This is a genomic window from Streptomyces sp. NPDC101227 (genome assembly GCF_044767545.1).
GTDB lineage: Bacteria > Actinomycetota > Actinomycetes > Streptomycetales > Streptomycetaceae > Streptomyces.
On record NZ_JBIWOD010000007.1, the window covers coordinates 34,376 to 92,046 of the forward strand.

47 protein-coding genes (1 of these 47 cut by a window edge) are annotated in these 57,671 nt (G+C 73.1%); 30 read left to right on the top strand and 17 right to left on the bottom strand.

Annotated elements, in window-relative coordinates:
- Positions 1 to 135: 135 nt before the first annotated feature.
- Entirely contained in the window at positions 136 to 819 is a 684-nt protein-coding gene (locus ACIRPT_RS17805) for an O-methyltransferase (RefSeq protein WP_403828022.1), read from the bottom strand.
- A gap of 176 nt (positions 820 to 995) precedes the next feature.
- Here ACIRPT_RS17805 and sigE point away from each other — a divergent pair, with 176 nt between their 5' ends.
- The 5 genes from sigE (at position 996) to ACIRPT_RS17830 (ending at position 6,324) form a co-directional block, all read left to right on the top strand.
- Positions 996 to 1,766: an RNA polymerase sigma factor SigE gene (gene sigE / locus ACIRPT_RS17810; protein WP_403502231.1), complete on the top strand. Its 771-nt coding sequence runs from the start codon at positions 996 to 998 to the stop codon at positions 1,764 to 1,766.
- Positions 1,763 to 2,740, top strand: coding sequence for a zf-HC2 domain-containing protein (locus tag ACIRPT_RS17815; protein ID WP_403828024.1), 978 nt, complete (start codon positions 1,763 to 1,765; stop codon positions 2,738 to 2,740). The genes sigE and ACIRPT_RS17815 overlap by 4 nt, the downstream gene beginning before the upstream one ends.
- Before the next feature lie 126 nt (positions 2,741 to 2,866).
- Entirely contained in the window at positions 2,867 to 4,951 is a 2,085-nt protein-coding gene (locus ACIRPT_RS17820) for a trypsin-like peptidase domain-containing protein (protein WP_403828026.1), read from the top strand.
- Positions 4,952 to 5,067: 116 nt separating this feature from the next.
- Positions 5,068 to 5,559, top strand: a complete 492-nt coding sequence (locus ACIRPT_RS17825; RefSeq protein ID WP_403828028.1) for a sec-independent translocase — start codon at positions 5,068 to 5,070, stop codon at positions 5,557 to 5,559.
- Positions 5,560 to 5,676: 117 nt separating this feature from the next.
- Complete coding sequence (locus ACIRPT_RS17830) at positions 5,677 to 6,324, top strand: hypothetical protein (RefSeq protein ID WP_403828030.1); 648 nt, start codon at positions 5,677 to 5,679, stop codon at positions 6,322 to 6,324.
- 138 nt (positions 6,325 to 6,462) lie between these two features.
- Here the strand turns inward: ACIRPT_RS17830 and ACIRPT_RS17835 are convergent, their stop codons facing one another.
- Genes ACIRPT_RS17835 through ACIRPT_RS17845 form a run of 3 tightly spaced genes read right to left on the bottom strand, consistent with a single transcriptional unit; the run spans position 6,463 to position 9,544 of the window.
- Complete coding sequence (locus ACIRPT_RS17835) at positions 6,463 to 7,629, bottom strand: Mrp/NBP35 family ATP-binding protein (RefSeq protein WP_403828032.1); 1,167 nt, start codon at positions 7,627 to 7,629, stop codon at positions 6,463 to 6,465.
- A gap of 42 nt (positions 7,630 to 7,671) precedes the next feature.
- On the bottom strand, positions 7,672 to 8,256 hold the full coding sequence (locus ACIRPT_RS17840) for a DUF1003 domain-containing protein (protein ID WP_403501107.1): 585 nt from the start codon (positions 8,254 to 8,256) through the stop codon (positions 7,672 to 7,674).
- Positions 8,246 to 9,544: a magnesium transporter MgtE N-terminal domain-containing protein gene (locus tag ACIRPT_RS17845; protein WP_403828034.1), complete on the bottom strand. Its 1,299-nt coding sequence runs from the start codon at positions 9,542 to 9,544 to the stop codon at positions 8,246 to 8,248. Before ACIRPT_RS17845 ends, ACIRPT_RS17840 begins: the two co-directional genes overlap by 11 nt.
- A 241-nt stretch (positions 9,545 to 9,785) precedes the next feature.
- On the opposite strand from ACIRPT_RS17845, the gene ACIRPT_RS17850 reads away from it, so the two are divergent.
- Positions 9,786 to 10,568 carry a hypothetical protein gene (locus tag ACIRPT_RS17850; protein WP_403828036.1) on the top strand — a complete coding sequence of 261 codons (783 nt, stop codon included), beginning with the start codon at positions 9,786 to 9,788 and terminating at the stop codon, positions 10,566 to 10,568.
- A gap of 75 nt (positions 10,569 to 10,643) precedes the next feature.
- Here the strand turns inward: ACIRPT_RS17850 and ACIRPT_RS17855 are convergent, their stop codons facing one another.
- The 3 genes from ACIRPT_RS17855 to ACIRPT_RS17865 all read right to left on the bottom strand — a co-directional run bounded on the left by ACIRPT_RS17855 (position 10,644) and on the right by ACIRPT_RS17865 (position 13,030).
- Positions 10,644 to 11,186, bottom strand: a complete 543-nt coding sequence (locus tag ACIRPT_RS17855) for a hypothetical protein (protein WP_403828038.1) — start codon at positions 11,184 to 11,186, stop codon at positions 10,644 to 10,646.
- 65 nt (positions 11,187 to 11,251) lie between these two features.
- Complete coding sequence (locus tag ACIRPT_RS17860) at positions 11,252 to 11,848, bottom strand: hypothetical protein (RefSeq protein WP_403828040.1); 597 nt, start codon at positions 11,846 to 11,848, stop codon at positions 11,252 to 11,254.
- Positions 11,849 to 11,899: 51 nt separating this feature from the next.
- Entirely contained in the window at positions 11,900 to 13,030 is a 1,131-nt protein-coding gene (locus tag ACIRPT_RS17865) for a magnesium and cobalt transport protein CorA (RefSeq protein WP_403501119.1), read from the bottom strand.
- A gap of 544 nt (positions 13,031 to 13,574) precedes the next feature.
- Between ACIRPT_RS17865 and ACIRPT_RS17870 the strand changes: the two genes are divergently transcribed.
- A complete protein-coding gene (locus ACIRPT_RS17870; RefSeq protein WP_403828043.1) occupies positions 13,575 to 14,162 on the top strand; it encodes a suppressor of fused domain protein in 588 nt (195 codons plus the stop codon).
- Positions 14,163 to 14,301: 139 nt separating this feature from the next.
- Here the strand turns inward: ACIRPT_RS17870 and ACIRPT_RS17875 are convergent, their stop codons facing one another.
- A complete protein-coding gene (locus tag ACIRPT_RS17875) occupies positions 14,302 to 15,534 on the bottom strand; it encodes an MFS transporter (RefSeq protein WP_403828621.1) in 1,233 nt (410 codons plus the stop codon).
- 340 nt (positions 15,535 to 15,874) lie between these two features.
- On the opposite strand from ACIRPT_RS17875, the gene ACIRPT_RS17880 reads away from it, so the two are divergent.
- The 3 genes from ACIRPT_RS17880 (at position 15,875) to ACIRPT_RS17890 (ending at position 18,255) form a co-directional block, all read left to right on the top strand.
- On the top strand, positions 15,875 to 16,513 hold the full coding sequence (locus ACIRPT_RS17880; protein WP_403501125.1) for a DUF6758 family protein: 639 nt from the start codon (positions 15,875 to 15,877) through the stop codon (positions 16,511 to 16,513).
- A gap of 141 nt (positions 16,514 to 16,654) precedes the next feature.
- Positions 16,655 to 17,512, top strand: a complete 858-nt coding sequence (locus tag ACIRPT_RS17885) for a PHP domain-containing protein (RefSeq protein ID WP_403828045.1) — start codon at positions 16,655 to 16,657, stop codon at positions 17,510 to 17,512.
- Positions 17,513 to 17,649: 137 nt separating this feature from the next.
- Positions 17,650 to 18,255: a MarC family protein gene (locus ACIRPT_RS17890; RefSeq protein WP_403501132.1), complete on the top strand. Its 606-nt coding sequence runs from the start codon at positions 17,650 to 17,652 to the stop codon at positions 18,253 to 18,255.
- A gap of 124 nt (positions 18,256 to 18,379) precedes the next feature.
- Here ACIRPT_RS17890 and ACIRPT_RS17895 read toward each other — a convergent pair whose 3' ends face one another.
- A complete protein-coding gene (locus tag ACIRPT_RS17895; RefSeq protein WP_400063310.1) occupies positions 18,380 to 18,535 on the bottom strand; it encodes a hypothetical protein in 156 nt (51 codons plus the stop codon).
- Between the two features lie 201 nt (positions 18,536 to 18,736).
- On the opposite strand from ACIRPT_RS17895, the gene ACIRPT_RS17900 reads away from it, so the two are divergent.
- The gene (locus ACIRPT_RS17900) at positions 18,737 to 19,663 is read left to right on the top strand and encodes an NYN domain-containing protein (RefSeq protein WP_403501133.1); all 927 of its coding nucleotides are present in this window, start codon (positions 18,737 to 18,739) and stop codon (positions 19,661 to 19,663) included.
- A gap of 482 nt (positions 19,664 to 20,145) precedes the next feature.
- Here the strand turns inward: ACIRPT_RS17900 and ACIRPT_RS17905 are convergent, their stop codons facing one another.
- On the bottom strand, positions 20,146 to 21,015 hold the full coding sequence (locus ACIRPT_RS17905) for an alpha/beta fold hydrolase (RefSeq protein WP_403828048.1): 870 nt from the start codon (positions 21,013 to 21,015) through the stop codon (positions 20,146 to 20,148).
- A 91-nt stretch (positions 21,016 to 21,106) separates the two neighbouring features.
- Positions 21,107 to 23,407, bottom strand: coding sequence for a DEAD/DEAH box helicase (locus ACIRPT_RS17910; RefSeq protein ID WP_403828050.1), 2,301 nt, complete (start codon positions 23,405 to 23,407; stop codon positions 21,107 to 21,109).
- Positions 23,408 to 23,719: 312 nt separating this feature from the next.
- Between ACIRPT_RS17910 and ACIRPT_RS17915 the strand changes: the two genes are divergently transcribed.
- Positions 23,720 to 24,454, top strand: a complete 735-nt coding sequence (locus ACIRPT_RS17915; RefSeq protein ID WP_403828052.1) for a ferritin-like fold-containing protein — start codon at positions 23,720 to 23,722, stop codon at positions 24,452 to 24,454.
- 84 nt (positions 24,455 to 24,538) lie between these two features.
- Here the strand turns inward: ACIRPT_RS17915 and ACIRPT_RS17920 are convergent, their stop codons facing one another.
- From ACIRPT_RS17920 to ACIRPT_RS17935, 4 genes are all read right to left on the bottom strand, one after another.
- Entirely contained in the window at positions 24,539 to 24,829 is a 291-nt protein-coding gene (locus ACIRPT_RS17920; protein ID WP_403501142.1) for a hypothetical protein, read from the bottom strand.
- A 270-nt stretch (positions 24,830 to 25,099) separates the two neighbouring features.
- Positions 25,100 to 25,327, bottom strand: coding sequence for a DUF3107 domain-containing protein (locus ACIRPT_RS17925; RefSeq protein WP_403501144.1), 228 nt, complete (start codon positions 25,325 to 25,327; stop codon positions 25,100 to 25,102).
- Positions 25,328 to 25,468: 141 nt separating this feature from the next.
- Positions 25,469 to 26,110, bottom strand: coding sequence for a TetR/AcrR family transcriptional regulator (locus ACIRPT_RS17930; protein WP_403501146.1), 642 nt, complete (start codon positions 26,108 to 26,110; stop codon positions 25,469 to 25,471).
- A 148-nt stretch (positions 26,111 to 26,258) separates the two neighbouring features.
- A complete protein-coding gene (locus ACIRPT_RS17935; RefSeq protein WP_403502236.1) occupies positions 26,259 to 26,477 on the bottom strand; it encodes a hypothetical protein in 219 nt (72 codons plus the stop codon).
- A 137-nt stretch (positions 26,478 to 26,614) separates the two neighbouring features.
- Between ACIRPT_RS17935 and ACIRPT_RS17940 the strand changes: the two genes are divergently transcribed.
- The 12 genes from ACIRPT_RS17940 to moeZ all read left to right on the top strand — a co-directional run bounded on the left by ACIRPT_RS17940 (position 26,615) and on the right by moeZ (position 41,389).
- Complete coding sequence (locus ACIRPT_RS17940; RefSeq protein WP_403501149.1) at positions 26,615 to 27,640, top strand: alpha/beta fold hydrolase; 1,026 nt, start codon at positions 26,615 to 26,617, stop codon at positions 27,638 to 27,640.
- Between the two features lie 8 nt (positions 27,641 to 27,648).
- Positions 27,649 to 29,118, top strand: coding sequence for a DUF3152 domain-containing protein (locus ACIRPT_RS17945; RefSeq protein WP_403828055.1), 1,470 nt, complete (start codon positions 27,649 to 27,651; stop codon positions 29,116 to 29,118).
- 131 nt (positions 29,119 to 29,249) lie between these two features.
- On the top strand, positions 29,250 to 29,342 hold the full coding sequence (locus tag ACIRPT_RS17950) for an Ms4533A family Cys-rich leader peptide (RefSeq protein ID WP_403828057.1): 93 nt from the start codon (positions 29,250 to 29,252) through the stop codon (positions 29,340 to 29,342).
- 173 nt (positions 29,343 to 29,515) lie between these two features.
- Positions 29,516 to 31,249: an ABC transporter substrate-binding protein gene (locus ACIRPT_RS17955; protein WP_403501156.1), complete on the top strand. Its 1,734-nt coding sequence runs from the start codon at positions 29,516 to 29,518 to the stop codon at positions 31,247 to 31,249.
- Positions 31,246 to 32,277, top strand: coding sequence for an ABC transporter permease (locus tag ACIRPT_RS17960; RefSeq protein WP_403828059.1), 1,032 nt, complete (start codon positions 31,246 to 31,248; stop codon positions 32,275 to 32,277). The genes ACIRPT_RS17955 and ACIRPT_RS17960 overlap by 4 nt, the downstream gene beginning before the upstream one ends.
- Complete coding sequence (locus ACIRPT_RS17965; RefSeq protein WP_403828061.1) at positions 32,274 to 33,263, top strand: ABC transporter permease; 990 nt, start codon at positions 32,274 to 32,276, stop codon at positions 33,261 to 33,263. Before ACIRPT_RS17960 ends, ACIRPT_RS17965 begins: the two co-directional genes overlap by 4 nt.
- On the top strand, positions 33,260 to 34,933 hold the full coding sequence (locus ACIRPT_RS17970) for a dipeptide ABC transporter ATP-binding protein (protein WP_403828063.1): 1,674 nt from the start codon (positions 33,260 to 33,262) through the stop codon (positions 34,931 to 34,933). Before ACIRPT_RS17965 ends, ACIRPT_RS17970 begins: the two co-directional genes overlap by 4 nt.
- A gap of 179 nt (positions 34,934 to 35,112) precedes the next feature.
- Positions 35,113 to 36,885, top strand: coding sequence for a DUF3492 domain-containing protein (locus ACIRPT_RS17975; RefSeq protein ID WP_403828065.1), 1,773 nt, complete (start codon positions 35,113 to 35,115; stop codon positions 36,883 to 36,885).
- Positions 36,882 to 38,021, top strand: coding sequence for a hypothetical protein (locus ACIRPT_RS17980; RefSeq protein ID WP_403828067.1), 1,140 nt, complete (start codon positions 36,882 to 36,884; stop codon positions 38,019 to 38,021). Before ACIRPT_RS17975 ends, ACIRPT_RS17980 begins: the two co-directional genes overlap by 4 nt.
- Before the next feature lie 339 nt (positions 38,022 to 38,360).
- Positions 38,361 to 39,323, top strand: coding sequence for an NAD-dependent epimerase/dehydratase family protein (locus ACIRPT_RS17985; protein ID WP_403501171.1), 963 nt, complete (start codon positions 38,361 to 38,363; stop codon positions 39,321 to 39,323).
- Positions 39,311 to 40,126 (top strand): spherulation-specific family 4 protein, encoded by an 816-nt coding sequence (locus ACIRPT_RS17990; RefSeq protein WP_403828069.1) that lies wholly within the window; start codon positions 39,311 to 39,313, stop codon positions 40,124 to 40,126. The genes ACIRPT_RS17985 and ACIRPT_RS17990 overlap by 13 nt, the downstream gene beginning before the upstream one ends.
- An 84-nt stretch (positions 40,127 to 40,210) precedes the next feature.
- Positions 40,211 to 41,389 carry an adenylyltransferase/sulfurtransferase MoeZ gene (gene moeZ / locus ACIRPT_RS17995; RefSeq protein ID WP_403501176.1) on the top strand — a complete coding sequence of 393 codons (1,179 nt, stop codon included), beginning with the start codon at positions 40,211 to 40,213 and terminating at the stop codon, positions 41,387 to 41,389.
- Between the two features lie 66 nt (positions 41,390 to 41,455).
- Here moeZ and ACIRPT_RS18000 read toward each other — a convergent pair whose 3' ends face one another.
- Positions 41,456 to 44,392 carry a lysylphosphatidylglycerol synthase domain-containing protein gene (locus ACIRPT_RS18000; protein ID WP_403828071.1) on the bottom strand — a complete coding sequence of 979 codons (2,937 nt, stop codon included), beginning with the start codon at positions 44,390 to 44,392 and terminating at the stop codon, positions 41,456 to 41,458.
- Between the two features lie 188 nt (positions 44,393 to 44,580).
- Here ACIRPT_RS18000 and ACIRPT_RS18005 point away from each other — a divergent pair, with 188 nt between their 5' ends.
- The 5 genes from ACIRPT_RS18005 to nudC all read left to right on the top strand — a co-directional run bounded on the left by ACIRPT_RS18005 (position 44,581) and on the right by nudC (position 54,734).
- Positions 44,581 to 44,991, top strand: coding sequence for an MGMT family protein (locus ACIRPT_RS18005; RefSeq protein WP_403501182.1), 411 nt, complete (start codon positions 44,581 to 44,583; stop codon positions 44,989 to 44,991).
- A 122-nt stretch (positions 44,992 to 45,113) separates the two neighbouring features.
- Positions 45,114 to 48,497, top strand: a complete 3,384-nt coding sequence (locus ACIRPT_RS18010; RefSeq protein ID WP_403828074.1) for an ATP-dependent helicase — start codon at positions 45,114 to 45,116, stop codon at positions 48,495 to 48,497.
- A gap of 89 nt (positions 48,498 to 48,586) precedes the next feature.
- Positions 48,587 to 52,282, top strand: coding sequence for a UvrD-helicase domain-containing protein (locus ACIRPT_RS18015; RefSeq protein WP_403828076.1), 3,696 nt, complete (start codon positions 48,587 to 48,589; stop codon positions 52,280 to 52,282).
- 10 nt (positions 52,283 to 52,292) lie between these two features.
- Complete coding sequence (locus ACIRPT_RS18020) at positions 52,293 to 53,705, top strand: dipeptidase (protein WP_403828078.1); 1,413 nt, start codon at positions 52,293 to 52,295, stop codon at positions 53,703 to 53,705.
- 90 nt (positions 53,706 to 53,795) lie between these two features.
- Positions 53,796 to 54,734 (top strand): NAD(+) diphosphatase, encoded by a 939-nt coding sequence (nudC, locus tag ACIRPT_RS18025; RefSeq protein WP_403501192.1) that lies wholly within the window; start codon positions 53,796 to 53,798, stop codon positions 54,732 to 54,734.
- A 71-nt stretch (positions 54,735 to 54,805) separates the two neighbouring features.
- On the opposite strand, the gene ACIRPT_RS18030 is transcribed toward nudC, so the two are convergent.
- Positions 54,806 to 55,048, bottom strand: coding sequence for a mycoredoxin (locus ACIRPT_RS18030; protein ID WP_403501195.1), 243 nt, complete (start codon positions 55,046 to 55,048; stop codon positions 54,806 to 54,808).
- Between the two features lie 482 nt (positions 55,049 to 55,530).
- Here ACIRPT_RS18030 and ACIRPT_RS18035 point away from each other — a divergent pair, with 482 nt between their 5' ends.
- Positions 55,531 to 57,671: the 5' portion of an ATP-dependent DNA helicase UvrD2 gene (locus tag ACIRPT_RS18035; protein ID WP_403828080.1), read on the top strand. The gene runs 85 nt beyond the window's last position; 2,141 of the gene's 2,226 nt are visible here — the first part of the coding sequence; its start codon is at positions 55,531 to 55,533; its stop codon lies beyond the right edge, outside the window.

The window sequence follows — 57,671 nt, forward strand, 5'->3', positions numbered from 1 at the left end:
ACCCGCGGCGGTTTCCCCGGGGCTCCCCCGGGACCCCCCCGCCTAGTCCCCCGCCCCCGGCGGGCGGCGCCCCTAGAGGGCGCGCCGCCTGCCGGGGCCGTTTCGTTGCCGGAAACGCCCGCCCGCAGCGGCCGCTCAGCCGCGCTTGACCGCGCAGAGCAGGCCGTCGCCCACCGGCAGCAGCGACGGCACCAGCGCGGTGCTCTCCCGGATCGTGCGCAGCAGTTCCCGCAGCCGCAGCACCTCCGCGGGCTGCACCGCGGAATCGACCGTACGGCCGTCCGCGAAGACGCCCGCGAAGCACACCAGGCCGCCGGGGCGCAGCAGACGCAACGATTCAGCGAGGTACTCCAGGCACTCCATCAGGTCCCCGTCGCAGAAGACGAGGTCGTAGCCGCCGTCCGCGAGACGGGGCAGTACGTCCAGGGCGCGGCCGGGGATGAAGCGCGCGCGGTTGCCGGCGAAGCCCGCCTCGCGGAACGCCTGCTTGGCGAAGGTCTGCCGCTCGGGCTCGAGGTCGACGGTGGTCAGTACGCCGTCCGGCCGCATGCCGTGCAGGAGGTAGATGCCCGACACGCCCGTGCCGGTGCCGATCTCGGCGACCGCCTTGGCGTCCGCGGTGGCGGCGAGCATCCGCAGCGCCGCACCGGTGCCGGTCGTCACCGTACGGATGCCGGCCTCCCGCGCCCGCGCCCGGCACCAGCTCAGGGCGGCCTCGGCGGAGTCGTCGATGGTCCCGGCGCCGTACGCCTCGGCGAATGCCAAGTTCGTCTGCCGGTTGCCGGTAATGGCCCTCTCCTGTCCCCGTAGTTGACGCAACCGTGACTGTATCCGCTGTGTGCGGGAACCCGCAGATGGGACCGGGCGTTAACAAACAGCAGGGGGAAAAGCAGGGGGGATGCCCGGTGAAGACGGCGCAGGACACGGAGCAAGACCGGAGGCAGGACCAAATGCAGGTCAAAACTGCTTATCCGGAGCTAACGGGCGAGGTGGATATGGTAGGGGCTCTACTGGACACCACCAGAGCCACCAGGGGAGGTGCGGCTGCGGCGGGTGACCGAACGGCGCGAAGGCGCTGGAAGAGGTCGTCCTCCGAGCCGAAATCCGTGACAAACACTGCTGCAGGTCTCCGTACCACCGACTCCGCAACCACCGCGACCTTCGCCGAGGACGCGGATGCGCAGGCGTGGACCCCGCCCAGCTGGGAGGAGATCGTCAGCACGCACAGTGCGCGGGTCTACCGTCTCGCCTACCGTCTCAGCGGCAATCAGCACGACGCCGAGGACATCACCCAGGAAGTGTTCGTCCGCGTCTTCCGCTCCCTGTCGTCGTACAGCCCCGGCACCTTCGAGGGCTGGCTGCACCGCATCACGACCAACCTCTTCCTGGACATGGTCCGCCGCCGCCAGCGCATCCGCTTCGACTCGCTCGGTGACGACGCCGCCGAACGGCTCCCCAGCCGCGAGCCGGCGCCGCAGGAGCACTTCGACGACACCCACTTCGACGCCGACGTCCAGCACGCGCTGGACACCCTCGCGCCCGAGTTCCGGGCCGCGGTCGTCCTGTGCGACATCGAAGGCCTCTCGTACGAGGAGATCGCCGCGACCCTCGGCGTCAAGCTCGGCACGGTCCGCAGCCGGATCCACCGCGGCCGCTCCCATCTGCGCAAGGCGCTCAAGCACCGCTCCCCGGCGGCGCGCGCCGAGGAGCGCAAGCAGCAGCGGTCGCTGGCCGTGGTCTCCACCGGGGAGGTCGGGATCGCGTGAGCCTCAGTGGCGGTCCGTCCCCCGCCGAGCAGCATCTCGGCGACCGCCTCGCGGCCCTGGTCGACGGCGAGTTGGGGCATGACGCGCGCGAGCGGGTGCTCGCGCATCTTGCGACGTGCGGAAAATGCAAGGCAGAGGCCGACGCCCAGCGCCGGCTGAAGAACGTCTTCGCGCAGTCGGCGCCCCCGGGGCCCTCCGAGGGGCTGCTGGCGCGCCTCCAGGGGCTGCCCGGGGGCGATCCCGGCGGTCCCGGCAGCCGGCTCGGCGACGGCGGCCTCGGACGCGGCGGATTCGGACGCGGCGACTTCGCCAGGGGCGGCGGCTCGTTCGGCTATGTCCCCGGCAACGACCACGGCCGGCGGGCCGACCGCGCGCCGGCGGGCCTCGCCGCGCCGCCGCGGCAGCGCGGTTTCCGGGTCCACGAGGCCGAGCGGCCCGCGCCGCAGCGTCGCCGGTTCGCCTTCGCGGCGGCCGGCGCGGTCTCGCTCGCGGCCTTCGCGCTCGGCGGCGCCCTCCCGCTGGAGGCGGCCGTCGACATGCCCGGTGGCCGCCCCGACGGCGGCGGCACGGCCGTCACACCGCTCAGCGCCACCCCCGTGGCGGGCAGTGGTTCGCTGACCCGCACCGGCGAATTCCTCACGACCGACGACTTCCGCACGGGCACCGGCGCGCGGGGCGGCGCTCCCACCGTCGCCCCGGCCCCCAGCGCCATGAGCCTGTACGCCCCCGGCGCGGTGTTCCCGCACCACCCCTCGCCGGTCCCGGACCCCGGCGGACGTTTCGGTCTCTCGCCCCTGATAGCCGCGACGGGCCCGGCCTCGCCGTACCACCACCCCCCGATGGCCGCCGGGACCGGCAACGCGCCCGCCCGCGCCTTTCCCCCGCTTCCCCCACTGGAGCCCAAGCGCCATCTGATCGGCTCCGCCGCCCCCGCCGGCCCCGTCGCACCCGGTGCAACTCCCGACCGGCACTGACCGCGCACTGCGCAGCCCCGCGCAGAACTGGTTGAATCCCTGTTGGGCGGCGCGCCCCTGTCCGGGGGCGCGGGCCGCGAGGTGGCGGTGGCCCGCGCGTGACCGCGGGCGAAAAATGGGGAGAGCATGGACGACGGTAAGGCCGCCGGGCCGAAGCTGAAGTGGTGGAGCCGCCCGGGACGCCCGGTGACGCAGCCGCCCACCGAAGCCGGTCCGCAGACACCGGCGCCGCCCGCCGACCGCACGGCCGTGGCGGCCGCCGGGTTCCCGGGCGGATCGGCGGACGAGGACTGGACCGTACGGCCGCCGGAGCGCGGCGACGGCGAGGCGGCCGCGACGGCCGGTGCGCCGGAGCCCGCCGATGCGGCAGCCACCGCAGCCAGCTCCGTTACGGCCGAAGCGGCGCCCGACGAGGACTGGACGGTCCGGCCGCCGGACGACGCCGGACGCGATGCGGCCGCGACGCCCGAGCCCTCGACTGTGACGCTCGGTCAGCTCGGCGCCGGTACGCGGGAGGAGACCGCGGCCACGGTCACGGCCGGGTCGCACGCCGCGCCGGAGCGGCCGCGGCCGCTGCACGCCGAGGACCCGTACGGCACGCCCCCGTACGGCGGCCCCGGGCCCTGGGCGCCCGCGCCGCCCGTCCAGCGGCCGATGGCGACCCCGGCCCAGGGCACCAGGCTCCCTCCGTACGCCATGCCCGCGCAGGCACCCGTGCCCGGCGCCTCCTACCCCGGCCCGGCCCCGCAGCCGCCGGCCGCCACCGGCGCGCCCGTCCCGCAGCCACCGGCCGGCGCCGCGCAGTCCGCCCCCGCCCCCGCGGGCCACGACCGTCCCTCCCTCCAGAAGTCCGCCGCCCCCCAGGAGCCCGCCCCCACCCCGCCCGACGCCCCCGACACCACCGCCTTCGTTCCCCACCCCGGCGGCGGCGGCCCCCGCCCCGCCGGGAGCCGGCCGGCGGTCCTCGGCGGCCACGGCCCCGCCCGCGTTCCGGCCCCGGCGCCGGTCCCCGCGCCCACCGGCGCCTGGCAGCAGTACGACCCCTGGAGCGCACCCCAGCACGGCGGCCCCGCCGCGCCCCCGCCGCCCGGCAGCCGGCGCGGCAGGCGCGCGCCGCTGGTGGCCGGCGCGGTGGCCCTCGCGCTGCTCGCGGGCGGTGTCGGCGGCGTCATCGGCGCGTACATCGAGCGGTACGGCGGCATCAACGACATCCGGCTCCCGCAGGCCGCCGACGACGGCGGGGTCCGCAACCCCGACAGCGTCGCCGGGATCGCCCAGCGGGCGCTGCCCGGCGTGGTCACCCTCCACGTACGCGGCAGCGCCGAGCAGGGCACCGGCACCGGCTTCGTCCTCGACCGGGAGGGCCACATCCTCACCAACAACCACGTCGTCGAGCCGGCCGGCACCGGCGGCGAGATATCGGTGACGTTCAGCGGCGGCCAGACGGCCAAGGCCAAGGTCGTCGGACAGGACGGCGGCTATGACCTCGCCGTCGTCCAGGTGCAGGGCGTCACCGGACTGCGGCCGCTGACCCTCGGAAACTCCGACGCGGTGCGGGTCGGCGACCCGGTCGTGGCGATCGGCGCCCCCTACGACCTGGCCAACACCGTCACCTCCGGCATCATCAGCGCCAAGCAGCGCCCGATCACCGCCGGCGGCAGCAAGGGGGACGGGAGCGATGTGTCGTACGTCGACGCCCTGCAGACCGACGCCCCGATAAACCCGGGCAACTCCGGCGGCCCGCTGGTGGACGCCAAGGCGCGGGTGATCGGCATCAACAGCGCCATCCGGGCGGCCGACACCGGCAGCGGCCAGGAGGCCGGCGGCCAGGGCGGCAGCATCGGCCTGGGCTTCGCCATACCGATCAACCAGGCCAAGCGGGTGGCCGAGGAACTGATCAACAGCGGCCGGGCGACACACCCGGTGATCGGCGTCATGCTCGAGATGGAGTACGCCGGGGACGGCGCGCGGGTCAGCGCACGGAGCAAGGACGGAAAGGCGGCGGTCACCCCGGGCGGCCCCGGCGCCAAGGCCGGGATCAGGGCCGGCGATGTGATCACCAAGGTGGACGGTGCGCCGGTGCACAGCGGCGAGGAGCTGATCGTCAAGATCCGCAGCCACCGGCCCGGCGACACGCTGATGCTGAGCCTCCAAAGGGGCGGAAAGGAGCGGACCGTTCGGCTGACGCTGGGCTCCTCCAGCAGCGGCTGATCGTTTGCCCCGTGTTGGCACGGGTGACTCCCGCCGGACGCAGCGGGCCAGGTACCGTGATAGTCGGCCTGGCCCCTAGGCCAACGAAGGCCGCGGATATTCCAAGGAGCTGCAAGGTGTTCTTCGACATAGGACCCCTCGAGCTGGTCGCGCTCGTGATCCTTGCGGTGCTCATCTTCGGACCGGACAAGCTGCCCAAGGTCATTCACGACGTCATGAGCTTCATCCGGAAGGTGCGCGCATTCTCCGACAGCGCCAAGGAGGACATCCGCAGCGAGCTGGGACCGGAATTCAAGGACTTCGAGTTCGAGGACCTCAAGCCCAAGAATTTCGTCCGCAAGCACGTCCTGGAGAAGGACGAATACGGCCTCAAGGACCTCCAGGAGATCCGTAACGGCTTCGACTTCAGGTCCGAGATGGCCGATCTCGAGGACGTCGTCCACGGCCGCGACAGCGCCGATGACGCGCCCGCGGGCCGCTCGAACGGCGCACGGGCCAACCTCTCCAAGGAACCCGTGTCCGGCGCCTCCGGCCGCCCCGACCTGGCCAAGAAGGGCGACCGGGCCCCGTCGCCGGAACGTCCGCCATTCGACGCCGACGCCACCTGATACTCCCGTATGCCCGGCTGTGTTGACCCCTATGGCTATGCTCCCGGTGTCCGGGGTGAGGACGCCTGAGGGGGGCGGGCCGCCCACGACGCAGGGCAACAAGGAGGCGCCGCGCAGATGGAGACGACGAGTCCGACACCGACCCATGAGGTGTCAGCCGACGCCGGCCGGAAGGTCGACGGCTATCTGCTGGCCGCGTTCCCGTGGTACGGCCTCGACGAGGCGTTCAGCGGGCCACGCTGGCTGATGCAGGTCGGTGCGGCCGCGGACGGCACCGTCGAGCACGGTGCCACCGGGCACGGCCAGGAGCCGACCATAAAGGTGGACACGGGCAAGGACGAGGACCGGTTCGCGGTCGTGGTCACCGTCGCCAGCAGGCCCGTACGGCGCAGCGCCGACGGCACCGGCGTCCTGGAGGCCACCTCGGTCTCCACGGCCGCCTGGCTCGCCGGTTCCGGGCTGCTCGCGCAGACCTGGCCGTCCCATATGGACCGGGTGCTGCGCCAGGACTGGCTGGACCAGCAGACGATGATCGCCTGGGAGCTGGCCGACGATCTGGCCGGCGAGAGCTGGAGCGAGCTGATGCTGCCGGTGGACGGCGTGCCGATGCCGTTCCGCTATCGCGAGTCCGAGTACGGCTGGGTGCTGGCCGGCACGTCGAGCGACGGCGCCGAGGCGGTGCACATCGGCGCGTACGGGCGCGGGATGAGCGCCTACGGCCTCGGATTCTCCGTCGTCAAGGACATCAGCTCGTACGAGGAATGACCGGCGGGGGCAGGCCCCGCAGCCCCCGTCCCCGGAGGCGGGGAACGAGGAAGGGGCGGACCCGGCGGGCCCGCCCCTGCGACGTCGGTCCGGCGGGCCGCCGTCCCGCGGCCCGCGCCTCGTCAGTGCCTCACGGCGTCAGAACTTGTTGCGCGGCGTGATCCCCAGCGACATGCCCGACAGGCCCCGCTGGCGGCCGCCCAGCTTGCCCGCGATGGCGCGGATCGCCGAGCCGGCGGGGGAGTCCGGGTCGGTCAGCACGACCGGCTTGCCCTCGTCGCCGCCCTCGCGCAGCCGGACGTCGATCGGGATGGCGCCGAGCACCGGCACCTGCGTGCCGGTCGTCTTCGTCAGACCCTCGGCCACCCGCTCGCCGCCGCCGGTGCCGAAGACATCGACCATCTCGTCGCAGTGCGGGCAGGGCAGCCCGGACATGTTCTCGACCACGCCGACGATCTTCTGGTGGGTCTGCACGGCGATCGAACCGGCCCGCTCGGCGACCTCGGCCGCGGCCTGCTGCGGGGTCGTGACCACCAGGATCTCGGCGTTCGGGACGAGCTGCGCCACCGAGATGGCGATGTCGCCCGTGCCCGGGGGCAGGTCCAGCAGCAGCACGTCCAGGTCGCCCCAGTACACATCGGCGAGGAACTGCTGGAGCGCGCGGTGCAGCATCGGGCCGCGCCAGACCACCGGGGCGTTGCCCGGGGTGAACATGCCGATCGAGATGACCTTCACGCCGTTCGCCGACGGCGGCATGATCATGTTCTCGACCTGGGTGGGCTTGCCGTCGGCGCCCAGCATCCGCGGCACGGAGTGGCCGTAGATGTCCGCGTCGACGACACCGACCTTCAGGCCGTCGGCCGCCATCGCCGCGGCGAGGTTCACGGTCACCGACGACTTGCCGACGCCGCCCTTGCCGGAGGCGACGGCGTAGACCCGGGTCAGCGAACCGGGCTGGGCGAACGGCACCTCGCGCTCGGCGGTACCGCCGCGCAGCGACGTCGCCAGCTCCTTGCGCTGCTCGTCGCTCATCACCTCGAGGTCGACCTGGACGCCGGTGACGCCCTCGACCCCGGCGACCGCGTCGCGCACGTTGTTGGTGATCGTCTCGCGCATCGGGCAGCCGGAGACGGTGAGGTAGACCACGACCGCCACCGCGCCGTCGGCCGCGATCTCCACCGATTTGACCATCCCCAGATCGGTGATGGGACGGTGGATCTCGGGGTCGTTCACCGTCGCGAGCGCGGCGCGGACCGCATCCTCGCTCGGTGCGGAGCCATTGGGCTGGGGCGTGTCGGTAGCCATGCACCGATGGTACGGCGCTGGAGCGGGCCTCCGGTAAGGCCGTCAGCGGTCGCGTTCGTCACTCTCCGCCTCGACCATCCCGCGCAGCTCCAGGTCACGCATCAGGTCCTCCAGCTCGGAGCGGATCCAGTCGCGGGTGGCGACCTCGCCCAGACCCAGCCGCAGCGCGGCGATCTCCCGGGTCAGATATTCGGTGTCGGCGATGGAGCGCTCGTTCTGCGCGCGGTCCTGCTCCTGGGAGACCCGGTCGCGGTCGGCCTGGCGGTTCTGCGCCAGCAGGATCAGCGGCGCCGCGTACGAGGCCTGCAGCGACAGCGCCAGCGTCAGGAAGATGAAGGGGTACTCGTCGAATCGCAGATGGCCGGGCGCCAGCGCGTTCCAGCCGATCCACACGATGACGATGACCGTCATCCAGACGATGAACCGGCCGGTCCCCAGGAAGCGGGCGATCTTCTCCGACAGCCGCCCGAACGCCTCCGGGTCGTACTCCGGCCAGAACGTACGGCGCGGCACCCGCGGCAGGTCCAGGCGCACCCGCGGCCGGTCGGGCGGGCCGCCGCGGCGCACCGCGGAGGCGCCGTGGGTCCGCGCCCGCTCCTTGCCGCCGTCCCGCTCCTCAGCGCCCATCCGCGGCACCCCGCAGCGCCTGCGCGCCGGCCGGGACCGAGCCGTGCATCTCGGCCTCCCGCCAGTCGTCCGGCAGCAGATGGTCCAGCACGTCATCGACGGTGACCGCGCCCAGCAGCGAACCGCTCTCGTCCACGACCGGCGCGGAGACCATGTTGTACGCCGCCAGATAGCGGGTCACCTCGGGCAGCGGGGTGTCGGGGGGCAGGGCCGGCAGATCGGTGTCCGCGATGGAGCTGACGAGCGTGAACGGCGGATCGCGCAGCAGCCGCTGGAAGTGGACCAGGCCCAGATACTTGCCGGTGGGGGTCTCGTCGGGCGGGCGGCAGACATACACCTGGGCGGCGAGCGAGGGCGAGAGATCGGGGTCGCGCACCCGGGCCAGCGCGTCCGCGACCGTCGCGTCCGGGCGCAGCACGATCGGCTCGGTCGTCATCAGCCCGCCGGCCGTGCGCTCCTCGTACGACATCAGCCGCCGCACATCCGCGGCCTCCTCCGGCCGCATCAGGGTCAGCAGCCGCTCCTTCTCCTCCTCCGGCAGCTCCGAGAGCAGATCGGCGGCGTCGTCCGGGTCCATCGCCTCCAGGACGTCGGCGGCCCGTTCGTCCTTCAGCTTGCCGATGATCTCGATCTGGTCGTCCTCCGGCAGCTCCTCCAGGACGTCGGCCAACCGGTCGTCGTCGAGCGCCGCGGCGACCTCGGCGCGCCGCTTGGCGGACAGGTGGTGCAGTACGCCCGCGAGATCGGCGGGCCGCAGCTGCTCGAAGGTGGCCAGCAGGTTCTCCGCGCCCTGCCCGTGCTCCTCCAGCGAGAAGCCGGTCACCGCCGACCACTCCAGGGTCAGCGTCTCCCCCTTGCGGCGCAGCGCCCCGCCCTTGCCGCGCCGTACGAAGACCTTGTCGATCTCCCAGTCGCGGCGGGCCGGCAGCTGGATGATGCCGATGTCGAGGACCGTGACCTCCTCGCCGGATTCCACCAGCCGCACCCGGCGGTCCAGCAGCTCGCCCAGCACCAGCGTCTCGGAGGCGCGCTGTTCGAAGCGCCGCATATTGATCACGCCGGTGGTGATGACCTGGCCGGACTCCACTCCGGTCACCCGCGTCATGGGCAGGAAGATGCGCCGCCTGCTGATCACCTCGACGACCAGGCCCAGCAGCCGCGGCGGCCGCGCGCCGACCCGCAGCATCGCCACCAGGTCCCGCACCCGGCCCACCTGATCGCCGTTGGGGTCGAAGACGGCGACGCCGGAGATATGGGAGACGAAGACCCGGGGAGTGACCACTGCCATGCGCAGCGCCTCCCTTTCTCCCGTTCTGCCCCGAATGACCCTCGAGTCGGCTTCAGGCTAACGCGCCCGGGACGGCCGCGCCCCGGGGAGAACGGCCGTATGGTGGCCCGGCATCGGGCCGTGCACAGCCGCCCGCACGGTCGTACGGGTGTCCTGTCCACACCCCGCCGAAAACCGCGCACGGCCCAGGTACGCTGCCGTACTGCTGTCGAGGTCACCCGCATCAGGAGGCAGAGCCCACGTGACTGCTACCCCCTTGGGGACGCGCCCCCGAACCCTGACCGGCCGCCGTCGTACGGGACGTGCGGCGCTCGTCGGGGCGGTGTGCGCGGGACTGGCCGCGGCGCTCGCGGGCTGCGGCGGCGAGGACCCGGACGCCGGCACCAACGGCGTCGGCAAGCTGCCCGCCGCAAAGATCGAATCCAAGGCGCGGGCGGCCGCCCAGCAGGCCGATACGGTCCGGCTCTCCGGCAATGTCGTCAGCCAGGGCCGCACCTACAAGCTCGATATGCGGCTCGCGAAGAACGGCGCCAAGGGCGAGCTGAGCACCAAGGCGGCGGCCTTCTCGCTGCTGCGGGTGGGCAGCGCGCTCTACCTCAAGGCGGACGCCGCCTTCTGGGCCGGCGAGAAGGGCGCCAAATCCGGTACGCCCGACGAGTCCGCCGCGGCCAAACTCGGCGGCAAGTACGTCAAGGTGCCGGCCGCCGACCCCGTCTACAAGCGCTTCAGCGGCTTCACCGACAAGGACACGCTACTGGGCAGCCTGCTCGGGCTGCACGGCAAGCTGGCCACCGGCGACCGCAGCGACATCGACGGCGTCCGCACCATCCGCCTCACCGCGGCCGCGGGCGCCGGCGGCACCCTGGACGTCTCCCTGGAGGGCACGCCGTATCCGCTCCGTCTCCAGCGCGCGGGCGGCGCGGGCGTGGTCCGGCTCGCCGACTGGGGCAAGAGCGTGGACCTCAAGGCGCCGGCGAAGGACCAGGTCGTGGACTACGGCTCGCGGGTCTCGGGACGGGGCTGAGGGACTGAGGGACTGAGGGGGCTTCAGGGGAGCGAGGGGCATGGCCCCTGAGGCCGGCCGAACGGCGACCGTCGGCTAGCCCTTGCGGCCCCGCCGCAGCAGCTTCGGCAGCGCGGCGGGTGCCGGCCGGCGGGTGGTGGCGGGCGTCGCCAGCGGCGGCGCGGCATGCGATTCCGCCGGCATCCGGCCGGGACGCTGCGCCGCCTCCGCCCCGCAGGGCTCCAGCCGCAGCACCCGGCACTCCCGCGCCCAGCGCTCCAGGAGGGTGTCCGCATCCGGGGCGTTGAGCCGCTTGCCCTTCAGCTCCTCGACCGCGCCCCGCCAGGCCTCACTCTCCGGCACCAGCTCATGGACCCGCGCCTGCCAGGCGACCAGCCGCCCGCCCTTGTCCTTGCTCCGCACGGTGACGGTCGCCGTACCGCCGTCGGTCAGCCCGAGGTCGGCCAGCGGCTGCTCGCCCGCCCCGCCCCCGATCAGACAGGCGGCCCCGTCGTGCCACAGATGCCACAGCGCCCGCGCGGGACCCGCCGTCCCCCGCACCCAGATCAGGCCGGACTTCTTCGTGGCCTCTTCGATGAGCGCCCGATCCTGCAGGGCCTGCGACACGATCTCCGTCATGCGGTTCAGCCTAATGGGCCCGGTCCCGGCGGCCCGGGGCCGCCCAGGCGCTGAGACGCGACTCCTCAGCCGAGGAAGGCGCGGGCGAACCCCGCCAGATTCTGCGGGCAGGCCCATATCTCGCGGGTGAGCCGGCCGCCGTACCAGGACTCCCGCCACTCCTCGTCGACGTACCCCGCCTCGTCGGCGAGCTCCTCGGCGAGCACCGCCTCGTGATCCGCGTCCCGCTCGGGATGGGCCAGCATCTCCAGGACGAGCGGGAAGTTCTCCAGTTCGCCGTCCTCCGGGACGTCGTCGCAGGGATGCGCAGGGTGCTCACAGGAGGCGTCCCGGGGAGCGCACAGGACCCCCATCACGTCTCTGACCCGGCGCTCGGACTCCGCATGGGGCCGGGCGTGGATCACATAGCCCCCGACGTAGTACAGCCCGAGCGTCCACAGAGCCGTCTGCGTACCGCCCTGCGCGGCACTCGCCTCGAGGTGCCGCGCGCACTCGAGCACGGCGTGCCGGCCGCTGCCGAGGTAATAGCCCTGGTGCAGGCTCTCCCAGTCACGGGCCAGTGCATCCCATTCCTCGGGCGTGGCCGGCGCCTCGACAGGCACCGACCGGTCCTCCTCGTGGAGCTGGTCCTCGGGGCTCCTGGCCCTCACCTCACCGGTCATGCTCCCGAGGATGGCACGAGGGACTGACAACGCCCGGCTCCAACGCCTGCGTCAGAGCCACCCGTTGCGCTTGAACCCCCGGTGGATGCCGAAGCAGATGGCGACCGTCACCAGCATCATCGCCGGGTAGCCGAACTTCCAGTGCAGCTCCGGCATGTACGTGAAGTTCATGCCGTAGATCCCGGCGATCATCGTCGGTACGGCGAAGATCGCCGCCCAGGCCGTGATCTTGCGCATGTCCTCGTTCTGCGCGACGGCCGCCTGCGCGAGGTTGGCCTGGAGGATGGAGTTGAGCAGATCGTCGAAGGAGAGCACCTGCTCGTTGACCCGGGCCAGGTGGTCGGCCACATCCCGGAAGTACTTCTGGATGTCCGCGTCGACCAGCCGCATCGGCCGCTCGCTCAGCAGCTGCATGGGCCGCAGCAGCGGCGACACGGCGCGCTTGAACTCCAGTACCTCGCGCTTGAGTTGGTAGATCCGCCCGGCATCGCCGCCCTTCGCGGACGAGCCCTTGGCGCCGGGCCCCTTCCCGTTGGTGCCGGAGCTGAAGACGTCGATCTCCACCTCGTCGATGTCGTCCTGCACCGCACCCGCGACCGCCATGTAGCCGTCGACCACCTGGTCGGCGATGGCGTGCAGTACCGCTGACGGGCCCTTGGCCAGCAGCTCCGGGTCGTCCTGGAGCCGGTGCCGCAGGGCGCGCAGCGAGCCCTGGCCGCCGTGCCGCACGGTCACGATGAAGTCCCGGCCGGTGAAGCACATCACCTCGCCGGTCTCCACGACCTCGCTGGTCGCGGTCAGCTCGGCGTGCTCGACGTAGTGGACCGTCTTGAAGACGGTGAACAGGGTGTCGTCGTAGCGCTCCAGCTTGGGTCGCTGGTGGGCGTGGACGGCGTCCTCGACGGCGAGCGGGTGCAGCCCGAACTCCTGGGCAATACCGGCGAATTCGGCCTCGGTGGGCTCATGCAGCCCGATCCAGGCGAAACCGCCGTCGGCGCGGACGCTCGCCATCGCCTGGGCGGGGGTGACGTGCTCACTCACCCGGCGGCCCTCGCGGTAGACACCGCAGTCCACGATGGCGCTGTTGGCGCAGGCCGGGGCGGTGGTCTCGTAGTGGTAGGGGGCGTCGTCGCGGCGCCGGGACGGGCGGACGGCGGCGCGCAGGTCGCGGATCATCGACATGGCTGGCTCCTTCACGGGCCGGCCGTCAGCCGGGGCGCGGGGCGTAACGCTGCCCGGAACGTGGACGTACGAGGCATCCTTGGCCGTACGTCCGCAAAGCGGGCGGCGCTCCGTGCGGTGATACTGACGGCAGTTCGCAGAACACGGAAATTGAGAGTCGAAGGCGCTCTTCCGTCATCTACATCCGGCGCAAAGGAACTTCCCGAACTTCGCGGGTTTCGCCGCATGGCGGCGGGGTACGGAAGCTCTCGGATCAGGAGATTCGCTGCGCGAGGGGGATGACAGGAGAACTATCGGTACTGCACGGTCGACTCGGATCCACCGCAGCCCCACCTCCTCCGGCCGGTCCCCGCTGGGGGACGACGTCATTCCCTGACCAGACGGCAAGGCTATCAGCCGTCTGAAGCGTTACGGTGCCGCTTTGCCTGTTCGATACCAAGGGTGGCGGAGCAGCGTGGGTCCCTCCGGAGGCAGTCCGGAGGAAGCTCGTCCGGGACCGCAGCGCGGCGGCGGTCGGGCGAGGGGCCGGCCGTATGCTCGCGGCATGTCTGACGTTCTTGAGCTGGTCGAGGCCCGGTTGCGTACGACTCTGGGCGAACCGGACGCGCGCGCCGCCGTCACCTTCCTCGGTACCGACCGTATCGAGGTCCTCCGTTTCGTGGACAACGGAGTGGTGCGCTACGCCACGCTCGGGATGTCCGCCCAGCCCATGGCCGACCCCACCGCGGTGGTCGCCGACCCTCTGCGCGGCCCCCGCGCCGAGCTGGTCCTGACCGTACGGGGCGGCCGCGCCGACACCGACAAGGTCCTCCGCCCGCTCGCCGTCCTCGGCGCATCCCCCCAGGTCGAGGGGGTGGTCGTGGCCCCGGGCGCCTCACTGGACGTGGGGGAGCCGCTGTGGCCCGGCGCGCCCTTCACCTCGGTCCTGGTCGCCGAGCCCGGCGGGCTGATCGAGGACCTGGAGCTGGACGAGCCGCTCGACCCGGTCCGCTTCCTTCCCCTCCTGCCGATGACGCCCAACGAGGCGGCCTGGAAGCGGGTGCACGGCGCCGAGGCCCTCCAGGAGCGCTGGCTGCGCCACGGCACGGACCTGCGGGACCCCCTGCGCACGGGCGTACCGCTCGAGGACTGAAGGGGGCGCGCGAAGCCGAGCCGCGGCGTCGGCTGTCCGCCGGGCATCGTGGCCGCGGGGTGGCGTTGTGGGTGTGGCGGCCTGACGGCCCGTCCGAGCGGACGGGCCGTCAGACCGCGTACGGGGCAGTCGTCGGCCGTCAGCCGGCGAAGGCCGTGACGCCGTCCTCCATGGCGCGGAGCGGCTCCGGCTCCTCGGCCGGGAGGGTCAGCGCGCGGCGGCGGACGGCGACGATGCCGGCGCCGGTCACCGCCGCGAGGGCCGCGACCACGAACGGGATGTGGATGTCGGACCACTCCTCGATCTTGGGCGCGAGGAAGGGTGCGGCGGCCGCCGCGAACCAGCGCACGAAGTTGTAGCCGGCGCTCGCCACCGGGCGGGGCACGTCCGACAGGCCCAGGGCGAGCTCGGTGAAGACGGTGTTGTTCAGGCCGATGAAGGCGCCGGAGAGGACCGTGCAGACGACGGCGGTGATGTGGTTGCCGTAGCCCAGGACGAGCAGGTCGACGGCGAGCAGCAGCAGCGAACCGCCCAGCACCTTCAGTGAGCCGAAGCGGTGCTGGAGCCGCGGCGCGACGATCACCGAGAAGACCGCGAGCAGCACACCCCAGGCGAAGAAGACGCCGCCGGACTTGTACGGCGACATGTTCAGCACGAACGGGGTGAAGGCCAGCACCGTGAAGAACGCGTAGTTGTAGAAGAAGGCCGAGGCGGCGGCGGAGGCGAGGCCGCCGTGGCCGAGGGCCTTGACGGGATCCAGCAGCGCGGTCTTGCGCGCGGGCTTCGGCTGTTCCTCGAGGAAGACCGTGATGGCGAGGAAGCCGATGGCCATCAGGGCGGCGGTGCCGAAGAACGGGTAGCGCCACTTCATGTCGCCGAGGACCGCGCCGAGCAGCGGGCCGCAGGCCATGCCGAGCCCGAGGGCGGACTCGTACAGCAGGATCGCCGCCGCCCCGCCGCCCGCCCGTCGCCCGCCACCGCCCCGAGCGGAATCGCTGCGCGATGCCCCTATCGGATTCGCCGCGCCCACTATGACCGCCAGCGACGTCGAGACGAAGAGCGCGTTGCCCAGGCCCCAGCCGGCCCGGAAGCCGACCAGCTCGCCGACCGAGCCGGACACGCCGGAGAGCGCGGCGAAGACCACGACCAGGGCGAGCCCGGCCAGCAGGGTCTTGCGGCCGCCGATGCGGCTGGACACGAAGCCGGTGACCAGCATCGCGATGGCGGTGATCAGGAAGTAGGAGGTGAACAGGAGGGAGACCTGGCTGTTGGAGGCGTGCAGGCCCCGGGCGATGGACGGGAGGATCGGGTCGACGAGGCCGATGCCCATGAACGCCACGACCGAGGCGCCGGCGGTGGCCCAGACCGCCATCGGCTGGCGCAGGATCGATGTCCCGCCCTCGTCGGACGCAGTGTCGTCGGCGTCGCTGTGGCCGCTGCTCTCGGTGTCGCTCGTCACGCTGCGGTTCCCCTTTCCATGGCCGGTTGCGCCGGAGCGTTCCTCCCGGAGGTGCCGCGAGGTACCCCCGAGATCGTTGGCGTATGCACACATTAAGTTAGGTGAGCTAAAGAGTGCAAGTTGCAACTACTTTCTGGGAGGGGCGGCGGCGCGCATTCGGCGGCCAAATGGGCGCCCGGGCACGCGAATCCGGGCGCACCGGACGGGTGATCGTCCTTGACGCGGCGGCGGGCCTGGAGGACCGTTGGTCCCTATGAGGGGCGAACCCAGTTGCCCGAAGTGCGGTGGCCGGGTGCGGGCGCCCGGTCTTTTCTCCGACTCCTGGCAGTGCGGCGTGCACGGCATCGTGCATCCGCTCCAGCCGGTCGTTCCGCCGAGCGTCGAGGCGCTCGGCGTTGTCGTGCACCGTGCGCAGGTGCCCGTGTGGATGCCCTGGCCGCTCCCCGTCGGCTGGCTGTTCACCGGCGTGGCCTGCGCCGGCGACGACCGCAGCGGCGGCCGTGCGACCGCGGTGGCCTGCTCGGGGCCCGGACCGCTGGGCGGCCCCGGTGAGCTGCTGCTGATCGCTGAGGAGCTGGGCGTCGGCCTCGGCGCGCGTTACGCCGGGATAGACGGCCCCGACCCCGGCCCCCATATGTGTGTGGACAAGAGCCCGCACGCCAAGGTGCTGGCCGCCGGGCGGCCGACCCCGATGTGGCATGTCGACGGCTCGCCCGGCGACCGCGCGGTCTTCGCGGGCGAGGCGCGCGGGCTGTGGCTGTGGGCGATCGCCTGGCCGGAGAGCTCGGGCCTGATGATGTACGACGAGCTGGTGCTGACGGATCTGCGGGAGGCCGGCGCCGAGGTGGATCTGCTGCCGTGCGGGGCGCTGTCGCCGCGCATCCTGGGCTGACCGCGGCGTCCGGGTGCCCCCGGGCACGTACGCCGCCTGACGGGGGCATGTCCGGGCGGCCGGTATCCTTCTGGGGGCACCGCCGTGCGGTCGCCCCGAAGTACCCCGTCCGTCCCGCAGCAGCCAGGAGGAGTCCGCGTCGTGCGCATCGATCTGCACGCTCACTCCACGGCGTCCGACGGTACGGACACCCCCGCGGAGCTGGTCCGCAACGCCGCGGCCGCCGGTCTCGACGTCGTCGCGCTGACCGACCATGACACCGTCGGCGGGTATGCCGGGGCGCGGGCCGCGCTGCCCGCGGGGCTGACTCTGGTCACCGGGGCCGAGCTCTCGTGCCGGATCGACGGCGTGAGCCTGCACATGCTCGCCTACCTCTTCGACCCCGACGAGCCCGAACTCGCCCGCGAGCGCGAGCTCGTCCGGGACGACCGCGTGCCGCGCGCCCAGGGCATGGTCGCCAAGCTGCGCGACCTCGGCGTGCCGGTCACCTGGGAGCGGGTGGCGGAGATCGCCGGGGACGGCGCCGTCGGCCGCCCGCACATCGCCACCGCCCTCGTCGAGCTGGGCCTGATCGCCTCCGTCTCGGATGCCTTCACCTCCGAGTGGCTCGGCCAGGACGGCCGGGCCTATGTCGAGAAGCACGAACTCGACCCGTTCGACGCGATACGGCTGGTCAAGGCCGCCGGCGGAGTGACCGTCTTCGCGCACCCGCTGGCCGTCAAGCGCGGCACCTGCGTACCGGAGAGCGTGATCGGCGAACTGGCCGCGGCCGGGCTCGACGGCATCGAGGTCGATCACCCCGAGCAGGCGGACCACGCCACCCGCGCCCGGCTGCGCGGCCTGGCCGCCGATCTCGGTCTGCTGACCACCGGCTCCAGCGACTACCACGGCAGCCGCAAGACCTGCCGCCTCGGTGACTACACCACCGACCCCGAGATCTACGGCGAGATCGTGCGCCGGGCGACCGGCGCCTTCCCCGTGCCCGGCGCGGGCGGCTGAGCCACCCGGCGCCACTTCGGCAGACCACCCTTACGCAGGCCGCGCGCCTGCCGTGTTCGTGCCCGCATCCCGCCTTCCCTTTCCCCTACGGGCACTGGCTCGTCCGTACCACCCTCAAATCCCGCAAGGCCATCACCGTGTTCGACGTTGCCGTCTTCAGTACGCTCTTTGTCACCCTTTTTGTCATCATGGATCCCCCTGGGATCACCCCGATCTTTCTCGCCCTGACCTCGGGGCGCCCGGCCAAGGTGCAGCGCCGGATGGCCTGGCAGGCGGCCGCCGTCGCGTTCTGTGTGATCGCCGTCTTCGGCCTCTTCGGCCGGCAGATCCTGGGGCGGCTGCACATCACCACGCCCGCGCTGATGATCGCGGGCGGGCTGCTGCTCCTGCTGGTCGCGCTGGACCTGCTGACCGGCAAGTCGGAGGAGCCCACTCAGACCAAGGACGTCAATGTGGCGCTGGTCCCGCTGGGGATGCCGCTGCTGGCCGGGCCGGGCGCGATCGTCTCGGTGATCCTCGCGGTGCAGCATGCGCACGGCGCCGCGGCCCAGCTCGCCGTCTGGACGGCGATCGCCGCGATTCATGTCGTGCTCTATCTGGTGATGCGGTTCTCGCTGGTGATCATCCGTGTGATCAAGGACGGGGGAGTGGTCCTCGTCACCCGGCTGGCGGGCATGATGCTCTCCGCTTTGGCGGTGCAGCAGATCATCAACGGTGTGACGCAGGTGATTCAGGCGTCCTGACCCCCTGAGCAGGTCTTTCCGCACTGTTCACCGCGGCCCGCACACGCGAAGCGCCTCCGTACGGTCCGTACGGAGGCGCTTCGACGTCGTTATCAGCGGGCGTCGATATCGGCGGGCGTCGGTGTCAGCGAGCGGCGGCCGTGTCGGCCGGGCGGATGTAGATGCGCTGGCCTATGGCTGCGGCCTGCTGCACGATCCGGTTGACGGAGGCGGCGTCCACGACGGTGCTGTCCACGGCGGTGCCGTCGGCATCGTCCAGGCGCATGATCTCGAAGCGCATACGGCTTCTCCCTTCGTCTGATCCTCCTGAGGAGAACTGTGTGGTGTGGCGCGCGCGGCTTCGTTGCCGGGCGCTCCGTACGGGTACAACGACCCGCACCCTGCAATCATTCCCTACGCTAAAGAAAATTTTCGAGGAACTAAGTACTTGCCGTTGGAGCGGTTGTGCTCACAGAGTGACCGCCCGGAGAATGGGTCCGGTATGAACGACGTCCAGCCCCCGGGCCCCGCAGACCTCTCCGCGCTCGCCGCAGGTATCGAGCGCACCAATGAGCTGCTCACACGGGTGCTCGCCGAGGTCGCCACCACCCCCTCCACCCACGCGGCGTTCGTGGACGCGGGCTATGTCTATGCCGCGGCGGGGCGGCTGGTCGCCGGCACGGAGGACCGCAAGGCGTTCGAGCTGGACTCGGAGGGCATCATCGAGGCCTTCATAGACAAGGCCCGGATGATTTTCCCGGACAGCCGGCTGCTGCGCGTCTACTGGTACGACGGCGCCCGCCGCCGCATCCACACCCAGGAACAGCAGCGGATCGCCGAGCTGCCGGACGTCAAGGTCCGCCTCGGCAACCTCAATGCGAACAACCAGCAAAAGGGTGTCGACTCCCTCATCCGCAGCGACCTGGAGTCGCTGGCCCGGCACCGCGCCATCAGCGATGCGGTGCTCATAGGGGGTGACGAGGACCTGGTCTCGGCGGTGGAGGCGGCGCAGGGGTACGGCGCCCGGGTGCACCTGTGGGGCATCGAGGCCGCCGGGGGCCGCAACCAGGCCGAGCCACTGCTGTGGGAGGTCGACAGCCAGCGCACCTTCGACCTCGACTTCTGCAAGCCGTACGTCACACGGCGGTCGGGCGTGGCCTGCGCCGAGCCCCCGGCGAGCGAGGGTCCGGTGCCCGCCCGCGAGGAGGTCCGCTTCGTGGGCGCGCGAATAGCCGCCCAGTGGCTCTCCGAACGCGGCCGCGAGTGGGTGGCGACGCTGCTGCCCGGCCACCCGTACCTGCCCGGCACGGTCGACCAGGACCTGCTGACGACCGCCGAGGCACTGCTCCAGCACTCGCTGCGCGGCCATGCGGACCTGCGACGCGTGCTGCGGGACGGCTTCTGGGATCACGTGCAGGGGCAGTATTAGTCGCCGGTCCGCCGGTCCGCTGCGCTTTGCCTGGGCCGCGTTTTTGGCTGACCCCGCCGTGGGTGGTTGTTCGCCGTTGCGCCTGCGGCGGGCGTGGGTTTGTTGGGTGCGGTGACGGCCCTACACGGCTTCGCCGCTACGGTCCGTCCCCTCCCGTGGGTGGGGAGGGGGCTGGTGGGGGCGGGTGTTGAGTTGACCGTTTCCCGTGATGGATCCACAAGGTGTGGCTGACCGTCTGCGTACGCCCCACGGTTTTCTCCCACTCTCAACGGGGAGGGGGCGGGCCGCAGGACGGAGTCCGGAGGCCCGGTCCCGCAGCCGAACAGCCCCGCGCAAGCGGCAACGCCCGCCGCAGGCGCAACGGCGGCACCCCCCACGGCGGGAGAGCCGGACACGTCGGCCGCGGCAAAGCGCAGCGGACCGGCCCGCCGCAGGCGCAACGGCGACACACCCCCGCGGCGGGACAGCCAAAAACGTTCGGCTCAGGCAGAGCGCAGCGACACCGCACCCCGCCAGAACTCGACCAAGGCCGCCGCCGTAGCGGCGGCCTGCTCGGCGTTGGGGGAGTGTTCGGCGCCGTCGATGACGGTCCGTCGAGCGGCCAGCCGCTCGGCCATGGCGTCCATCAGCGGCACCGGCCAGGCATAGTCGACGGTCCCGGAGACCACGTGCTTGGGGAGTTCGACGGCCGCCAGTTCCGCCACCCGGTCGGGCTCCGCCAGCATTTGACGGCCGGTCACGATCAGCTGCTCGGGGAGGGTGTTCAGCCAGCGGCGGTGCAGGAACGCGCCGACCTCCGGCGGCGTGGCACGGTCCGGCGTCTCCACCGGGTCCAGCGCGCGCATCGCCTGCCAGACGGCTTCCATGTCCAGCGTCGCCAGCGCCTCGATCAGCATCCGCACCCGGGCCTGCTGGGGTTCGGCGATGGCGGCCGGGCCCGAGCTGAGCACGGTCAGCGAGTGGAACGGGGCCGGGTCGAGGAGTACGGCGGCCCGGGTGATCAGGCCGCCCAGGGAGTGCCCCAGCAGGTGCACCGGGGCGCCGAGGGCTTCGGCCTGGGCGTGTACGTCGAGCGCCAACTCCCGCTGCTCGTAAGCGGATTCGTCGTGCGGCCCGGGGGATTCGTGCTGCCCGCGCCCGTCCACCGCGACCGCCCGGAACCCGGCCGCGGCCAGCGGTTCGAGCAGCGCGATGAAGTCCTCCTTGCTCCCGGTGAACCCCGGCACCAGCAGGGCGGTACCGGCCGGGGCGCCGTCGGGCCGGGCGTCGTGCACGGCGAACGTCCCGCGCCCGGTCTCGAGCCGGTATGCGCGGGCACACGGAGGGAGCTTGAGGGTGGGTGGCGTGCTCATGGCGTGAGGCTAACGGACGGCCCGGAACGGAGAAGCGCCGACGGCCCGGCTCCCGCGCAGTGCGGAAGCCGGGCCGTCGGCGTGCTGAAGGTCAGCTCTCCTGCGTGGCCTTGGCGGCGGCCGTCTTACGGGTCCGCTTCGGCTTGGCCTCGACCGGCGCCTCGGCGGCGTCGACCGCGTCGGTGGCGGGCTTGGTCGCAGCGGCCTTGCGGGTGCGCTTGGGCTTGGCGGGCGCGTCGGCGGTCGTGTCCACGGCGGCTTCGGCGGCCTTGGCGGCGGCCGTCTTACGGGTCCGCTTCGGCTTGGCCTCGACCGTCGTCTCCGCGGCGTCGACCGCGTCGGTGGCGGGCTTCGTCGCAGCGGCCTTGCGGGTGCGCTTGGGCTTGGCGGGCGCGTCGGCGGTCGTGTCCACGGCGGCTTCGGCGGCCTTCGCGGCGGCCGTCTTACGGGTCCGCTTCGGCTTGGCGGGCGCGTCGGTGACGGTGTCCACGGCGGCCTCGGCGGGAGCCTCCACGGCGGCCTTCGCCGCGCTCCGGGTACGCCGGCGCGGCGCGGCCGGCGCCTCGGCCGGCTCCGTCACGGCGACGGCCTCGACCGTCTCCACGGCGGCCTCCGCAGCCACCGGGCGGGCGGCCCGCGTACGGCGTCGGCGCGGTGCGGCGGGTGCCTCGGCCACAGCCTCGGCGACCGGAGCGGCCACCGCGGCCTGTGCAACGGCCTCGGTGCCCGCGGGCGCCGTCACGGCCGCGGCCTGCGCCGTGCCACGGGTGCGGCGACGCCGGCGCGGCTGCCGCGGCTCGGCGCCGCCCTCGGCGGGCGCCGCCTCCGCGGTGACCGGCGAACCGGCCGCCGTTGCCGGGGCACCGGCCGCTTCGAGCGCCGACCCGCCCCGCGTACGACGGCGCTGCCGCGGTGTACGCGTCCGCTGGGGGCGCTCCTCCTCGGCGGCTGCTGCGGGCTTGCGGCCACGGCCGCGGCCGCCGGTCTCGCCGAGGTCCTCGACCTCTTCGGCGGCCAGCCCGGCGCGGGTGCGCTCGGCGCGGGGGAGGACGCCCTTGGTGCCCTGGGGGATGTTCAGCTGCTCGTAGAGGTGCGGCGAGGTGGAGTAGGTCTCCTCCGGCTCGTCGAACGGCAGCTCCAGCGCCTTGTTGATCAGCTTCCAGCGCGGGATGTCGTCCCAGTCGACGAGGGTGACCGCGGTGCCCTTGTTGCCCGCGCGGCCGGTGCGGCCGATGCGGTGCAGGTAGGTCTTCTCGTCCTCGGGGGACTGGTAGTTGATGACGTGCGTCACACCCTCGACGTCAATGCCGCGGGCGGCGACGTCGGTGCAGACCAGGACGTCGACCTTGCCGTTGCGGAAGGCGCGCAGCGCCTGCTCGCGGGCGCCCTGGCCGAGGTCGCCGTGCACCGCGCCGGACGCGAAGCCGCGCCGGGAGAGCTGGTCGGCGATATCGGCAGCGGTCCGCTTCGTACGGCAGAAGACCATGGCCAGACCACGGCCCTCGGCCTGCAGTATCCGCGAGACCATTTCCGGCTTGTCCATGGAGTGCGCGCGGAAGACGTGCTGGGAGATGTTGGCGACGGTCTGGCCCTCGTCGTCCGGCGCGGTGGCGCGGATGTGCGTGGGCTGCGACATGTAGCGGCGGGCCAGGGAGATGACCTGGCCGGGCATGGTCGCGGAGAACAGCATCGTCTGGCGCTTGGCCGGCAGCAGCTGGATGATCTTCTCGACGTCGGGCAGGAAGCCCAGGTCGAGCATCTCGTCGGCCTCGTCGAGCACCAGGCTCTTGACCTGGGAGAGGTTGAGCTTCTTCTGGCCGGCCAGGTCGAGCAGGCGGCCGGGGGTGCCGACGACGACGTCGACGCCCTTCTTCAGCGCCTCGACCTGCGGCTCGTACGCGCGGCCGCCGTAGATGGCCAGCACCCGGACGTTGCGGACCTTGCCGGCGGTGAGCAGGTCGTTGGTGACCTGCTGGCACAGCTCGCGGGTGGGAACGACGACGAGGGCCTGCGGCGCCTCGGTCAGCTGCTCCGGCTTGGCGCGGCCCACCTCGACATCGACGGGGACCGTCACGCGCTCGAGGAGCGGCAGGCCGAAGCCCAGGGTCTTGCCGGTGCCGGTCTTGGCCTGGCCGATGACGTCGCTGCCGGAGAGGGCGACGGGGAGCGTCAGCTCCTGGATGGGAAAGGGGGAAACGATGCCGACGGCTTCAAGGGCCTCGGCGGTCTCGGGGAAAATCCCGAGCTCTCGGAACGTAGACAGAATCTTGCCTCTTCTGTGAGACGCGGCATGAGGCGGCGAAGGGGGTCGTACCGTGCCGTCGTACCTGTTCGTACGGGGGCCGACCTGAGAGAGCCGGATGGCGCGGGACCACTGCCAACGCTCAGGCACTCCTGCCGCGAGCGGTGTGCCCCCTGCTGTGCGTACCTCTCGTACGCGTTCGCGGGGGCGGGCGGTCGGTTGGAGCCGATCGGGCCACCGACCGGGCATCCGCTTTCGTGGAGAGACCTACCGACTCCTCGGCAGGTCCTTTATCACTCTACCCCGGATATCGCTCCGGATCCGAAGGCTTGTATGAGTGAGAAATAGGTCACGCCCCGGCGTACCCCGGGAGCACGGGGTCGGCGGCTCGCGCGCGGGAGCCGGAGCGCGGTGGCTGACCAGGGCCTTCCCAGGGGCGCCCGGCGGGCTATTGTGCCGGTCATGGAGACGCCTGACACCGCCGCGGACGCGCAAGCACTCACCGGGATCGCTGCCCAGAACTGGGCGCAGGCATCCGCCGACCCGCATTACCGGGCCGCCGTGATCGATCTGCTCGGCGCGCTCGCATATGGCGAGCTGTCCGCCTTCGAGCGCCTGGCCGAGGACGCCAAGCTCGCCCCGACGATGGACGACAAGGCCGAACTGGCCAAGATGGCTTCGGCCGAATTCCACCACTTCGAACGACTGCGGGAACGGCTCGCCCAGATCGAGGCGGAGCCGAACGAGGCCATGGAGCCCTTCGCCGCCGCGCTGGATGAGTTCCACCGCCAGACCGCGCCGTCGGACTGGCTGGAGGGCCTGGTCAAGGCGTATGTCGGAGATTCGATCGCCAGCGACTTCTATCGCGAGGTCGCGGCCCGGCTGGACTCGGACACCCGGGGTCTCGTACTGGCCGTACTGGACGACACCGGGCATGCGTCGTTCGCCGTCGAGAAGGTGCGGGCGGCGATCGAGGCCGAGCCGCGGGTCGGCGGGCGTCTCGCGCTGTGGGCGCGGCGGCTGATGGGCGAGGCGCTGTCGCAGGCGCAGCGGGTGGTCGCGGACCGCGACGCGCTCTCGACGATGCTGGTCGGCGGCGTGGCCGACGGCTTCGACCTGGCCGAGGTCGGCCGGATGTTCTCGCGGATCACCGAGGCGCACACCAAGCGGATGGCGGCGCTGGGGCTCGCCGCGTAACGCACTCACGGGCAAGCAGGGGACCGGCGGCCCTTCCGGGCGCCGGTCCCCGGTCGTTCTGTGGCCGACGGTCACGCTGCTGCGTCAGGCCGTCCGGTGCCCCTTGAGGCGCGGGGCGGGCCGGCGCACCCGGCGGCGCGGCGGCCGCACCAGCAGCGAGAGCAGGGCCGCGCCCACGGCCAGCGCGGCGATCATCACCTGTACGGGGTGTCCGGGGCCGAGGATCGAGCGGGTCAGCAGCGCACCCAACAGCGCGGCGACCGGCCCCGTGGCCAGCGTCAGCGTGCGTGAGGGAAACCGGTCGGAGAGCCAGTGCGTCGCGGACAGGGCGATGACGAACCCGATGAAGACGGCGCCGAGCGCTTCCCAGATCATGCCGTTCCCTCCCGCGTGCCAAACAGTCAAACTTGACGAACGCGACAAGCCCGACCGGGCGAACAATCCGGACGAACAAGTCGGTTGTTACCCGTCGTACCCAGGGGATACACGGGGCAACCCTCGCGTGAGCCATGTGTGCGGACACCGGTCCGACGGCAAGCGCAAGGCGGCCGGACGGCGGAAACGGTGAAGGGCGGCACCCGGAGAACAAGCTCTCCGGGTGCCGCCCTTCACCGACTGCGGGCGCCGCGTGCGACGCCCCGCTGCTCAGAGCGCGCCGAAACCGACCTTGCGGGCGGTCGGCTCGCCGATCTCCACGTAGGCCAGCCGGTCCGCAGGGACCAGCACCTTGCGACCGTGGTCGTCCACCAGGCTCAGCAGCTGCGACTTGCCGCTCAGCGCATCGGACACAGCGCTCTCGACCTCGTCGGCAGACTGCCCGCTCTCCAGAACGATCTCGCGGGGCGCGTGCTGCACGCCGATCTTGACCTCCACGGCTTATGTCCCTCCGACGGTCCGGGGTCCCCCTGGCGCCGCCAAGGGGAGGATGCGCGGTCGTCCGCGCCGTACGGAGCACACATTAGCCCGGCGCGGGGACGGACAGGACGCCGCGGAACACGCCCGCAGCGAACATCATCAGTGCGAGTCGGCGCCGTGCAGCGGGAAACCGGCGATGCCCTTCCAGGCGAGCGAGGTCAGCAGCTGCACCGCGGTGTCGCGCGGGACCGTGCTCTCCGACGACAGCCAGTACCGGGCCACCACCTGCGAGACCCCGCCCAGGGCCACCGCCAGCAGCATCGCTTCGTTGCGCGCCAGGCCCGTGTCCTCCGCGATCACCGCGCTTATCGCCTCGGCGCACTCCAGCGAGACCTTGTCCACCCGCTCGCGGACGGCCGGTTCATTCGTCAGGTCCGACTCGAAGACCAGCCGGAAGGCGCCGCCCGGGTCCTCGACATAGGCGAAATAGGCGTCCATCGTGGCCGCCACCCGCTGCTTGTTGTCGGTCGTCGAGGCCAGCGCCGTACGCACCGAGTGCAGCAGCGCCTCGCAGTGCTGGTCCAGCAGCGCGAGGTACAGGTCCAGCTTGCCCGGGAAGTGCTGGTAGAGCACCGGCTTGCTGACGCCCGCCCGCTCGGCGATGTCGTCCATCGCGGCCGCGTGATAGCCCTGCGCGACAAAGACTTCCTGGGCAGCGCCCAGAAGCTGGTTGCGCCGGGCGCGGCGTGGCAGACGTGTGCCCCGCGGGCGCGCCGCCTCGGTCTGCTCGATGGCGCTCACGCTGCCTCCCAGAAGTTGTTCCGTACGCGGTACGCACAAGATGGTGCACCGCGCCCGCCATCGTACTTTTGGGTAACCCGGCTGTGCGTGGTCCGAGGGGAGAATTTCTGCCCGGGACCGCCGGCCGAAGCCGACATAACAGTCCAGGTCATCGGTATTCGTCTTCGTTGAGTTCCACCACGCGGGCCTGCTCGGCGACGTCGGCCTCGTTGGCGGTGTCGGCGGCGACGGCGGTCAGCGGGTCGTCGTGCTGCGGTGAGACCTCGGCGTGCTGCTCGGCGGCGTCGTGCTCGGGCGCTTCCACGTCGAACTCCGTCATGTTGTTCTCGTCCTCAAATGTGTCCGGTTCGGTCGGGTCGGAGGGCATCATGGCTCCCTTTCTCGCGGCAGGGGCCGGGGCGGCTGCCCTTGATACGAGCGTAGGAGAGCGGCACCGGCAGCGCGATGCGGTGTGTGACCGCGAACACACAATCGGGGGCGTGATCGTCTCGTAACATCGACTGCATGTCTTCGACCGACTCGCCGGACGCCCGTACCGCCGCACCTCAGGTACCCCCGGCCGGCCCCGGGTCCCGGGCGGGCGCGGCGGAGACGGTGCGCGCCGTGACCCTGTCGGGCCTGACGCTGTACGTGCGTTCACCCGCGCAGACACCGGCCGACGGCGACGCGCCCGGGCGCGAGCCCGCGCTCTGCGTCCACGGCCTCGGCGGCTCGTCGCAGAACTGGTCCGCCCTGATGCCGCTGCTCGCCGACCGGGTCGACGGTGAGGCGCTCGATCTGCCCGGCTTCGGTCATTCGCCGCCCCCGGTCGACGGCAACTACTCCGTCTCCGCGCAGGCCCGCGCGGTCATCCGCCATCTCGACGCCGCCGGGCGCGGCCCCGTCCACCTCATCGGCAACTCCATGGGCGGCGCCGCCGTCACCCGGGTGGCGGCCGTACGCCCCGACCTCGTCCGCAGCCTCACCCTGATCTCCCCGGCGCTGCCCGAACTGCGGCCCCAGCTGACGGCCGTGCCGACGGCGCTGCTCGCGGTCCCGGGTGTCGCCCGGCTCTTCAGCAAGGCCACCCGCGACTGGACGCCCGAGCGCCGCACCCGCGAGGTGCTGGCCCTGTGTTACGGCGACCCCGCGCGGATCACCGCCGAAGGCCTCGGCACCGCCGTCGAGGAGTATGCGCGACGGCTCCAACTCCCTTATTTCTGGGAGGTGATGGAGCGCTCCGCGCGCGGCCTGGTGAATGCCTACACGCTCGGCGGGCAGCACAATTTGTGGCGTCAGGCCGAACGGGTGCTCGCGCCCACGCTTCTCGTCTACGGTGGGCGCGACCGCCTGGTCTCCTACCGGATGGCTCGGCGGGCGGCCGCGGCGTTCCGCGGTTCGCGGCTGCTGACGCTGCCGGAGGCGGGGCATGTGGCGATGATGGAGTACCCGGAGGCGGTGGCGCGGGCCTTCCGTGAGCTGATCGAGGCGAACGCCGCGCCCGATGGACAAGATGTGACCGATGTGACCGCTGATGCGGGCAGGAGCTGACACGCCCCGTGGGACGTCATAGCCGCCAAGGCCGGCAGGAATCCGCAGGCGACATACCGGGTTCGGCCCCGCCGTCCGCACCGCCGGGCGGCACGCTCCCCGGACCGGGACCCGGCTCGGGGCGCCGTCGGCGCCAGGCACCCACCGGCGACCCGGGCACCGAGGTCCGCGGCGGCCATCCCGAGCAGCGCGAGCCCGGCGGCGGCTGGGGCGCGGTCCCCACGAGCACGTTCCCCACGACGCCCGCGCCGGGCGGGCCGCGGATCCCCCGGCCGCGCGCGGCCGAGGCACCGGGCGGCGGCGGCCGGCCCCGGTACGGCGCGCCCGGCCCCATGGGCGTCGGCTCGGTCCAGGGGATCGTCGGCGGACCGGCCGGCGCGCCACGTGCCGAATATGTGGACGCCTTCGAGGACGACGACGTCTTCCGGGCCGGTGCGCCCGGGCGGGGCGGCCCCGGCGCCGGTCCGTACGGCCCCGGGGCGGACGCCCCGGCCGGCGGCATGTCCGACGGGATCCCGCCCGGCGGCCGGTTCACCGGACGGTCCGTGGTCTTCGACCGCGACGAGATGTCCGAGCAGGACCGGCAGGCCGAACTCGACGCCGAGGGCGCGGGGACGGACGACGGGGACGACCCCGAGGGTCTGGAGGAGGAGGACGGGCGGCCGGGCCGTAAGGGCGCCAAGGGCCGTACGTTCACGGGCGCGGCCGCCGCGGCGGTGACGACGGTGCTCGCCGTGGTCATCGCGGGCCAGGTCGCCGACCAGCGCAAGGACGGCGACGCGCCGCAGCCGCAGAGCGGTGCGGACCACCCGGACGGCGCCGAGGGCGCGGCCTCCCGGTCGGGCACCCGCCCCACCCACGACGCCAAGCCCGCCTCGTACGAGGCGCAGATGGCGCAGGTCTTCCCGCTCGACGCCAAGCTGACGGCCAGTGGAAAGTTCACCCCCGTCGGCGGGGACGCCAAGGCACCGGGGCACGGCAAGGTGTGGCGCTACCGCGTCGACATCGAGGAGGGCCTGCCGCTGGACGGCAAGCTCTTCGCCGAGGCCGTGCACAAGACCCTCAACGACGACCGGAGCTGGGCGCACGGCGGGCAGCAGACCTTCCAGCGGGTGGCGTCCGGCCCCGCCGACTTCGTGATCTCGCTGGCCAGCCCCGGCACGACCGCGGCGTGGTGCGCCAAGTCCGGTCTGGACACCGCCGAGGAGAACGTCTCCTGCGATTCGGCGGCCACCAAGCGCGTCATGATCAATGCCTACCGGTGGGCGCAGGGCGCGAAGACCTACGGCCCCGACAAGATGTTCGCCTACCGCCAGATGCTCATCAATCACGAGGTCGGCCACCGGCTCGGGCACAACCACGAGGCCTGCACCAAACAGGGCGCGTTGGCCCCGGTGATGATGCAGCAGACGAAGTTCCTGACGACGGACGGCGTGACCTGCCGGCCCAACTCCTGGCCGTATCCGTCCGTACGGTGATCCCGTTCGCCGGGTGATCCGGGCGTTCCGCGGCCGCCGGCCGTGAGTCGACGGTCGCCGGCCGTGAGACGGGGTGTCTCTCATCCTGAGACGCCTTGCCAGGGCGCGAACCTTCGTTCCATGATCTGCGCATGCCGCACCGCCACGCCACCGACAGCGCCGCCATAGAGCTGGCGCTGATCGGCGTGTCCGTGCAGTGCGTGGCCGACATCGACTGTCGCTGAGACCGACCCGGTTCCGTAGCGGCGCGGCCCAGAGCCTTCGTCCGGACCGGGGTACATCCCCCGCGTATCCGCGTAGTTCACCTCCTTACGTGTCCGCAGGGGCGGCCTCGCGCAGCATCGCGCCCTCCCTGCCGCCTTTTGCGGGTGCATCCTGCTGCGAAAGGCACCCCGCCATGGCCGGACCGGCCCCTTCCCGTCATCCCTCCCGCACCGCCCGCCGGGTGGCCGCGGCCACGGTGAGCGTCGTCCTCGCCGGCGGCGCCGTCGCCTGCGGCCCCGAGGACGCCGGTGCCAAGGGCGGCGGCGCGCCGAAGAAGGGCGGCACGCTGACCGTCCTGAACTCCGAGCCGCAGACCGACTTCGACCCCGCCCGGCTCTACACCTCCGGCGGCGGCAAGGTCCCCACCCTGGTCTTCCGCACGCTGACCACCCGCAACCGGGAGAACGGTGCGGCCGGCGCCAAGGTCGTGCCGGACCTCGCCACCGACACCGGGCGGCCCAGCAGGAACGCCACGGTGTGGACCTACACCCTCAAGGACGGGCTGACATTCGAGGACGGCTCGCCGATCACCAGCGCCGACATCAAATACGGCATCGAGCGGTCCTTCGCCGCGGAACTCTCCGGCGGCGCCCCCTATTTGCGGGACTGGCTGGTCGGCGGCGACGGATATCAGGGCCCGTACAAGGACACCTCCAAGGACGGCCTGAAGTCGATCGAGACCCCCGACGAAAAGACCATCGTCTTCCACCTCCGCAAGCCCGAGGGTGAATTCCCGCTGCTGGCGACGGGGACCCAGTTCGCGCCGGTGCCGCGGAAGAAGGACACCGGAACGAAATACGAGGAACACCCGGTCTCCTCCGGCCCGTACAAGGTCGTCAAGAACACCGGCGACGGCGAGCGTCTCCTCCTCGTACGCAATCCCCACTGGTCGCGGAAGACCGACAAGGAACGCCACGCCTACCCCGACACCATCGACGTCAGGTCGGGCCTCGACTCCGCCGTCATCAATCAGCGGCTGTCCACCGGCTCGGGTGCGGACGCCGCCGCGGTCACCACCGACACCAATCTCGGGCCCGCCGAACTCGCCCAGATCGGAAACGACAAGGAACTCCAGAAGCGGGTCGGCACCGGCCACTTCGGCTACACCACTTACCTCGCCTTCAACCCGAAGGTGAAGCCCTTCGGCAATCCGAAGGTGCGGCAGGCGATCTCCTACGCCATCAACCGGCAAAGCGTCGTCAACGCGGCCGGCGGCTCCTCGCTCGCCGAGCCCGCGACGACCTTCCTGCCGAACCAGAAGTCCTTCGGCTACACGCCCGCCGACCCCTTCCCCGCCGGAAAGACCGGAAATCCGGCCAAGGCGAAGGAATTGCTGAAGCGGGCGGGGTACGCAAAGGGGCTCACCGTCACCCTCACCCACTCCACGGCCAAGAATTTCGAGACCAGCCCGGAGGTCGCCACCGCCGTCCAGGAAGCGCTGGAGAAGGCCGGCATCACCGTCAAACTGGCCGGCCTGGAGGACAACGACTACAAGGACAAGACCCACAGCATCAAGGACGAGCCCGGCCTGTTCATCAGCCACTGGGGCGCCGACTGGCCCTCCGGCGGGCCGTTCCTCGCGCCGATCTTCGACGGTCGGCAGATCGTCAAGGACGCCTCCAACTTCAACCACGCGCAGCTCGACGACCCGGCCGTCAACCACGAGATCGACGACATCAACAAGCTGACCGATCTCGCCGCGGCCGCCGGGCGGTGGGGCGCCCTGGACAAGAAGATCGGCGAGCGGGCGCTGTCCGTGCCGCTCTTCCACCCCGTCTACAAGCGGCTCTACGGCAAGGACGTCAAGAACGTCGTCATCAGCGACTGGGACGGCGTGCTCGACATCTCGCAGGTCGCCGTCAAGTGACGAACCTTCACGAAAGCGGGGTATGGCGGCGGCTGCGCGCCCGCCCGTCGGCCGTGGTGGCCGCCGCCGTCCTCGCGGTACTCGCCCTGCTCGCCCTCGGCGCGCCGCTGCTGTCGGCCCTGGAGGGCCAGGACCCCACCGCCTACCACGACGCGCTCATCGACTCGGCGCGCGGCGGGGTGCCGGCCGGCCCGTACGGCGGGATCGACGGTGACCACTGGCTGGGCGTCGAACCGGGCACCGGCCGCGATCTGTTCGCCCGGCTGCTGTACGGCGCCCGGGTCTCGCTGCTGGTCGCCCTGGGCGCCACCGTCGTCCAGATTCTGATCGGCGTCCTGGTGGGCCTCGCGGCGGGCTTCGGCCGGCGGTTCGCCGACACCGTCCTCTCCCGCTTCACCGACGTCATGCTGGCGCTGCCGATGCTGGTCCTCGCCGTCGCGCTGACCGCCGTCGTACCGGCCGGCTTCCCCCGGCCGCTGCTGCTGGTCCTCGTCATCGGGCTGCTCGACTGGGGCGGCACCTCGCGGATCGTCCGGGCCCAGACGCTGACGCTGAAGAAGCTGGATCATGTGGCGGCGGCCCGGCTGGGCGGCTCGCGGCCCTGGCGGGTGGCCCGCCGGGAGCTGCTGCCCGCGCTCGCCGCGCCGGTGATCACCTATGCGGCGATCCGCGTCCCCACCAACATCGTGGCCGAGGCCTCGCTGTCCTTCCTCGGCATCGGCGTCAAACCGCCCACCTCGTCCTGGGGCCAGATGCTCTCCACCGCCACGACCTGGTTCCGCGCCGACCCCCTGTACGTGCTGCTGCCCGCGGCGTTCCTGTTCGTGACCGTGCTGGCCCTGACCGTGGTGGGCGATGCGGTCCGCGGTGCCCTCGATCCCCGCGAGCGGTCCCGGCTGCGGGTCGGCACCCGGGGCGCCGAGCGGGCGGCCGGAAAGCCGGCCACGGCAGCGGGCGCCCTCAAGACGCAGCAGACACAGCAGACGCAGCAGACGCAGCAGACACAGAAGGAGGATGTCGCCGTATGACCGGTTATGTCCTGCGCCGGCTGGGCGGCGCGCTGATCGTCCTCTTCCTGCTCTCCGTCCTGGTCTATCTGCTCTTCTACGTCGCACCCGGCGACCCCGCGAAGCTGGCCTGCGGCCCCCGCTGCAACGCCGGCCAGCTCCGGCAGGTCAGAGGGCAACTCGGCCTGAACGAGCCACTGTTGGCGCAGTATCTGCACTTCCTCCAGGGCCTGGTCGCCGGCCGCGACTACTCCACCGGCACCGGCGTACTGCACTGCCACGCGCCCTGCTTCGGCCTCTCGTACCAGAACGACCGGCCGGTCACCGAGCTGCTCGCCGCCCGGCTGCCGGTCACCGCCTCGCTCGCGCTCGGCGCCATGGTGCTGTGGCTGCTGCTCGGCGTCGGCACCGGGCTGCTGTCCGCGCTGCGCCGCGGCGGGGCGACCGAGCGGGTGCTGACCGTGCTCACCCTCACCGGCACCGCCACCCCGGTCTTCATCACCGGGCTGCTGCTACTGATGATCTTCTGCGGGTATCTGCAGTGGCTGCCGTTCCCGACGTATGTGCCGCTGTCCGAGGACCCCGAGCAGTGGGCCTGGAACCTGCTGCTGCCCTGGACGGCGCTGGCCCTGCTGGAATCCGCCAAATACGCCCGGCTGACCCGCTCCTCGACGCTGGAGACGCTGGCCGAGGACCATATCCGCACCTTCCGCGCCTACGGCCTGCGCGAGCGCGCCGTCATCGGCCGGCACGCCCTGCGCGGCGCGCTGCCACCGGTCATCGCGCTCAACGCCATCGACCTCGGCACCATGTTCGGCGGCGCGATGCTCACCGAGACGCTCTTCGGCCTGCCGGGCCTGGGCCAGCTGCTGGTCCGCTCGGTGCGGACCGTGGACCTGCCGGTGGTCGTCGCCACGGTGCTGTGCATCGGCGCGGCCGTGGTCCTCGCCAACGCCGTCGCGGACGTGCTGTACGCACTCGCCGACCGAAGGGTGACCCTGACGTGACCACAGAACCGGACGCGAGGGGAGACCTGGTGGAGGTCGCCGACCTCGCGGTCACCTTCCCGGCCGCCGGGGACGCCGGACACGGCGCCGTACGCGCCGTCGACGGGCTCTCGTTCACCCTCGCACCCGGCCGCGCGCTGGGCATCGTGGGGGAGTCCGGGTCCGGCAAGTCCACCGTGGCCGCCGCCCTGCTCGACCTCCACCGGGGCACCGGTGCCCGGGTGACGGGCACGGTCCGGGTCGACGGCCTGGACGTCCTCGCCGCCCCGGAGCCGCGGCTGCGCCGGCTGCGCGGCGGGACGGCCGCGATGGTCTTCCAGGACCCGCTGTCCTCACTGGACCCGTACTACGCCATCGGGGACCAGATCGCCGAGGTCCACCGGGTGCACCGGCCGGCGGTGTCCCGGCGCGCCGCCCGCGCCCGCGCGGTGGAGGTGCTGGAGCGGGTCGGCATCGCGGACGCCGCCCGCCGCGCCCGCTCCCGGCCGCACGAGTTCAGCGGCGGGATGCGCCAGCGCGCCCTGATCGCGATGGCGCTGGCCTGCGAACCCAGGCTGGTGATCGCGGATGAGCCGACCACCGCGCTGGACGTCACCGTCCAGGCCCAGATCCTCGACCTGCTGCACGAGCTGCGGGCCGAGACGGGCATGGGCCTGATCCTCGTCACCCACGATCTGGGCGTGGTCGCCGGGAGCGTGGACGAGGTGCTGGTGATGCGGGCGGGGCGGGCCGTGGAGCGCGGGCCCGTCGGGGAGGTGCTGGGCGCGCCGCGGGCCGCGTACACCAAGGAGCTGCTGGCGGCGGTGCCGCGGGTGGACGCCGTACGGCAACGGCCCGCGGCGCCTTTCGCGGCGGCCCCCGAGGAACCGCTGCTCGAAGCCGTCGGGCTGCGGCGGGAGTTCGGGCGGCGCGGGGCGCGGACGACCGCCGTCGAGGACGTCTCGCTGACCGTACGGGCCGGCGAGACGCTCGGCCTGGTCGGCGAGTCCGGCAGCGGCAAAACCACGGTCGGCCGGATGCTGGTCCGCCTCCTGGACCCCACCGCGGGCACCCTGCGCTACCGCGGCCACGACCTCGGCGCGCTGGGCGAGCGCGCGCTGCGGCCGCTGCGCGGCGAGCTGCAGATGGTCTTCCAGGACCCGGTCGCCTCGCTCAACCCGCGCCGCAGCATCGGCGAATCGGTGGCCGACCCGCTGCGCGCCGCGGGCGGGCTCGACGACGCGGGTGTGGTGCGGCGGGCCGAGGAACTGCTGGAGCTGGTCGGGCTCGACCCGGCGTGGTACCACCGCTATCCGCACGAATTCAGCGGCGGCCAGCGCCAGCGGGTCGGCATCGCGCGGGCGCTGGCCCCCTCGCCCCGGCTGCTGGTCTGCGACGAACCGGTCTCCGCGCTGGATGTCACGACCCAGGCGCAGGTGCTGGAACTGCTGGGCCGACTGCGCCGGGAACTGGGCCTGGCGATGATCTTCATCGCCCACGATCTGGCCGTCGTGCGGGCGGTCAGCGACCGGGTGGCGGTGATGCGCGCCGGGCGCATCGTGGAGGAAGGCCCGGTCGACACCGTGTACGACCGCCCCGAACACCCCTACACCCGCAAGCTCCTGACGGCCGTTCCGGTACTCGATCCCCGGGTCGCCGCAGATAGGCGGGCGCTACGGACCGTCGCCTGACGCTCACATAGCGCGTCGAAACGCCCCTAGGGGTGGAAAGTTACGCGCGTTCACCCCTTCCGGTGGCGCGACGGACAACCGTCCATCGCGCCACCGGCGCCTTTGCATAGCTTCTTCCTGCAGGTGACGGCCCGGCCGTCGCGCCAGGGACGCCGACAGAGGGAACGGGGGTGCACTCGATGCGCATCGCATTGCTCACCGAGGGTGGCTATCCGTATGCGACCGGTGAGTCGCACGCGTGGTGCGACCGGCTCGTGCGCGGGCTCACCACCCATGAATTCGACGTCTACGCCCTGACCACCCACCCCCGCCAAGCGGCCGGGAGCCCGCCACGGCTGCCCGCACACGTACGGCCGGCGGGCACCGCGCCGCTGTGGGGCGCCTTCCCCGACGAGCACCGCCGCCCCGCCGAGGAGCGCTGGGGCCGCGCCGCCGGACGGCGCGAACGGCGCCGCTTCGCCGGCCACTTCGCCGACCTCGCGGCGGCCTTCACCGCGACGCCCGCCGGGGAGGGCCGTACGGGCCCCGACCACCTCATGATCGACAAGGCGGACCGTTTCGCCGCCGGGCTCTACGGGCTCGCCGACCTCGCCCGCACCCACGGCGGCCTGCCCGCGCTGCTCCGCTCCGAGGACGCCGTACGCATCCTGGAAGCCGCCTGCCGCGCCCCCCGCGCCCTGCCCGCCGCCCACGGCGCCCAGGTACGGGACCTGCTCACCGTCACCGAAGAGCTCGAACGCGCGCTGCGCCCCCTCTCGCTGGACTGGTACGGCGACCCCCAGGGCCTGGGCGGCGCGGACCTCTGCCACGCCACCTCCGGCGGTGCCGCCGCCCTCCCGGGGCTGCTGGCCAAACGCTTCTTCGGCACCCCGCTCCTGGTCACCGAGTACGGCGTACGGCTGCGCGAGCACTACCTCGCGCGCGCCACGGCGCCCCTGACAGCGCCGGTGCGCGCCCTGCTCGCCGCCTTCCAGAAGGCGCTGGCCGCCGAGACCTACGCCCAGGCGGCGCTGATCACCCCCGGCAACACCCACACCCGGCGCTGGCAACAGCGCTGCGGCGCGGACCCCGCCCGGCTGCGCACCGTCCACGAAGGCATGGACGCCGGCCGCTTCGCCGCGGTCGCCGATGCCGAAGCCGACGACTCCAAGACCCTGGCGTGGGTCGGCGCCATCGAGCCTGCCAAGGACATCATCGGCCTGCTCCACGCCTTCGCGGAGATCCGCAGAAGCGAGCCGGAGGCGACCCTGCGGATCATCGGCGGCGTCGGCCGCGACCCCCAGGCGCCCGGCTACCGCGCCCACTGCCGGGCGCTCGCCGCCCAGCTCTTCCCCGACGAGGCCGCCGACGACCGCACCGCCGGCGAGAACCCCGTCAGCTTCGAGGAGATCGGCAGCCCCGAGGTGCCCACCGTGGAGGACGCCTACGCCTGCGGCACGGTGCTGGTCCTCTCCAGCGCCGTCGAGGGATTCCCGCGCTCCCTGGTCGAGGCGATGTTCTGCGGCCGCGCCACGGTCTCCACCGACACCGGAGCGGTCCCCGAAGTGATCGGCGGCACCGGCCTGATGGTCCCGCCGCGCAACCCCCATGCCCTCGCCGAGGCCTGCCGCGCGCTGCTCGGCGACCCCGACCGACGGGCCCGGCTGGGCGCGGCGGCCCGCGCGCGGGCGCTCGAACTGTTCACCGTGGAGCAGAACATCGCGGCATTTCGTGGCATCTACCTGGAGCTGATCTCGCACGCCCCGGGCCGCCCGGCCGCCTCCGGCGCGGCCTACGCGGACGGCGTGCCGCGGCCGTTCGACAGCCCCGCCGAGTCCCATGTGCCCGGCCACTGGGCCGCGGCCTGCGCGGGGCGGACGCCCAGCTGGGCGGCGGGGGAGGGACGGGACGGCGCCGGCGTGCAGGCCTGCGCCGTTCCCGTCCCGTCCGCAGGGAGAGGAGAGGGAACATGACCGCGCCCACCCGCAAGGAAGCCGTCGCACGCCCCGTACGCCGGGGCCCCGCCGACCCCGTACGGGCCCTGATGCACCGCCACCGGGAGCTGTGCGCACACGCCGTCGACCCGCTGGAGATCGCCGCCGGCCTGGAGGCGCACGGCGTCACCGACCGCACCGCCGCCCGCTGTCGTCACCGCGACGTCTTCTCGCTGGCCGAGGAGCTGTACGCCCGGGTGCCGCGCGCCGAGGACACCGAGGCCGCCGCGCCCGCGGCCGAATGCGCACCGCGGTCCCTGGGCGTACGGGCGGCGCTGCAACTGCTGCCCGGCGCGGTCTGCGCCGCGACCGTCGCCGCGCTCGCCGCCGTCGAACCGTCAACTCCCCTGACCCGCCCGGCGGTCACCGTCGCGGGTGGCGCGCTCACCGCCCTCGCGGTCCGGCTGGCCGTCCGCACCGGACCGCTGCGCTCGCGCCACCACGGCGGCGGCGCCGCGGGCCTGTGGATCTGCTGGACCGTGGGCTACGCGGTCTACGGCGACTGGCTGCTGACCGAACTCCTCGGCGGCGGGCCCGATCTGCCGCCGCACCCCCGGGCCGCCACCGCCACCGCCGTGGCGCTGGCCTGCGCCGTCGCGCCCGCCGCCGGATGCGCCCGCTGGTTCGCCCGCCGCGGCCGGCGCGGCCTGGCCGCAAGCTGCCGGCTGACCGAACTCGCCGCCCGCATCCGCCCGTTGCTCCTCGGCGCCACCGCCCTCTTCCTCGGCGCCCTGCTGGCGCTGCTGACCGGCGCGCGCGCCGTCCTCGGCGGCATCGGCACCACGGACCTGACCGCCGCGGCCGCCCTCGGGGTGCTGCTCTTCCTCGCCCGGCTGCTCGCCGTCCACGGCTACCCCCGGGCCGCGGCGGCCGGCCTCGCCACCGCCGCCGCCCTGGAGGCGCTCGCCCCCGCCCTGGTGCTCACCGCCCGGCTCCCCGGACTGACGCCGCTCGGCGCCCCGGTGGAGACGCTGATCCGCCACGCCGGACCCGCCGCCGTACCCGCCCTCGCCTGCGCCGCCACCGCGCTCGGCCTCCTGGCGTACGGCCTGCGCGCGCTGACCGGCGCCTGGGCGCACTCGCCCGCCCTGCCGGCGGAGGCGGACCGGCCGTGACCCTCCGGATACCCGCCCGGCCTCGCCCGGCCACCTTCGGGCGCTCCCACCGGCCCGGCCACCGCCCCCCGACGGCGCTCCTCCCGGTCGCGCGGCGGCATTGCGCCCCGCACCCCACACCCCCCTCGCACCACGCACCACCCCCGAAGCGGCAGCCCGATACCGCCGCCCCGGTCACTTCGCCGCGGACCCCACCCCCCACGTGGCCCCCGCCCCCAGGGCGGACGCCGACCCCGCGGCCAAAGCCGACCTACTTGCTCGCTTCCCTCGATCCCGCCTTAGGAGCACGACCATGAACGTCCACCCGACCACACGTCACGGGCACCGGGGGGCCGCACGATGAGGGTGCTGCTCATCGGCGCCAACGGCTACCTCGGCCGCTATGTCGCCGACCGCCTGCTCGCCGACCCCGCCGTCCAGCTCACCGTCCTCGGGCGGGGCGACGACGCCGACGTCCGCTTCGACCTGGCCACCGGCAGCCCCGGCGCGCTGACCCGCTTCCTCGACGCCGTCCACCCCGGCGTCGTCGTCAACTGCGCGGGCGCCACCCGCGGCGGCGCCCGCGAGCTGACCCGGCACAACACCGTCGCGGTCGCCACCATCTGCGAATCCCTGCGGCGCAGCGGCTGCGGCGCCCGCCTCGTCCAGCTGGGCTGCGCCTCCGAGTACGGGCCCTCGCAGCCCGGCTCCTCCACCGCCGAGGACGCGGTGCCGCGCCCCGGAGGCCCCTACGGCGTGAGCAAGCTGGCCGCCACCGAGCTGGTCCTGGGCTCCGGCCTCGACGCCGTCGTCCTGCGCATCTTCTCGCCGGTCGGCCCCGGCACCCCGGCCGGATCCCCGCTCGGCCGGCTCGCCGAGGCGATGCGCCGCGCCATGCAGTCCAACGACAGCGAACTCAAGCTCGGCGGGCTCGGCGTCCAGCGGGACTTCGTCGACGTACGGGACGTCGCCCGTGCCGTGCACGCCGCCTCCCTCTCCGCCGCGCAGGGCGTCGTCAACATCGGCACCGGCCGCGCCGTACGGCTGCGCGAGGCCGCCTCCGTACTCGCCCGGGTCGCCGGCTTCGGCGGCGCGCTGCACGAGCTCGACTCGCCGCCCGCCCGCCTGGTCATCCCCGGGCCCGGCCCCGGCCCCGACCACCCGATGGACCGGCCGCCCGCCACCTACCCGTACCCGGACGGCTGCGGCACCTGGCAGCAGGCGGACGTGCGCACCGCCCGCGACCGGCTCGGCTGGCGCCCCCGGATCGTCCTGGAGGAGTCCCTCGCCGACATCTGGATGGAGGCCGCATGTCGTATCTGACCTCCTCCACCGGCACGGCACGCGCCCCCCTCGGGGCCGGCCCCCTCGGCGTCGGCGTCCCCGGCTTCGCCCATCCCCTGCTCGCGCCCACCGAATGGGCCGCGCTGCTGCGCTGCTCCCGGGGATTCGTCCCCTCGGCCGCAGCCGGGGACGACGGCGCCGGATACGCGGCGCCCCTCCACTGGGCGGTCCTCAACGTCTGCAACGGGCCCGGGGCCCGCCCCGACCCCCACTGCATGCCCGCCGTCGCCCGCCTGCGCGAGACCGGCGTCCGTGTGCTCGGCCACCTCGACACGGGCCGCGGCGCCCGCCCCTTCGGCGAGCTGATCTCCGATGCGCACCGCTTCCTGGAGTGGTACCGCGTCGACGGCTTCTGGCTGGACCGCTGTCCCACGGACCGGACGCTGCTGCCCGAAACCCGGCGGATCGCCACCTGCCTGCGGACCCTGCGCGAGAACACCTACCTCGTCTTCGGCCACGGCACCCACCCCTTCCCCGGCTACGCGGAGTCAGCGGACCAGCTCGTCACCTTTGCCGGCGCCTGGGCCGACTACCGCTGGTCCCAGGTGGCCGAGTGGACCGCCGACTACCCGCCCGAGCGGTTCTGCCACCTCGTGCACGGCGTTCCCCGCTCCCATCTGGAGGAGGCGCTGCGCATCGCCCGCTGGCAGGGAGCGGGCACCGTGTACCTCACGGACCGCCGGGCCGCCGCCGCGGCGGGTACCGCCGGCGGTGCCTGGGAGTCGCTGCCCGGCTACTGGGATGAGTTCGTCTCGCGCATCGGAACGGGTGTCTCGGAATGAAGTAGGGCGTGGCAGTGTTACGAGAGACGCTCCCCGCATCAGTGGGGACGGTCCCGTACTGCCATAACGACCAACGGAGTCCCCGTGTCGCTGCCACCCCTGGTCGAGCCCGCATCCGAGCTCACCGTAGACGAGGTCCGCCGGTACTCCCGCCACCTGATCATCCCCGATGTCGGGATGGACGGGCAGAAGCGGCTGAAGAACGCCAAGGTGCTGGCCGTCGGCGCCGGCGGTCTGGGCTCGCCGGCGCTGATGTACCTTGCCGCGGCCGGCGTCGGCACCCTCGGCATCGTGGAGTTCGACGAGGTCGACGAGTCGAACCTGCAGCGCCAGATCATCCACAGCCAGGCTGACATCGGCCGCTCCAAGGCCGCGTCCGCCAAGGACACGGTGCTCGGCATCAACCCGTACGTCACGGTCAACCTGCACGAAGAGCGCCTCGACTCCACGAACGTCATGGAGCTCTTCTCCCAGTACGACCTGATCGTCGACGGTACGGACAACTTCGCCACCCGTTACCTGGTCAACGACGCGTGCGTGCTGCTGAACAAGCCGTACGTATGGGGTTCGATCTACCGCTTCGACGGCCAGGCGTCGGTGTTCTGGTCCGAGCACGGCCCCTGCTACCGCTGCCTGTACCCGGAGCCCCCGCCGCCGGGCATGGTCCCCTCCTGCGCCGAGGGCGGCGTCCTGGGCGTGCTGTGCGCCTCCATCGGCTCCATCCAGGTCAATGAGGCCATCAAGCTGCTCGCCGGCATCGGCGACCCGCTGGTCGGCCGCCTGATGATCTACGACGCCCTGGAGATGACCTACCGCCAGGTCAAGGTCCGCAAGGACCCGAACTGCGCGGTCTGCGGTGAGAACCCCACCGTCACCGAGCTCATCGACTACGAGGCCTTCTGCGGCGTCGTCTCCGAGGAGGCCCAGGAGGCGGCCGCCGGCTCCACGATCACTCCCAAGCAGCTCAAGGAGTGGATCGACGCCGACGAGAAGATCGACATCATCGACGTCCGCGAGCCGAACGAGTACGAGATCGTCTCGATCCCCGGCGCCCGGCTGATCCCGAAGAACGAGTTCCTGATGGGCACCGCCCTCCAGGACCTCCCCCAGGACAAGAAGATCGTCCTGCACTGCAAGACGGGCGTCCGCTCCGCCGAGGTGCTGGCCGTGCTGAAGTCCGCGGGCTTCGCCGACGCCGTCCACGTCGGCGGCGGCGTCATCGGCTGGGTCAACACCGTCGAGCCGGAGAAGCCGATCTACTAGGCAGCCACGCAAAAGGCGCCGGTCCGCGCAGTGCGGACCGGCGCCTTTCGCATGCCCTCAGGCCGCTCAGATCTCGCCCTTACGGGTCAGATAGCTGAAGGCCAGCCAGCCCGGCAGCACCGGCAGCCAGAACACCATCAGCCGGAACAGCAGCACCGCCGGGAACGCCGTGGCACTCGCGAGCCCGGCGATCGTCAGCGCACCGAGCAGCGCACTCTCGACGGCACCCAGACCACCAGGCGTGGGGGCGGCCGAGCCCAGGGCGTTGCCGGCGAGGAAGGCGACCGCGATGCTCGCGTAACTGATCTTGTCGCCGCCGCCGAACGCGCGGATCGACGCGTCAAGGCACATCACGTTCGCCGCCGTCAGCAGCAGCATCCCGCCGATGCCCGTGATCAGCTTCCGCGGCCGCTGGAGGATGTCCAGCATCCGCGGGACCACCCCGGCGAACAGCGACCGCACCCGCGTCGAGACGAACTTGCGCAGCGCCGGTACGGCGGTCACCACCAGCACCAGTACGGCCACCGTCAGCAGCCCCGCGATGACCGTACGGGACGGCGAGATCTGCGGCGCGTGCTCGGTGCCGGTCAGATAGCCGAAGGCCAGCAGCAGCAGGATGTGCGAGCCCAGGCCGAACAGCTGGGAGGCGCCGACGCTGGCCACCGCCAGGCCCGGCCGGACCCCGGCGCGCTGGAGGAAGCGGGTGTTGAGCGCCACCCCGCCGATCGCCGCGGGCGCCACCAGCTTCACGAAGTTGCCCGCGATCTGCGCGAGGACCGTCCTGACGAACGGCACCTTCTCCGTGACGAAGCCCAGCAGGCTCATCGCCGCCGCGGGGTACGTCAGCGCCGAGAAGAACATCGCCACCAGGACCCACTCCCACCGGGCCTCGCTGATGACGTCGCCCAGGTTGAAGTTGGTCAGCTGCGACATCAGCAGATACGCCGCGAACGCCCCGGCGATCCAGCTGATCAGGATGCGCGGGCTCAGCCGCTCCAGCTTCGCCGGCTCGATCACCGCCGTCGGGCGGATCAGCAGCACCTGGCGGCGGATCTGGGCCAGCAGATCCTCCTCGCGGGCCTCCTCCGACGCCTCCTCCAGGGCGCGCTTCTCAGCGTTCTTCGCGGCGTGCCGCTCGGCCCGCAGCGTCTTGCGGTCCTTGGGGCCCGCCGCCTCCCGGGCCTCGCGCGCCTCCTTGGCGGCCTGGGACGCGGCCAGTACGGCCTCCCGCTCGCGCTTGGCACGCTCGCGGGCCAGCTGGCGCAGCGTGGCGCGGGTGGTGCGGCTGAGCGCGATCGGCTGGAGCAGCGGGAGGCTGTCGGCGACCGCGTCCGGGCCGAGCACCTCGACGGCCGCGGCCACCGCCCGCTCGGCGCCCACCCGCAGCCCGCAGGTGGCCAGCAGCTGGGCGATGTCCATCCGCAGCACGAGGTCCCCGGCCGCGATCTCGCCGCCGCGCAGCTCGGTCAGGACGATGTTGCCGGAACGATCCACCAGAAGCGCATCGCCCACCAGCCGCCGGTGCGCGATCCGCCGCGACTGCAGCGCCTCGACCTGCCGCCAGGCGCTGTGCATCAGCGCATCGGTGATCTCCTCGTCGGCCAGCGCGTCGAACGTGCGGCCGCCGATGTGCTCGTAGACCAGCATCACCGCGTCCGGGCCGAGCTCGGAAGTGGCGATCAGCTTGGGGGCGTTGGCGCCGGCCGCGATCGCCGCGTACGCCAGCAGCGCCTCCTGCTCCAGGGCCTGGCGCAGCGACTGCAGGCTGCGGCGCTGATTGATGCCGCGCAGCGACAGCCGCCGCCACACCCGGTAGAAGAAGCCCTGCGCCTGCTGCTCGCGGTCCACGACGGTGACGTCGATGGGCGGGCCGTCCTCCAGGGTGACGAGGTAACGACGGCCGCGGTCGGCGTTCTCACGGTGGTCCGGGTTCGCTGCCTTCCCGGAGGTCCCGGCGTTCTCGGCGTTCTCGGCGCGCATCGCGCTGACCGGGTGGAAGCCGACCCGGCGCAGCCCCGCGAGGAGGTTCTGGCCGGTGGGACGGACGTTGGGGGAGCCGACCGCGTACAGGGTGCCGTAGGCGACGGTCCAGCCGATCAGCACGGTCGTGACGATCGCGAACGGCGTCGTGTACCGGCCGACCAGCACCGCGAACGCGTCCAGCAGCAGGACGGCCCACATCGCGACCCGCCACCGCGGCCGCCGGGACATGCCCACCGCCGTCATATAGGCGATCACGGGCGCCAGATAGCTGTGCACCGGCGCCGACAGGGAGCCGTTCTCCAGCGGCTGGGTCAGCGCCGCCCGGATGGAGGGCGGTGCCGCCTCGGCCACCCACAGATCGGTGGCCAGCGACACGCCGTGCGCCAGTACGGCCGCCAGCACGCCGTCCGCGATCCGCAGCCCGTCCCGCTTGATCAGCCGCTCCACCGCGAACGCCACCGGCACGATCAGCACCGCGACGCTGGACGTCAGCCCGGCCAGGTTGATCAGCAGCTCGGGCGCCGCCCCGAAGCCCTTGCCGATGTCGTTCTTCAGGCCCTGGGTGGTGCCGTGCGCGAAGGTGGCGAGCCCCAGGACCAGCGCGATCCCGACGATGCCCAGCAGCAGCCGCAGCAGGTCGGAGGGGCGGTGCACCCGGGCGGGCAGCAGCGGCTCGTCGCCGGAGACCCGGTCGACGTGGAACTCGCCGTGCTCGTCGGCGCTCAGATCCGCGCGGTGCGAGCCCGTACGGGGCGCGGCCGCGGCCGGCTGCTCGTCCTTGCGCTCGGTCCGCCGTCGCTCCTTGCCGCCTGAGGGCGGCTCCTCCTCACGGCGCGCGCGTGGCTCGGGGTCCGCGGGCTCTTTCGGCCTCTCGGACGCCTCGGGTGGTTCGGCCTTCTTGATCGTGCTCGCCTTTTCCGTCGGCTTGGGGGAGCCGGCAGCCAGCGCGTCAGGGGCGCCCGCCTCCCGTGGAGGCGCCGCACCCTGCTGCTCGGCCGTCTCTTCTTGATCTCGTATCACCAGTCACCGTCCGGAAGATGGTGGCACGGCCGACCAGTGGTGGGGGGCATCAGGGTGCATTTCGGGGGCGCGGGAAGCGGAACGATCTCCACCGCTCCACGCCGACGACACCTGGCCGGCGGACCGCCACGGAACCCTGGACCGTGTGTCCGATCCCATTGTCGGTGCCGTGCGGCAGGATGGACCGAATGAGTGGGAGTGGAGAGACGGAGGCGGACACCGAAGCCGCTGAACTGCCCGCATACGCGGAACGCGTACTGAGCGTCGCCGAGCTGATCCCGGCCGGACGGGTCATGACGTACGGCGATGTCGCCGAGTGGCTCCGCGACGAGGAGCGGCCCGAAGGAGATCCCCCGGCGGGCGCCGGCGGGCGACGGGAGGGCGGCCCGCGCCAGGTGGGACGGGTGATGGCCCTCTACGGCGGCGCGGTGCCCTGGTGGCGGGTGGTCCGCTCGGACGGCGTACTCCTGCCCGGCCATGAGCTGCGCGCGCTGGCGCACTACCGCGAGGAGGGCACGCCCTTGCGGCCCGCCGCTCGCTCGGCCGAAGGCCATATACCGCGGCTGGACATGCGACGGGCCCGCTGGGACGGCTCGTGAGCCGACTGGCGTAGCGTTCTCCGGCACCGCCGTCACGCACGGCCCGGTGCCCGGCGCCCCGAGGCGTGCCCACCACCCGCACCCCACCCCGATCAGCAACCCCACCAGGACCGGCGATCCACGTGAGTTCCTCCTTCTCGGCCGTCCCGTCGTCGCCGCACCGCGCGGCGCGGCGGGATGCCCCCGGCGCGTACCGACTGGTGCGCACCCCGCCGGTGCCGGTGGATCCTCCTGCCTTGGACGCGGCCCAGCGCGCCGTGGTTGACCACCGCCACGGACCGCTCCTGGTGCTCGCCGGTCCCGGCACCGGCAAGACCACGACCCTCGTGGAGTCGGTGGCCGCCCGCGTCCGCGACGGCGCCGACCCCGAGCGGATCCTCGTCCTCACCTTCAGCCGCAAGGCCGCCGTGGAACTCCGCGACCGCCTCGCCGCCCGCACGGGCACTGCAGAGGGGCAGCCCGAAGGGCTTCCGGCGAAGGGTGGTGGGCGACGGGTGGGCGCGCCTCAGGCCACCACCTTCCACTCCTTCGCCTACGCCCTGGTCCGCGCCCACCAGGACGCCGACCTCTTCGCCGACCCGCTGCGCCTGCTCTCCGGCCCCGAACAGGACCTGCTCGTCCGCGAACTCCTCGAAGGCCAGGCCGAACTGGCCGGCGACGGCCGCGCCCAGGTGAGCTGGCCCGACGAGCTGCGCGCCTGCCTGACCACCCGCGGCTTCGCCGACGAGGTCCGCGCGGTGCTCGCCCGCAGCCGCGAACTGGGCCTGGGCCCCGACGCCCTCGGCGCCTTCGCCCGGCGCACCGGCCGCCCCGACTGGAGCGCCGCCGCGGCCTTCCTGGCCGAATACCTCGACGTCCTCGACGCCCAGGGCGTCCTCGACTACGCCGAACTGATGCACCGCGCCGTACTGCTCACCGAGACGCCCCGCGTCGCCGCCGGACTGGCCGCCGCCTACGACGCGGTCTACGTCGACGAGTACCAGGACACCGACGTCGCCCAGGTCCGGCTGCTGCGCGCGCTCGCCGGCCACCAGGGCCCGCCCGGCACACCGGGCTCCCCGGGCCGTACGCTCCTCGCCTTCGGCGACCCCGACCAGTCGATCTACGCCTTCCGCGGCGCCGACGTCGGCGGCATCCTCGACTTCCCCCAGGCCTTCCGGCGCCCCGACGGCACCCCTGCCCCGGTGGAGGTCCTGCGCACCTCCCGACGCTCCGGCGCGACCCTGCTGGCCGCCACGAGGCTGCTCACCCACCGGATGCCGCTCACCCGCCTGCCCGCCCGGAAGGTACGGGCCCACCGCGAACTGGCCCCCGTACGCGACGGCGGCCGCGTCGAGGCGTACACCTACCCGACACCGGGCGCCGAGCTCGACAACATCGCCGACATCCTGCGCCGCGCCCACCTGGAGGACGGCGTGCCCTGGCGCGACATGGCCGTCCTCGTACGCGCCGGCGGCCGCTCGATACCCGCCGTACGCCGGGCGCTCACCTCCGCCGGAGTGCCCCTCGACATCGACGGCGACGACCTCCCGCTGCGCCACGAACCGGCCGTCGCGCCCCTCCTGACCGCCTTGCGCGCGGCGGCCCGGGCGGCCCTGGACGCCCCGGCCGACGAGCCGCAGCCGCTCGACACCGAGACCGCCCTGGACCTGCTGACCTCACCCCTGGGCGGCATGGACGCCACCGACCTGCGCCGCCTGGGGCGCGCCCTGCGCGAGGAGGAGCGGGCCGCCGGCCAGGCGCTGCCCCGGCCCTCCGACGAGCTGATCGCCCAGGCCCTCGCCGAACCACAGCGCCTGGTGGCCCACGATCCGGCGTACGCCCGCGGCGCCCAGCGGCTCGGCCTGCTGCTGCGCAAGGCCCGCGAACTCCTCGCCGGCGGCGGCACCGCCGAAGCGGCCCTGTGGGAACTGTGGGACGGCACCCCCTGGCCGGGCCGCCTGGAGCGGGCCGCCCGCCGCGGCGGCGCCGCCGCGCGCAACGCCGACCGCGACCTCGACGCCGTCGTCGCCCTCTTCGAGACCGCCGCCCGCGCCGAGGAACGCACCGGCGGCCGCGGCGCCCTCAACTTCCTCGAAGAGCTCGACGCCCAGGACATCGCCGCCGACACCCTCACCCGCCGCACGGTCCGGCCCGACGCCGTACGCCTGATGACCGCACACCGCGCCAAGGGCCTGGAATGGCGCCTCGTGGTCGTCGCCGGCGTCCAGGAAGGGCTCTGGCCCGACCTGCGCCGCCGCGGCTCCCTCCTGGAGGCCGACCGCATCGGCCGCGACGGTCTGGCCGAACCCCTCACCCCCGGGGCGCTGCTCGCCGAGGAACGCCGCCTGTTCTACGTGGCCGCCACCCGCGCCCGCGAACGCCTGGTCGTCACCGCCGTCAAGGCCGCCGCCGACGACGGCGACCAGCCCTCCCGCTTCCTGACCGAGCTCGGCATCACCCCCCAGGACGTCACCGGCCGCCCCCGCCGCCCCCTCTCCGTCGCCGCCCTCGTCGCCGAACTGCGCGCCACCACCGTCGACCCGGCCGCCACCGACGCGCTGCGCGACGCCGCCGCCCGGCGGCTCGCCAAACTGGCCGCGCTCACCGACGACGACGGCCACCCCCTGGTCCCCGCCGCCCACCCCGACAGCTGGTGGGGCCTGCACGAACCCACCCACAGCGGCGTCCCGCTGCGCGACCGCGACCGGCCCGTGGTGCTCTCCGGCAGCGCCCTCGACCAGCTCGCCAACACCTGCTCCCTCCAGTGGTTCCTGGGCCGCGAGGTCAAGGCCGACACACCCGCCACCGCCGCCCAGGGCTTCGGCAACGTCATCCACGTCCTCGCCGACGAGGTCGCCTCCGGCCGCAGCCCCGCCGACCTGAACGTCCTGATGGCGCGCCTGGACTCCGTCTGGGACGCCCTCGCCTTCGACGCCCCCTGGAAGTCCCGCCAGGAAAAGGACACCGCACGCGCCGCCCTGGAACGCTTCCTGCGCTGGCACGTCATGGCACGCGACACCCACGGCCGCCACGCCGTCGCCGCCGAACACGGCTTCGACGTCACCCTCGAAGCCGGCGCCTACCAGGTCCGCATCCGCGGCAGCATGGACCGCGTCGAACGCGACCCCCAGGGCCGCGCCTACGTCGTCGACTTCAAGACCGGCAAGAACAAACCCACCGGCCCCGAGGTCGCCCGCCACCCCCAGCTCGCCGTCTACCAGCTCGCGGTGCGCGAGGGCGCGGTCGACGACGCCTTCGACGGGCACACCCCCGACCCCGGAGGCGCGGAGCTGGTCCACCTGCGCCTCGGCGCGCCCCAGAAGGAAGGCGGCGACGCGCTGCCCGCCGTACAGGCGCAGCCGCCGCCCGAGGAGGGCGGCGAATGGGTCGGCGAACTGCTCGCCACCGCCGCGGGCCGCGTCCTGGAGGAACGCTTCACGCCCACCACCGGCACGCACTGCACCCACTGCGCCTTCCGCGCCTCGTGCAGCGCCCGGCCGGAGGGGCAGCACATCGTGGAGTGAGCCCGCCGGTTCCGGCCGGGAAGGGTCCTGACCTGCGCAAACGGCCCGGCCCGCGGCGATTGTCAGTGCCGCCCGTTACGGTTTGCGATGTGTCAGCCCGCATCACCGACCCCGAGCAGCTCAAGGAGCTCCTCGGCATCCCGTTCACTCCGGAGCAGACGGCGTGCATCACCGCCCCGCCCGCCCCGCAGGTCATCGTGGCCGGAGCCGGCTCCGGCAAGACGACGGTCATGGCCGCGCGCGTGGTCTGGCTGGTGGGCACCGGCCAGGTCGCCCCCGAACACGTCCTCGGGCTGACCTTCACGAACAAGGCCGCCGGCGAGCTCGCCGAGCGGGTGCGCGCCGCCCTGCTGGCGGCCGGTGTCACGGACCCCGACCCCCTCCCCGCCGACGGCCCCGGGGCGGACCGGCCCCCCGGAGAGCCGCGCATCTCCACGTACCACTCCTTCGCCGGCCAGCTCCTCAAGGACCACGGCCTGCGCATCGGCCTCGAGCCCAGCGCCCGCCTCCTCGCCGACGCCACGCGCTTCCAGCTCGCCGCCCGCGTCCTGCGCGCCGCCCCCGGCCCCTACCCGGCGCTCACCAAGTCCCTGCCCGCCCTGGTGGAGGACCTCCTCGCCCTCGACGGCGAGCTCGCCGAACACCTCGTGGACCCCGCCCGCCTCCACGCCTACGACAGCGACCTGCTCGCCACCCTGGACGGCGTCAAGCTCACCAACGCCGATCTGCGCAAGATCCCGGAGACCGCCCGCGCCCGCCGCGAACTCCTCGACCTCGTCGGCGCCTACCGCGACGAGAAACGCCGCCGCGACCTCCTCGACTTCGGCGACCAGATCGCCCTGTCCGCCACCCTCGCCACCACCCGCCCCGAGGTCGGCCAGGCCCTGCGCGACGAATTCCGCGTCGTCCTCCTGGACGAGTACCAGGACACCTCCGTCGCCCAGCGCCTCCTGCTCTCCGGCCTCTTCGGCGCAGGCACCGGGACCGCCGACGGGAGCGCCACCGGGTCCGGCACCGGGTCCGGCACCGGGTCCGCCACCGGGTCCGCCACCGGGCACGCAGTCACCGCCGTCGGCGACCCCTGCCAGGCCATCTACGGCTGGCGCGGCGCCTCCGTCGCCAACCTCGACGACTTCCCCGCCCACTTCCCCTTCGAGGACGGCACCCCCGCCCGCCGCTTCGCCCTCAGCGAGAACCGCCGCAGCGGCGGCCGTCTCCTCGACCTCGCCAACGGCCTCGCCGCACCCCTGCGCCAGATGCACGAAGGCGTCGAGGCGCTGCGTCCCGCCCCCGGCGCCGAACGCGACGGCACGGTCCGCTGCGCCCTGCTGCCCACCCACGCCGAAGAGCTCACCTGGCTCGCCGACTCCCTCGCCCACCTCGTCCGTACGGGCACCCCGCCCGGCGAGATCGCCGTACTGTGCCGCACCGCGGCCGACTTCGCGCGCATCCAGGGCGAGCTGGTCGCCCGCGACATCCCCGTCGAGGTCGTCGGCCTCTCCGGGCTCCTCCACCTCCCCGAGATCGCCGACCTCGTCGCCGTCTGCCAGGTCCTCCAGGACCCCACCGCCAACGCCTCCCTGGTCCGCCTCCTCATCGGCCCCCGCTGGCGCATCGGCCCCCGCGACCTCGCCCTCCTCGGCCGCCGCGCCCGCACCCTCGTCCACCACGGCGGCCCCTCCGACGACCCCGAACAGCGGCTCGCCGAAGCCGTCGAGGGCACCGACCCGGCCGAGACCATCTCCCTCGCCGACGCCCTCGACACCTTCCTGGAAGCCGACGGCCCCGACGACGGCCTGCCCTTCTCCGCCGACGCCCGCATCCGCTTCGCCCGCCTCGCCACCGAGCTCCGCGACCTGCGCCGCGCCCTGAGCGACCCGCTCATGGACGTACTGCACCGCGTCCTGGCCACCACCGGCCTCGAGGTCGAGCTCTCCGCCTCCCCGCACGCCCTCGCCGCCCGCCGCCGCGAAACGCTCGGCACCTTCCTCGACATCGCGGCCGGCTTCGCCGCCAAACAGGGCGGCGCCGCCCTCGACGGCGAGGCCTCGCTGCTCGCGTTCCTCGGCTTCCTGAGCACCGCCGCCCAGTACGAAAAGGGCCTGGACAGCTCCCTCCCAGGCGGCGACAACACCGTCAAGGTGCTCACCGCCCACAAGTCCAAGGGCCTGGAATGGGACGTCGTCGCCGTCCCCGGCCTGGTCGCCAAGCAATTCCCCAGCGAACAGGCCCGCGAGTCCTGGATCACCCAGCCCAAGGTCCTCCCGCACGCCCTGCGCGGCGACGCCGCCACCCTCCCCGACGTCGAGGAATGGGCCGCCCGCGGCCTGAAGGACTTCAAGGAGGCGATGAAGCACCACCAGGAGACCGAGGAACTCCGCCTGGGCTACGTCACCTTCACCCGCCCCCGCTCCCTCCTCCTCGGCTCAGGCCACTGGTGGGGCCCCACCCAGAAGCGTCCCCGTGGCCCCTCCGCCTTCCTCCACGCCCTGCGCGAGCACTGCGAGGCAGGCCACGGCGAGATCGAGGCCTGGGCCGACGCCCCGGAAGAGGACGCCGAAAACCCCACCCTCACCGAGGCCGCCGCCGACCAGGCCTGGCCGCTCCCCCTGGACCCCGCCGCCACCGCCCGCCGCCGGGCCGCCGAGGCCACGGTCCTCGGCCACCTGGCACGGCTCGGCAAGGCCCCGGCTCCGATCCCCGCCCAGGCCCCCGCTCTCCCCTCCGGGTCGCTCTTCGCCGACGATCCCGAGTGGCCTCCGCCCCCGGACCACGAGGCGGCGGGGGAGCCGTACGACGGCCCGTACGAGGCGCCCTACGCCGAGCCGGAAGCCGACGCCCACCGCGAGTACCCCGATCCGTACGACGACGCCTACGCCGACCCGTACGACAGCCACGCACCCGACGAAGGCGACCCAGTCGACGGCGCCCACGAAGCCGCCCACGAAGCCCGCCACGACACCCCGGCCCACCGCATCATCGCCCAGCGCTCCGCCCCACCCCCCGCCCTCGAGGACACCACCCGCGCCCTCCTCCCCGAGGAACGCCGCACCGTGGGTTCCTGGGACCGCGACCTCGACGCCCTCGCCGACGAGCTGCGCCGCTCCCGGGCAACGGTCACCGACGTCCCCCTCCCGCCGTCCCTGAGTGCCACCCAGCTCCTCCACCTCGCCGCCGACCCCGACGGCTTCGCCCGCGAGCTCGCCCGCCCCATGCCGCGCCCGCCGCTGCCCGGCGCCCGCCGCGGCACCCGCTTCCACGCCTGGGTCGAGTCCCGCTTCGAGGAGCTGACGCTGCCCCTGGCCGGCCCCGACGACCTCCCCGGCGCCGAGCCGGACGACGCGGAGATCGCCGACGAACGCGAGCTGGAAGCCCTCAAGGAAGCCTTCGCCCGCACCCCCTACGCCGACCGCACCCCCTACCGCGTCGAGGCCCCCTTCCAGCTCACACTCGCCGGACGGGTGATCCGCGGCCGGATCGACGCCGTCTACAGGGAGCGCGGCCCCCAGGGCGACCGCTTCGAGATCGTCGACTGGAAGACCACCCGCGCCCAGCCCCGCGGCCGCGGCCCCTGGCGCACCCCAGGAGCCGACCCCCTCCAGCTGGCCATCTACCGCCTCGCCTGGGCCGAGAGGCACGGCCTGCGGCCCTCCGCCGTGGACGCCGCCTTCGTCTACATCCGCAGCGGCGAGGTCGTCAGACCCCGGCGGCTGCCCGGCCGGGCCGGACTCGAGCGCATCCTGCTCGGTGAGACCGCCGACCGCCCACCCCCGGAGGGCCGATAGGCTCGGCCATATGAGCACCACCCCGGACAACGCCGTCCGCGCGTACATCGCCGACCACCGCGAGACGTTCCTCGACGACCTCGCGGACTGGCTGCGCATCCCCTCCGTCTCGGCCGACCCGGAGCGCGCCGGCGAGGTGCGCCGCAGCGCCGAATGGCTCGTCGCGAAGCTCACCGGCACGGGTTTCCCGACCGCCGAGATATGGGAGACCGACGGCCTGCCCGCGGTCTACGCCGAGTGGCCCGCCGGCGACCCGGCCGCGCCGACCGTGCTCGTCTACGGCCACCACGACGTCCAGCCCGCCGCCCGCGAGGACGGCTGGCACACGGACCCCTTCGAGCCGCACACCGTGGACGGCAGGCTCTACGCCCGCGGCGCCGCCGACGACAAGGGCCAGGTCTTCTTCCACACCCTGGGCGTCCGCGCACACCTCGCCGCCACCGGCCGCACCGCCCCCGCCGTCAACCTCAAGCTCCTCATCGAGGGCGAGGAGGAGTCCGGCTCCCCGAACTTCCCGGCCCTGATCGCCCGGCACGCCGACCGCCTCGCCTGCGACGCCGTGATCGTCTCCGACACCGGCATGTGGGCCGAGGACACCCCCACGGTCTGCACCGGCATGCGCGGCCTGACGGACTGTCAGATCGACCTCCGAGGCCCCGACCAGGACATCCACTCCGGCTCCTTCGGCGGCGCCGTCCCCAACCCCGCCACCGAGGCCGCCCGGCTGGCCGCCGCGCTGCACGACGACGACCGCCGCGTCGCCGTCCCCGGCTTCTACGACGGCGTGATCGAGCTCACCGACCGCGAGCGCGCACTCTTCGCCGAGCTGCCCTTCGACGAGGACCGGTGGCTGCGCACCGCGCACTCCCACGCCGCCCTCGGCGAGCGGGGCGCCACCACCCTCGAACGCATCTGGGCCCGCCCCACCGCCGAGGTCAACGGCATCTCCGGCGGCTATCAGGGCCCCGGCGGCAAGACCATCGTGCCCTCCAGCGCCCAGCTCAAGCTCTCCTTCCGGCTGGTCGCGGGCCAGGACGCGGAAGCCGTCCAGCGATCCGTACGCGACTGGGTCGCGGCGCGGCTACCGGCCGGCATCCGCCACGAGATCACCTTCTGGGGCGCCACCCGCCCCTGCCTGACCCCGCTCGACCACCCCGCGCTCCAGTCCGTCGTCCGCGCCATGGGACGCGCCTTCGGCCAGAAGATCCGCTTCACCCGCGAGGGCGGCTCCGGGCCGGCCGCCGATCTTCAGGACGTCCTCGGCGTCCCGGTCCTCTTCCTCGGCATCTCCATCCCGTCCGACGGCTGGCACGCACCGAACGAAAAGGTCGAGCTCGACCTGCTGATGAAGGGCGTCGAGACCGCCGCCCACCTGTGGAGCGACCTGGCGGAGAACTGGCGGCCCCGGCCGGGCACCCCCTGACCCCGCGCGACCCACCCACGCGCCTCCGCCGTCCCGCCCCGCGCCCGTACGCAGCAATCACCCACGCCATAGGGGGAGTTGGAAACAGCAGTGACCACCTGGACCAACGAGCACAGCACCGACCGGCCCATCACCTTCAGCGCGCCCAGCGGCATCGACCGCTCCGCCCACCACCGTCTCGACGAGGCATGGCTCGCGGCGGCCTGGAGCCATCCGACGACGCGCGTCTTCGTGGTGTCCGGCGGCCAGGCACTGATCGACGACACCCCCGACGGCCGCACCGAACTGATCATGACGCCGGCCTTCGAGGCGCCGATGACCGAGGCCCACCGCTACTACCTCGGCACCGACGAAGAGGGCATCAGCTACTTCGCCCTCCAGAAGGACGCCCTCCCCGGCCGCATGGACCAGTCCGCCCGCCCGGCGGGCCTGCGCGAGGCGGGGCTGCTCCTGTCCCCCCGCGACGCGGGACTGCTCGTCCACGCCGTGGCCCTCGAGAACTGGCAGCGCCTGCACCGCTTCTGCTCACGCTGCGGCGAGCGCACCGTCATCGCGGCCGCCGGCCACATCCGCCGCTGCCCCGCCTGCGGCGCCGAGCACTACCCGCGTACGGACCCGGCCGTGATCATGCTCGTCACGGACGAGGAGGACCGCGCACTCCTCGGCCGCCAGGTCCACTGGCCCGAGGGCCGCTTCTCCACCCTCGCCGGGTTCGTCGAGCCCGGCGAGTCCATCGAGCAGTCGGTCGCCCGCGAGGTCTTCGAGGAGGCCGGCGTCGTCGTCGGCGAGGTGGAGTACGTGGCCAGCCAGCCCTGGCCCTTCCCCTCCAGCCTGATGCTCGGCTTCATGGCCCGCGCCACGTCCTCCGAGATCCAGGTCGACGGCGAGGAAATCGAAGAGGCCCGCTGGTTCTCCCGCGAGGACCTGCACGCCGCCTTCGAATCCGGCGAGGTCCTCCCGCCCTACGGCATCTCCATCGCCGCGCGGCTCATCGAGCTCTGGTACGGCAAGCCGCTCCCCAAGCCCTGACCGCACGACACCGTGGGCCGGGCCCGTCACCGGGACCGGCCCACGACCGTGTGCGGCGGAGGTGAGCCGCCTCAGGCACCGATCTTCTGCTTGACCTGCGCCAGGGACGGATTCGTCAGCGTCGAACCGTCCGCGAAGCGCACGGTCGGAACCGTCTGGTTGCCGCCGTTCGCCTTCTCCACGAACGCCGCCGACTCCGGGTCCTGCTCGATATTGATCTCGGTGTACGCGATCCCCTCGCGGTCCATCTGACCCTTCAGCCGACGGCAGTAGCCGCACCAGGTAGTGCTGTACATCGTCACAGTGCCCGCCATGCGCCCCGCGCTCCTTACGTCTCGGTTTCCCTGCCGCCGCGACACCTTGTCCGGCGACGACTAGAGCATGAACGCACGGAGCGGCCGGACCATTCCCGGCCCCTCCGGGGGGACCCCCACCCCCACCCCGCCCCTCCCCAGCCCCTCGCCCCGCGCCGGCCGTCCAGCAGCCCCGTGCCCCACGGCCGCCCGCGCCGCGGCACGGCCCGCCCGCGCCACGCCCCCCACCGCCCCCCAGCGGCCCCCCGCACCCCACCGCCCCGCATACCTCCGCGACAACGCCGCATATCCGCGACCGCCCGATCCGGCCTCGGCAGCTCCAGCCGGAGGATCGCCCCGTCCTCGGCCGCCGGAACACATCACAGCAGAGCCGCGCGTCCCGCGTCGGCATTCATCCACAGCGCCGCGGCGCAGAGTGACCGGAGCCCGGCGCCTGTGGACAACTTTCCCGGGTGCCTCCGCGGACCTGGCAGCATGGCGGGGTGACACCAGCAACGCACTCCACTCTTTTCCCGCAGGTCCCCGAGTCGGCCGACGCGGTGCTCGACGGGCTCGACCCCGAGCAGCGCGAGGTTGCGACGGCCCTGCACGGCCCGGTGTGCGTGCTGGCCGGCGCCGGTACGGGTAAGACCCGCGCGATCACGCACCGGATCGCGTACGGAGTGCGGGCCGGGATCCTGCAGCCGGCCAGTGTGCTCGCCGTCACGTTCACCGCGCGCGCGGCAGGCGAGATGCGGGGGCGGCTGCGGCAGCTCGGCGCGGGCGGCGTCCAGGCCAGGACGTTCCACTCCGCGGCCCTGCGGCAGCTGCAGTTCTTCTGGCCGAAGGCGGTGGGCGGCGACGTCCCGCGGCTGCTCGAGCGCAAGATCCAGCTCGTCGCCGAGGCCGCCGCGCGCTGCCGCATCCGGCTCGACCGCAACGAGCTGCGCGATGTCACGGCCGAGATCGAGTGGTCCAAGGTCACCCAGACCGTGCCCGCCGACTATCCGGCCGCGGTCGTCAAGGCCGGACGGGAAGCGCCGCGCGACCCGGCCGAGATCGGGCAGATCTACGTCACGTACGAACAGCTCAAGCGCGACCGGGGCACCATCGACTTCGAGGACGTGCTGCTGCTCACGGTCGGTGTGCTCCAGGACCGGCACGACATCGCCGAGCAGGTGCGGGCGCAGTATCAGCACTTCGTCGTGGACGAGTACCAGGACGTCAGCCCGCTGCAGCAGCGGCTGCTGGACCTGTGGCTGGGGGACCGCGACAACCTGTGCGTGGTCGGCGACGCCAGCCAGACGATCTACAGCTTCACCGGCGCCACCCCCGACCATCTGCTCAACTTCCGGACCCGCCACCCGAACGCCACCGTCGTCAAGCTCGTCCGCGACTACCGCTCCACCCCGCAGGTCGTCCATCTCGCCAACGCGCTGCTCACACAGGCCAAGGGCCGCGCCGCCGAACACCGGCTGGAGCTGATCTCGCAGCGCGATGCCGGCCCGGAGCCCGCGTACGTGGAGTACGCCGACGAGCCGGCCGAGGCGGAGGGCACGGCCCGGCGCATCCGCGACCTCATCGCCGCCGGTGTCCCGGCCGGCGAGATCGCCGTGCTCTTCCGCATCAACGCCCAGTCCGAGGTCTACGAACAGGCGCTGGCCGACGCCGGCGTGCCCTACCAGCTGCGCGGGGCCGAGCGGTTCTTCGAGCGGCCCGAGGTGCGGGAGGCGGGGGTCAAGCTGCGCGGCGCCGCCCGCTTCGGGGGCAATGACGCGCTGCTCGACGACGCGGTCGGTCTGCCGTCCGAGGTACGAGCGGTGCTCAGCGACATGGGCTGGACGAGCCGGCCGCCGGCCGGATCCGGGGCGGTGCGCGACCGCTGGGAATCCCTGGCGGCGCTGGTGCGGCTGGCCGAGGACTTCGCCAAGGCCCGCCCCGAGGCGACCCTCGCCGATCTGGTCGCCGAGCTGGACGAGCGGGCCAGTGCCCAGCACGCCCCGACGGTCGAGGGGGTCACGCTCGCCTCGCTGCACGCGGCGAAGGGCCTGGAGTGGGACGCCGTGTTCCTGGTGGGTCTCACCGAGGGCATGATGCCGATCACCTACGCCAAGACCGAGGAGCAGATAGAGGAGGAGCGCCGGCTCCTCTATGTGGGGGTGACCCGCGCCCGCCTCCATCTCGGTCTCTCGTGGTCGCTGGCGCGCTCGCCCGGCGGCCGGGCCGTGCGCCGCGCCAGCCGGTTCCTCAGCGGGCTGCGGCCCGGGTCCGGGGCGATGGCCGGGCGCCGTACGGCCGGTACGGTCACGGGCGGCGTGGAGCGCGGTGGCGCGGTGGCGGGGGCGAGCCGGCGCAGGGAGCGCCGTCCGGCCCGTTGCCGGGTCTGCAACAAGACCCTGACGGACGCGGGCGAGATGAAGCTGATGCGCTGTGAGGACTGCCCGTCGGAGATCGACGAGGCGCTGTACGAGCGGCTGCGGGACTGGCGCGCCGAACAGGCCGCCCGGACGCGGCAGCCGGCGTACTGCGTCTTCACCGACAAGACACTGATGGCGATTTCCGAGGCGGTTCCGGGAACCGAATCGGAGCTCGCGGGCATCTCAGGGGTGGGACGGCGAAAGCTGGACCGCTACGGGGCGGACGT

Bases quoted from the DNA above. Each gene is read 5' to 3' on its own strand.
- sigE (WP_403502231.1), top strand. From the start codon at position 996: ATGGTAGGGGCTCTACTGGACACCACCAGAGCCACCAGGGGAGGTGCG.
- ACIRPT_RS17820 (WP_403828026.1), top strand. From the start codon at position 2,867: ATGGACGACGGTAAGGCCGCCGGGCCGAAGCTGAAGTGGTGGAGCCGC.
- ACIRPT_RS17830 (WP_403828030.1), top strand. From the start codon at position 5,677: ATGGAGACGACGAGTCCGACACCGACCCATGAGGTGTCAGCCGACGCC.
- ACIRPT_RS17835 (WP_403828032.1), bottom strand. From the start codon at position 7,629: ATGGCTACCGACACGCCCCAGCCCAATGGCTCCGCACCGAGCGAGGAT.
- ACIRPT_RS17840 (WP_403501107.1), bottom strand. From the start codon at position 8,256: ATGGGCGCTGAGGAGCGGGACGGCGGCAAGGAGCGGGCGCGGACCCAC.
- ACIRPT_RS17845 (WP_403828034.1), bottom strand. From the start codon at position 9,544: ATGGCAGTGGTCACTCCCCGGGTCTTCGTCTCCCATATCTCCGGCGTC.
- ACIRPT_RS17855 (WP_403828038.1), bottom strand. From the start codon at position 11,186: ATGACGGAGATCGTGTCGCAGGCCCTGCAGGATCGGGCGCTCATCGAA.
- ACIRPT_RS17860 (WP_403828040.1), bottom strand. From the start codon at position 11,848: ATGACCGGTGAGGTGAGGGCCAGGAGCCCCGAGGACCAGCTCCACGAG.
- ACIRPT_RS17865 (WP_403501119.1), bottom strand. From the start codon at position 13,030: ATGTCGATGATCCGCGACCTGCGCGCCGCCGTCCGCCCGTCCCGGCGC.
- ACIRPT_RS17870 (WP_403828043.1), top strand. From the start codon at position 13,575: ATGTCTGACGTTCTTGAGCTGGTCGAGGCCCGGTTGCGTACGACTCTG.
- ACIRPT_RS17875 (WP_403828621.1), bottom strand. From the start codon at position 15,534: ATGGCGGTCTGGGCCACCGCCGGCGCCTCGGTCGTGGCGTTCATGGGC.
- ACIRPT_RS17880 (WP_403501125.1), top strand. From the start codon at position 15,875: ATGAGGGGCGAACCCAGTTGCCCGAAGTGCGGTGGCCGGGTGCGGGCG.
- ACIRPT_RS17895 (WP_400063310.1), bottom strand. From the start codon at position 18,535: ATGCGCTTCGAGATCATGCGCCTGGACGATGCCGACGGCACCGCCGTG.
- ACIRPT_RS17900 (WP_403501133.1), top strand. From the start codon at position 18,737: ATGAACGACGTCCAGCCCCCGGGCCCCGCAGACCTCTCCGCGCTCGCC.
- ACIRPT_RS17905 (WP_403828048.1), bottom strand. From the start codon at position 21,015: ATGAGCACGCCACCCACCCTCAAGCTCCCTCCGTGTGCCCGCGCATAC.
- ACIRPT_RS17915 (WP_403828052.1), top strand. From the start codon at position 23,720: ATGGAGACGCCTGACACCGCCGCGGACGCGCAAGCACTCACCGGGATC.
- ACIRPT_RS17920 (WP_403501142.1), bottom strand. From the start codon at position 24,829: ATGATCTGGGAAGCGCTCGGCGCCGTCTTCATCGGGTTCGTCATCGCC.
- ACIRPT_RS17935 (WP_403502236.1), bottom strand. From the start codon at position 26,477: ATGCCCTCCGACCCGACCGAACCGGACACATTTGAGGACGAGAACAAC.
- ACIRPT_RS17940 (WP_403501149.1), top strand. From the start codon at position 26,615: ATGTCTTCGACCGACTCGCCGGACGCCCGTACCGCCGCACCTCAGGTA.
- ACIRPT_RS17950 (WP_403828057.1), top strand. From the start codon at position 29,250: ATGCCGCACCGCCACGCCACCGACAGCGCCGCCATAGAGCTGGCGCTG.
- ACIRPT_RS17955 (WP_403501156.1), top strand. From the start codon at position 29,516: ATGGCCGGACCGGCCCCTTCCCGTCATCCCTCCCGCACCGCCCGCCGG.
- ACIRPT_RS17965 (WP_403828061.1), top strand. From the start codon at position 32,274: ATGACCGGTTATGTCCTGCGCCGGCTGGGCGGCGCGCTGATCGTCCTC.
- ACIRPT_RS17975 (WP_403828065.1), top strand. From the start codon at position 35,113: ATGCGCATCGCATTGCTCACCGAGGGTGGCTATCCGTATGCGACCGGT.
- ACIRPT_RS17980 (WP_403828067.1), top strand. From the start codon at position 36,882: ATGACCGCGCCCACCCGCAAGGAAGCCGTCGCACGCCCCGTACGCCGG.
- ACIRPT_RS17985 (WP_403501171.1), top strand. From the start codon at position 38,361: ATGAGGGTGCTGCTCATCGGCGCCAACGGCTACCTCGGCCGCTATGTC.
- ACIRPT_RS17990 (WP_403828069.1), top strand. From the start codon at position 39,311: ATGTCGTATCTGACCTCCTCCACCGGCACGGCACGCGCCCCCCTCGGG.
- ACIRPT_RS18005 (WP_403501182.1), top strand. From the start codon at position 44,581: ATGAGTGGGAGTGGAGAGACGGAGGCGGACACCGAAGCCGCTGAACTG.
- ACIRPT_RS18020 (WP_403828078.1), top strand. From the start codon at position 52,293: ATGAGCACCACCCCGGACAACGCCGTCCGCGCGTACATCGCCGACCAC.
- ACIRPT_RS18030 (WP_403501195.1), bottom strand. From the start codon at position 55,048: ATGGCGGGCACTGTGACGATGTACAGCACTACCTGGTGCGGCTACTGC.